The following is a 55012-nucleotide window of genomic DNA, read 5'->3' as shown; positions in this document are numbered from 1 at the left end:
ATCGCGCTCTCGCCCGAGCTTGCGGCGCGCGAGCAGGGGAGGCGCTCATGAGCGAGAAGAACGCGCGCAGCCAGAGGGGAGGGCACATGCGCGCCTTCGCCGGCAACACCTTCGACGACTACTACGACCACGCCCTCGCCGACCACCCCCTGCCCGGGCGGCTTCTCATCGGCGCCGTGGTGCGCATCCTGTGGCTCGTCACCAAGTTCCTGTGGCCCTGGCGCATCGAGCGCGCGGAGCTCCTCCTGAACGACGCGCGCGGCCGGGTGGTCATCATGAACCACGAGTCCATGCTCGACCCAGTGGCCGTCGTCGTGACCATGTGGCTCGCCCACGTCCCGGTGCGGATCGTCTACAAGAGCGAGTTCGACAAGATCTTGCCCGCCACCTGGCTCTTCTCGCGCGCCGGCGGCTTTCCCGTGGCGCGCGGCACCGCCGACATGAAGGTGGTGCGCCGCGCCAAGGCGATGCTCTCCCGCGGGGAGTGCGTGCTCATCTACCCCGAGGGGACGCGCGTCCGCGACGACGCCGACCAGCAGGCCCACGGCGGCTACGCGATCATGGCGCAGCTCGCCCACGCCCCGGTCCAGCCGGTGGCGATCATAGGCGCGCGCCGCCTGCGCTTCCGCCGCCCGGTCTACATGCGGGTCGGGGAGCCCGTCGAGTGGTCCGAGCTCCCGCCCGGCTCGCGCAAGGAGCAGCTGGCCGAGATGGAGCGCGTCGGCATGGGGCGCGTCTACGAGCTGCGCGACGAGCTGCGCGCCGAGCACCCGGGGGTGGAGTGACCGTGGCCGAGATACGCGTCGCCTCCGAGGCGGGCGCCTGCTACGGCGTCGAGCGCGCGCTCCAGATGGTCGAGGCGGCCGCCGACGAGCGCGCGGGAGCCGTGCGCACCCTGGGGCCGCTCATCCACAACCCGCGCGTGGTGGCGGGGCTTGCCGAGAGGGGCGTGGACGCGGTGGGCTCGCCCGAGGAGGCCGCCGGCGGCACCCTGCTGCTGCGGACGCACGGCACCGTCCCCGAGGAGGAGGAGCGCGCCCGCAGGCTCTGCGCGCGCGTGCTCGACGCCACGTGCCCCTTCGTGAAGAAGGTGCACCAGGCGGCCGAGCGCCTCTCGCGCGAGGGCTATCAGGTCGTCGTGGTGGGGGAGGCGGGCCACCCCGAGGTCGAGGCCACGCTGCCGCACGCCCCGGGGGCCGTCGTGGTGGGCTCGGCCGAGGAGGCGGCCGCCCTCCCGCACGCCCGCAAGGTGGGGGTCGTCGTGCAGACCACGGCCCGCCGGGTCCTTCTCGCCGAGGTGACGACGGCGCTTCTCGGCGTCGCGGAGGAGGTGCGGGTGATCAACACCATCTGCGAGGCCACCTCCGGCCACCAGGCGGCCGCCGACGCCCTCGCCCGCGAGGCCGACGTGATGGTGGTCATCGGCGGGCGCAACTCCGCCAACACCACCCGCCTCGCCGAGATCTCCGCCGCGCGCTGCCCGCGCACCCACCACGTCGAGGGGGACGACGAGCTTCGCCCGGAGTGGTTCGAGGGGGCGGGGCTCATCGGCATCACCGCCGGCGCGAGCACCCCGGCAAGCCAGATCGAGGCCGTCCGCGCGCGCATCTCCGAGCTCGTGGGGGCATAGGGCCCCTCGCCGCGCGGCCCCGCCGAAACCCCGTGCGCGGCTGGCCGCGAACCGCCAGCCGCGACGGCGCGACGGCGCCTCGTTCTTCTCGCCCATACGGTACGGAGGTTCGCGGGCCCTGGGATGGCGGCGGGGCGCCGCGACGCAGAAGGGAGCACGCCATGGCCGAGCAGAAGCGCGCGGACTACGCCTCGACGAGGGACCGGGCGCTCGGCGCCTGGGTGGCGTCGGTCGAGGAGGGGAGCCCCGCCTGGGAGGCGGGGATCGAGCCCGGCATGCGAATCGCCACCGTGAACGGCGTCGCGCCGCGTGACCTCATCGACTGGCGCTGGGAGGCCGACGGCGCCTGCTGCGCGCTCGAGGTCTTTGACCCGCGCGACGGCACCACCACGCCCTGCGAGCTCTGGCGCGAGCCCGGCCAGGACTGGGGGATCGACTTCACCGACGTCCTCTTCGACGGAATCCGCACCTGCGTGAACGCCTGCCAGTTCTGCTTCATGGCGATGCTGCCGCCCGAGGCGCGCGCCTCGCTCACCCTGCGCGACGACGACTATCGCCTCTCCTTCCTGCAGGGCAACTTCGTGACGCTCACCAACGTCACGGACGAGGAGGCCGAGCGCATCGTCCGGTGCGGCCTCTCGCCGATGAACGTCTCCATCCACGCAATCACGCCCGAGGTGCGCCGCTCGCTCATCGGCCGGCGGGCCGAGCGCGGCATCGAGGTCCTCGAGCGGCTGCTCGCGGGCGGCATCGAGGTCCACGCCCAGATCGTGCTCTGCCCGGGCATCAACGACGGGGCCGAGCTCGCCGCCACGCTCGACTGGGTGGAGGCGCGCCCGGGCATCACCTCGCTCGCCGTGGTGCCGCTCGGCTACACCAAGCACAGCCGGCGCTTCAAGCGCTCCTACTCCGACGACGTCGAGGCCTCGCGCGCGGTCGTGCGCCTCATCGAGCCCTACCAGGAGCGGGCGCGCGAGACGCTCGGCATCACGCGCTTCCAGCTCTCCGACGAGTTCTACGTGGACGCGCGCCTGCCCGTCCCCGCGGCCGAGACCTACGACGGCTACCCGCAGTTCTACGACGGCATCGGCATGCTCCGGAGCTTCCTCGACGAGACGGCGCTCCTCCGCCGCGAGCGCGCGGGCGACCTGCGGCGCGTCGGCGAGGCGCTGGGCGAGAAGGACCTGCGGGCCTCGCTCGTCTGCGGCGAGGCCGCGGCCGAGACGATCGAGGCCCTCTGCCGGGCGCTCTCGGCGGGAGGCCGCGCGCGCACCTTCGCGGTCCGAAACGACTACTTCGGCGGCGACGTCAACGTGACCGGGCTCATCGTGGCGCAGGACCTGCTCGCCCAGCTGCCGGCCGACCTCGCGGGCACCATCGTCGTGCTGCCCGAGGTGATGTTCAACTTCGACCGGCTCACCCTGGACGGGGACACGCAGGAGCGCATCGTCGAGGAGCTGCGGGGGCGCGGGGCGCGCGTCTGCGTGTGCGTGCCGAGCCCGGCGGACATCCTCGACGCCCTGGCGGCGGAGCTCCTCGAGTAGGCCACGAGCAGGCCCGGGGCCGCCGAGGGCGAGGGCGGCGCGGCGCGTCGTGCCACGAACGGCCCGCTACTGGGCGTTTCGCCCCTGCCTCGTCGCGCCGGGCGCCCCCGCCGCCACGACCCGCGGGCGACTGGGTGGCATCCTTGATGCCCGCGCGGGGGGGACGCCTCGTAGCCGCCCCCCCGCGCGGCCTCCACACGTCCCTCTCGCCACGCCTTCCGTGGGATTGGGTGGCATCCTTGATGCCCCGCGGCACGCCGCATCAAGGATGCCACCCAATCGCGCCGGGTTTGCGCGGGGGGTCGGGCGCGGCCCCGGGGTCCGGGGCCGCCGCGGGCGCAGGGGGAGACGGCCCGCCCACCCGTGGGGGTTTTGCGCGCTCACGGGCCAAAACCGACCGCTCGTGGTAGACTTGCGGCACCAATGGAATAGCAAGGAGACCAGATGCCAAAGCCCGTAGTCGCCGTGGTCGGCCGCCCCAACGTCGGCAAGTCCACGCTCGTCAACCGCATTGCGGTGAGCCGCGACGCCATCGTCCACGAGTCGCGCGGGGTCACGCGCGACCGCTCGTACCACGACGCCGACTGGAACGGTCGCGACTTCACCCTCATCGACACCGGCGGCATCGAGTCCGCCAAGTCCAAGGACGTCTTCGCCCCGCGCATCCGCGAGCAGGCGCTCATGGCCTGCGAGGAGGCCGACGTCATCGTCTTCGTGGTGGACGGCACCACCGGCGTGACCGACGAGGACGAGGAGGTCGCCCGCGTCCTGCGCCGTCAGGACAAGCCCGTGTTCCTCGTCGTCAACAAGAAGGACGACCCCGCCACCGAGCAGGACGGCCTCTGGGACTTCTACGCCCTCGGCGTGGGCGAGCCGCGCCCGCTCTCGGCGGGCCACGGCCACGGCACGGGCGACCTGCTCGACGACATCGTCGCCACCTTCCCGGAGCCGACCGAGGACGAGGCCGCCGACGACATGCTGTCCCTGGCCATCGTCGGGCGCCCCAACGTGGGCAAGTCGAGCCTCGCCAACCGCCTCGCCAACAAGAAGCGCTCGATCGTCTCGGACGTGGCGGGCACCACGCGCGACGCCATCGACACCGTGATCGAGTGGAAGGGCCAGCCCATCAAGCTCGTCGACACCGCCGGCATGCGCAAGAAGACGCAGGTCCACGAGGACGTCGAGTACTACAGCCTCGTGCGGGGCCTGCAGGCCATCGACCGCGCCGACGTGTGCCTGCTCGTCGTGGACGCCACGATCGGCGTCACCGAGCAGGACCAGAAGGTCGCCGGCATGGCGATCGACCGCGGCTGCGGCCTCGTGCTCGTGCTCAACAAGTGGGACCTCGTGGAGACCGAGCAGCAGAGAAACGACATCGTCTCCTCCATCGACAAGCGCCTCGCCTTCGCGCCGTGGATCCCCACGGTGAACGTCTCCGCGCTCACCGGGCGCGCCACCGACAAGGTCCTCGAGCTCGCCGTCCGTGCTGCCGCGGCCCATGCCGCCCAGCTCAGGACCGCCGAGCTCAACGACCTTCTCGCCGAGATCCGCGAGGGCGGCCACACCCGCTCGGAGCGCGGTCGGCGCCTCAAGATCCAGTACGCCACGCAGACCGGCTCCAAGCCGCCCGTGATCTCCTTCTGGTGCAACGCGCCGGACCTCGTGGACGACAACTTCGAGCGCTTCCTCGAGAACCGCCTGCGCGCCCGCTTCGACCTCGTGGGCACGCCCGTCCGCCTGCGGTTCCGCCGCAAGTCCGAGGGGGGTGAGCGCTGATGGGGGAGCTCGCCCTCTGGACGGCGGTCTTCTCCGTCGGCGCCTACCTCGTGTGCGGCATCCCCTTCGGGCTCGTGATCGCGCTCGCGATGGGCCACGTCGACGTGCGCACCGTCGGGTCGGGCAACATCGGCACCACCAACGTCGCCCGCTCGGTGGGCAAGGCCGCCGCGGCGGCGACCCTCGCCTGCGACGTCCTGAAGGGCCTCGTCTGGATGCTCGTCTCCCGCTGGGCCGTCGCGGCGCTCGCGCTAGGGGGAGACGTCGCCTCGCTCGACCACACCACGCTCTTCGGCACCGCGATGTCGGTCGTGTTCCTCGCCTGCATCCTCGGGCACGTCTTCTCGCCCTACCTCGGCTTCCACGGGGGCAAGGGCATCGCCGTGGGCTTCGGCGCGGCGCTCGGGCTCTTCTGGCCGGTGGGGCTGGGGGCGCTGCTCGTCTTCGTCCTTCTCGCCGTGCCCACGCGCTACGTCTCGCTCGGCTCGCTCGCCGCGGCCGCGTCGCTTCCGGCGTGGTGCGCCGTGCTGGGCTTCCCGCCCGTCTCCATCGCGCCGATCGTCGTGGCGGCCGTCGTCGTCATCTGGTCGCACCGCGAGAACGCCCGCCGGCTCATCCACGGCGAGGAGCGCCGCTTCTCGTTCCACAAGTCGGGCGAGAAGGACGAGGGGGCCGAGAAGGGCGACGGTGAGGCGCGATGAGCAGCCGCGCCGGACGCGTGGCCGTCGTGGGCTCGGGCTCGTGGGGGACCGCGATGGCCGGGCTGCTCGCCCCGCGCGCGGACGAGGTGACGCTCTGGTGCCGTGACGCCGCCGTGGCCGAGGCGATCTGCGCCACGCGCCGCAACCCGCGCCACCTCGCGGACTACGAGCTCCCGGGAAACGTCCGCGCCACGCCCGACCGCGCGTCCGCGCTCGCGGGCGCCGAGGTCGTCGTCCTCGCCGTGCCCTCCTCCTACCTGAGGGGGACCTGTGCCTCGCTCGCTGGGCTCGTGGCGGACGACGTCCCGCTGCTCGTGCTCACGAAGGGCGTGGAGATCGGCACCAACGAGCTCATGCTCGACGTGGTCGCCGACGAGCTGGGCCACCGGGGGCGCATCGCCGTCCTCTCCGGGCCCAACCACGCCGAGGAGGTCTGCCTCGGCAAGCTCTCCGCCGCCGTGCTCGCCTCCGAGACCCCCGAGGTCGCCCGGCGCCTCCAGGGCCTCGTGGTCAGCCAGAGCTTCAGGGTCTACGTCTCGGGCGACGTCACGGGCGTGGAGATCTGCGGCGCCATCAAGAACGTCGTCGCCATCGCCTGCGGCGCGGCGGCCGGCTTCGGCGCGGGCGACAACGCGCTCGCCGTCATCATGACGCGCGGCCTCGCGGAGATCGGCCGGGTGGCCGCCGCGCTCGGAGCCGACCCCCTGACGCCGATGGGGCTCGCCGGCATGGGGGACCTCGTGGCCACCTGCACCTCGCGCCACTCGCGCAACCGCACCTTCGGCGAGGCGCTCGCCGGCGGCGAGACGCTCGAGTCCTACGAGGCGCGCACGCGCATGGTCGTCGAGGGCGCCCGGGCGGCCGAGAGCGTCCTTGCGCTCGCCCGCGCGCACGGGGTCGAGGTGCCCATCACCGAGGCGGTCCACGCCGTGCTCCGCGGGGAGGTCGACGTGCTCACCGCGACCGACGCCCTCCTCGGCCGCCGCCCCACCGAGGAGTTCTACGGAATCGCAACGCAAGACAAGGAGAACGCATGATGAACGATGAGATCAGGGTGGCCCCCTCGGTCCTCTCCGCCGACTTCCGCCGCCTCGCCGACGAACTCGCCGACGTCTCCTCGGCCGACCTCCTGCACTACGACGTCATGGACGGGCACTTCGTCCCCAACCTCTCCTTCGGCATCGACCTGCTGCGCACCGTGAAGTCCGCCACGGAGCTCCCCGTCGACGTCCACCTCATGATCTCCAACCCCGACGAGATGGTCGAGAGGTACCTCGACGCGGGGGCCGACGTCGTCTCCTTCCACTACGAGGCGACCTCCCACGCCCACCGGCTCGTCTCGCTCATCAAGGACCGCGGCGCCAAGGCGTCGATTGCCATCAACCCGGCGACGCCCGTGTGCCTGCTCGAGCCCATCCTCTGCGAGCTCGACATGGTGCTCGTCATGACCGTGAACCCCGGCTTCGGCGGCCAGCGCTTCATCGAGTCGTCCCTGCGCAAGCTCCGCCGCCTGCGCCGCATGTGCGACGAGCAGGGCGTGAGCCCCGCCATCGAGGTCGACGGCGGCATCACGGCGAGAAACGCGGCCGAGGTCGCGGCCGCGGGCGCCAGCGTGCTCGTGGCGGGCAGCTCCGTCTTCGGCACCGCGGACCGCTCCGCCGCCATCGCCGCGATCCGCGCGTCCGGCACGAGCGGCACGTCGAGAAGGGCCTGAGCCCCGTGACGCGACCCACCTACCTGGACTACGCCGCCTCCGCGCCCGCGCGCGAGGAGTCGCTCGCCGCCGAGCGCGCCTACGAGGCGAGCGAGATCGCCGGGGCCAACCCCAACTCGCTCCACACGCTCGGGCGCGCCGCGGCCCGCGCCCTCGACGGCGCCCGGGCAGACCTCGCCCGGTGCGCGGGCGGGCGCTTCCGCCCCTCCGACGTCATCCTCACCTCGGGCGGCACCGAGTCGAACAACCTCGCCGTCCTCGGCCTCGCCGAGGGCGCCCGCGCGCGGGCGTCGCGGCGCAGGAGCGTGGTCCTCTCGGCGATCGAGCACGACTCGGTCCTCGACCTCGCGCCCGTCCTGCGCGAGCGCGGCTTCGAGGTGCGCCTCGCGCGCCCCGGGCGCGACGGCGTGGTGCGGCCCGCGGCGCTCGAGGGCCTCGTCGACAAGACCTGCGCCCTCGTCTCTGTCATGGCGGCCAACAACGAGACCGGCGTCTGCCAGCCCGTGGGCGAGCTCGCCCGCGCCGCGCACGCCGCCGGCGCCCTCTTCCACACGGACGCCGTCCAGGCCTTCGGGCACCTGCCGCTCGGCCTCGCCGACGTCGACGCCGCGAGCGTCGCCGCGCACAAGCTCGGCGGCCCCGTCGGCGTGGGCGCGCTGCTCGTCCGCGGCCGCGCGCCGCTCCGTCCGCTCACCTTCGGCGGCGGCCAGGAGCGCGGCCTGCGCGCGGGCACCCAGGACGTGCGCGGCGCCCTCGCCTTCGCCGCGGCGGCCCGCGCGGCCTGCGGGGCGCTGCCCCGGACCGTCGAGGCCGTCTCCCGCCGCGCCGAGCGGCTCGCGCGGCAGCTCTGCGCCCCCGGGACGGGCGTCCTCGAGACGGCGGCCGTGCCCTACGACGGGACGTCGCGCCTCCCCGGCATCGTGAGCGTCATGGTGCCCGGGCTCGACTCCGAGACGCTCGTCCTCGAGCTCGACCAGGCCGGCTTCGAGGTCTCCGCCGCCTCGGCCTGCTCCTCCGGCTCGCTCGACGCGAGCCACGTCCTTCTCGCCATGGGGGTGGCGCGCGAGAGCGCCCTCGGGTCGCTGCGCGTCTCCTTCGACGAGCGCGTGGGCGACCATGACCTCGACCGCCTCGGCGAGGCACTTCTCGACATCGTACGTGACCATGCCGGCGACCGACGTCGCGGGCGCAGATAGCAAGGGGAACCGATGACCGAAGCAGCAGCACTCCTCTCCCTCCAGGACCTCGACCTCAGGCTCCTCAAGCTCGCCTCGAGCCTGGCCAAGATGCCCCAGCAGACCCGCCTCAGGACCATCGAGCTCGCGCGCAAGAAGGTCGCGGCCGAGCTCACGGGCATCGTCGGGCAGCGCAAGGACGCGCAGATAGAGATCGAGGAGACCGAGGCCGAGCTCGCGCACTACCGCGAGAAGTCCGCCGAGGTCCAGGCCCAGGCGGACTCCGGCGCCCTCACGCACCGGGAGCTGCGCGACTACGAGCGCCAGCTCACCTCGCTCGCCAAGCGGATCGAGAAGTGCGAGTACGCACTCGGGCCCGCCCGGGAGCGGCTCGAGCGGCTCGAGCGCGCGGAGCGAAACGCCCGGCGCACCGAGGAGCGCATCGAGTCTGAGCGCGCGGCCACGCAGGCCTCGCTCGACGAGGGCTCCAAGAGCATCAGGGCCGAGATCGTCTCGCTCTCGCGTGAGCGCGAGGCCGCGGCGGGCGCGCTCACGGCCGGGCACCTCGCCACCTACGAGGCCGCCAGGAAGCGCTTCAGGGGCCTCGCCGTCGAGCGCCTCAACGGCAACGTCCCCTCGGTCTGCCGCGTGAAGCTCCAGCCGAGCCAGTTCCACGACCTCTCCCACGGGGACGAGATCACGGAGTGCCCGTACTGCCACCGCATGCTCATCACCTCCGAGGAGGGGCAGGAGTGAGCGGGGAGGGCGCCGCCGCGCGCGAGGGCCGTGGGCCGCGCGTCCTTCTCGCCGTCTGCGGGGGGATAGCCGCCTACAAGGCGTGCGAGGTGCTGCGCGGCCTCCAGAAGGCGGGCTGCGAGGTCCGCGTGACCATGACCGAGGACGCCGCGCGCTTCGTGGGCGCCGCCACCTTCGAGGCGCTCTCCGGCGCGCCCGTGGCGACCTCGCTCTACGGGCACCCGGGCTCCGCCATCCCGCACATCGAGCTCGCCGAGTGGGCGGACGCCGCCGTCGTGGTGCCCGCAACGGCGAACGTCATGGCGAAGATGGCCTGCGGGATCGCCGACGACTGCCTCACCACGACGCTGCTCGCGTGCTGGGGGTGCTGCCCCGTGCTCGTGGCGCCGGGCATGAACGTCCACATGTGGCAGAGCCCGGCCACGCAGGCGAACGCCGCCACGCTCCGCGCGCGCGGCGTGAGCTTCGTGGGCCCCGACAGCGGCCGGCTCGCCTGCGGCGACGTGGGCGAGGGCAAGCTCGCGGCCGTGGACGAGATCGTGGCCGTGGCGCTCGCGCTGCTCGCGCCGCGCGACCTCGCCGGCATCCGGCTGCTCGTGAACGCCGGCCCCACGCACGAGGCCATCGACCCCGTGCGCTACATCGCCAACCGCTCCACGGGCAAGATGGGCTTCGCCATCTCCGCGGCCGCGGCGCGGCGCGGGGCCGAGGTCACCCTCGTGGCCGGGCCCGTGACGCTCGCCACCCCCGCCGGCGTGCGGCGCATTAACGTAGAGAGCGCGGCGCAGATGCGCGACGCCATGCTCGCGGCCTTCGCGGACGCCGACGCCGCGATCTGCAGCGCCGCCGTGGCCGACTACGCGCCCGCCGCGCCGGCCGACCACAAGCTCAAGAAGTCCCGCGAGCACCTGAACGCGATCCCGCTCGCGGAGACGGCGGACATCCTGGCGGAGCTCTGCGCCGAGAAGGGGTCGCGCGTGGTGGTGGGGTTTGCCGCCGAGACGGACGACCTCATCGCCCACGCGACCGAGAAGCTCCGCCGCAAGGGGGCCGACCTCATCGTGGCCAACGACGTGAGCCGCCCCGAGTCCACCTTCGGCGCGGACACCAACCGCGTGGCGCTCGTCTCCGCCACCGGCGTGGAGCAGCTCGAGACCCTGCCCCTCCCCGCCGTCGCCGACGCCATCCTCGACAAGTTGGGGACTGTCCCCAATTTGCATATGCGAATTGGGGACAGTCCCCAATTCGCAGACGGGAGCCAGGCGTGAGGAATCTGGTTGTAGGCTGCCATCTCTCGACGGCCAACGGCTACGCGGCCATGGCGGAAGACGCCGTCTCCATCGGCGCCACCACGTTCGCGTTCTTCACGCGCAACCCGCGCGGCGGCAACGCGCGCGAGCTTGACGACGCCGACCTCGCCGCGTTTCTCGCCACGCTGGACGAGCACGCGATCGGCCCGCTCGTGGCCCACGCGCCCTACACGTACAACCTCTGCTCCGCGAAGCCCGAGACCGTGGAGTTCGCCCGCCGCGCGATGCGCGAGGACCTGGCGCGCATGGAGCGCCTGCCCGGCCACCTCTACAACTTCCACCCCGGGAGCCACGTCAAGCAGGGCGCCGAGGAGGGGGTCCGCCTCATCTGCGAGGGCCTGAACGAGGTGCTTGTGCCCGGGCAGCGCACCACGGTCCTGCTGGAGACCATGGCGGGCAAGGGGACCGAGGTCGGCCGCTCCTTCGAGGAACTGGCCCGCATCATCGACGGCGTGGAGCACGACGAGCTTCTCGGCGTGTGCCTGGACACCTGCCACGTGGCCGACGCCGGCTACGACATCGCGCGCGACCTCGACGGCGTGCTCGACGAGTTCGACCGCGTGATCGGCCTCTCTCGCCTGCGGGCCCTCCACCTCAACGACTCCAAGAACCCGCTCGGCTCCCACAAGGACCGCCACGAGAGGATTGGCGCGGGCACGCTCGGCCTCGAGACCTTCCGCGCTGTGGTCACCAACCCGCGGCTCGCGGGGCTGCCCATGGTCCTCGAGACCCCGCAGCCGGGCCTTGCCGGCTGGGCTCAGGAAATCGCGCTGCTGCGCGGGCTCGCGGCGGGGGAGTGACGGGCGGGCGCTCTTCTCGTCCCGCGCGCCGCAGGGCGGTCGATTGACGTTTTTATCACATGAGATCGACGGGGCAACGGGTGTCCGAAGGCTGTTTACCGCGTCCGGACACCCGTTGCCACGGGGCATTCCATGCGATAAATCCTCAAATCGTACAGCGGGATGGCGCGCCACGAGGGGCAAGAGGGGCGGGCGGCCCCTATAATGGTCCGGAACCGCGACAGGAAGGAACCCGGCATGGGAATCCTCATCGGACTCGAGCACGTGGGCCACGAGTGGCCCGGCAAGCGCGTGCTGGAGGACCAGGCCATAGGCATCAACGAGGGCGAGCGCATCGGGATCGTCGGCCGCAACGGGGACGGCAAGTCCACGCTGCTGGAGATCGTGGCCCGCGTGCTCGAGCCGGACGTCGGAACGGTCACGTGGCGCCGCAGCATCTCCGTGGGCTACCTCGGCCAGGCCGACCGGCTCGCGGACGCGGACCCCGTGCGCCGCGCGATCTTCGGCGACGTGCCGGAGTACACCTGGGCCTCGGACGCCCGCATCCGCCAGATCCTGGACGAGCTCGTGGGCGACCTCTCCCTTGACGCCCCCGTGGGCGAGCTCTCCGGCGGGCAGCGCCGCCGCGTGGACCTGGCCCGCGTGCTCTGCCACACCTGGGACGTCATCTGCATGGACGAACCCACCAACCACCTCGACCTCGCCGCCATCGAGTGGCTGGCGGAGCATCTGCGCCGCCGCTGGCCGGCGGGGGAGGGCGCGCTCCTCGTGGTCACGCACGACCGCTGGTTCCTGGACGAGGTCTGCGAGCACATGTGGGAGGTCCACGACCGCCGCATCGAGCCCTTCGAGGGCGGCTACTCAGCCTACATCCAGCAGCGCGTGGAGCGCGACCGCCAGGCCGCCGTCATGGAGGAGCGCCGCCAGAACACGCTGCGCAAGGAGCTCAACTGGCTCGCGCACGGCGCCAAGGCGCGCACGAGCAAGCCGCGCTTCCGCGTGGAGGCGGCGCGCGCCCTCATCGCCAACGACCCGCCGCTCAGAAACCCGCTCGAGCTCAGGCGCCTTGCCGTCTCCCGCCTGGGCAAGCAGGTCATCGAGATGTCCGGCGTGAGCTTTGCCTACCCGGGCGGACCCGCCGTGATCAGAGACGTGGACTGGCTCATCGGCCCCGGCGACCGCTACGGCATCCTCGGCGCCAACGGGGCGGGGAAGTCCACGCTGCTCGCGCTCATGACGGGCGCGCTTGCGCCTACGTCCGGCACCGTGAAGATCGGGGCCTCGGTGCGCTTTGGCTTCATGAGCCAGCACCTGGACGCGCTCGGCGAGAAGGACGACTGGCGGGTGCTCGAGCTGCTCGGCCGCTACAAGCGGAGCTACCTCGTGGGCGGCAAGATGCAGAGCCCCACGCAGCTCATCGAGCGGCTGGGCTTCGAGCAGCGCGAGCTGCAGAACTTCATCAAGGACCTCTCCGGCGGGCAGCGTCGGCGTCTGGCGCTTCTGTGCGTCATCCTGGAGGAGCCCAACGTGCTCGTACTCGACGAGCCCGGCAACGACCTGGACACGGACATGCTCGCCGTGATGGAGGACCTACTCGACAGCTGGCCCGGGACGCTCCTGGTGGTGAGCCACGACCGCTACCTGATGGAGCGCGTGACCGACGACCAGTTCGCCCTCATAGACGGCCACGTGCGCCACGTCCCCGGAGGCGTGGACGAGTACCTGCGCCTGCTGGGCGAGAAGGGCGGCGGGGCGGCCTCCTCCCCCGCGGACGAGCCGGGGGCGGAGGGTCCTTCTCGCCCCGCCACGGGCGGTCTCACCAACCAGGAGCGCCGCGAGCTCAAGAAGCGCTTCGACGCGGTGAGCCGCAAGCTCGAGAAGACGGCAGGCGACCCGGAGCGCCTCCGCGCGGAGATGGCCACCGTGGACGCGAGCGACTACGCCGCCCTCATGGCCGCGCAGGAGGCGCTCGACGCGTGCCTCGCCGAGCGCGAGGCCCTCGAGGACGAGTGGCTCGAGCTCTCTGAGCGCCTGGGGATAGAGTAGGGGACTCGCCTAAAAGGGGCCTGTCCCCTTTTAGGCGAGTTTGGGGCGGACGGCGCCGCGCTCGCAGCGGTTGCCCCAGGAGTCAATCAGGTCGTCGTCGCGGTAGACGCAGACGACCTCGCAGTGGTTGGCGCACCGCCCGCAGACGACCTCGCGCGTGCGGAACTCGAAGTCGTCGACGTCCCAGGCGAAGGGGCAGCGCGCGGAGGCGGGGGCGTCGGCCGCGAGCAGGGCCGCCCCGAAGGCGCCCATGAGGTGCCCGTCGGCGTCCACGAGCACGTCCATGCCGAGCTCGTCCTCGAAGGCGCGCACCACGCCGGAGTTCTTGGAGACGCCGCCCTGGAACACCACGGGCGCGACCACCCTCTTGCCCTTCGCCACGTTGTTGAGGTAGTTGGTAGCCACCGCGCGGCAGAGCCCGGCGATGACGTCGCGCTTCTCGTAGCCCACCTGGAGCTTGTGGACGAGGTCGCTCTCCGCGAAGACCGTGCAGCGCGCGGCGATGTTGGCGGGGTGCTCCGAGGTGGCCGCGATGTCGCCGAACTCCTCCACGGCAACGCCCAGCCGGTGCGCCTGCGACGAGAGGAACGAGCCCGTGCCGGCCGCGCAGAGCGTGTTCATGGCATAGTCCACGGCCACGCCGTTCTCGACGCAGATGATCTTGGAGTCCTGGCCGCCGATCTCCAGGATCGTGCGGACGTCGGGGTGCAGGAAGGTGGTGCCCACGGCGTGCGCCGTTATCTCGTTCTTGACCACCTGGGCCCCGAGCATGGCGCCCACGAGGCGGCGCGCCGACCCGGTGGTGCCCACGGCGCGGACCTCGTAGGCCCCGCGGTCGAGCTGCGCGGCGAGCTCGTCCACCACGCGGCGCGCGGCGTCGGTGGGGGCGCCCTCCGTCCAGAGGTAGGAGCGCGCGAGGATGGCCCCGCGCTCGTCTATGACGACGCCCTTCGTGGAGATCGACCCGGTGTCGACGCCGAGAAACGCCGTTCTTCTCGTCATATCGTCTTTGCCTTTCTCATCGCAAGCATGTCGTAGAAGGCCTCGAGGCGCGTGTCGAGGCCGGTGTCGCTCGTCTGGGTGTCGTAGCTCAGGAAGAGCACGGGCACGTGGTGGTCGCGCGAGAGCCGCTGCAGCACGGGCATGCAGTCGATCTCGGGCGTGCAGCCCGCCGACTTGGCGTGGACCACGCCGTCGAACCCCTCCTCCATGTAGCGCTTGGCCGCGGCGATGGTGAGGCTCGAGGTGGGGCCCATGTCGTAGGCCGCGTAGTCGGCGATGGAGCGGCGGACGTTGGGCTCGTTGTAGCGCAGGAAGCGGTTGGTGATGGTGATAGCGCGGGCCAGCTCGACGTGGAGCGAGAGGAGCTTGCGCTCGAGCTCGAGGTTGCTCGGCGGGTCCATCACGGTGAAGAACTCGCCGGTGAGCCCCACGCGCACCGGGCGCTCCGGCTTGTCGGTGGGCAGCGCGCGCAGGGCCCCCATGCCGCGGCGGAAGGCGTGGTTGACGTCGGACATGGTCGCGCAGCAGCGCATGTCGTCGAAGAAGGCCTCCCGGGCGCGCTCGAAGGAGCCCGGCTCGCGCTCGAAGCCGGCGTTGGCGAGGTAGTAGTCGTTGTAGGCGTCGAGGTCCTCGACCATGCGGAAGAGCACGAGCATGTTGGCCACGCCCGCCGGCACGGAGAGCCGGGGGTTCACCACCCGCTTGCAGTACGTGACGTAGTCCTTGAAGGACCTCCCCGCCACGAAGGAGAAGTTGAGCATCTCGAAGTCGTCATAGCCCATGTCGCGCAGGACCATCTCCTGCAGCTCGCCGTAGTAGGTGAGCCGGCAGTACCCCGTGAACTGCACGAGCACGTTGGCGCCGGCCTCGAGGGCCTCGACGTAGTCGCCGAGGATGTGCTTGAAGGGCGCGCAGACGTAGTCGTTGCTGTGCTCGGTCCCGATCTCGAGCGTGCGGCGCGTGGGCGCGGGCATGCGCACGTAGTCCGCGTCGAGCACGTGCTCGACGAAGTACTGGAAGGCCACGTCGTAGTAGCCGTAGTGCATGAAGGCGACGCGCTTCCTCGAGTGCCGGGAGCCCCGCGAGCGCCGCCTCAGGGCCGTCGTGGCCCTCGACGCGCCGGAAAGGACGCTCACCCGGGCGCGCGGCCCGTCGGCCTCGGTGCGATCACTCATGGAGGTAGCCTCCCTTGCGCTGGTAGGACAGGATGTCGACGAAGCTCTCGACGCGCGTCTCGACGCCCGCCGTGCCGCTCTGCGCGTCGACGGTGAGCGTGAGCAGCGGGCGGCCCTTCACGCAGAGGGCGATGGCGTCGTCGGTCATGGAGTCGGGCCCGCACGGGAACGCGCTCACGAGCACGACGCCGTCGACGCGCTCGTGCAGCTCCAAGATGGCGCCCACGAGCTCGCGGTTGACGATCCACGGCAGCGACGGCGAGAAGTCGCGCGAGCGGCGCAGGCCGCGCGCGTGGTCGAACTCGTCGGCGAAGAGCACCGTGGCGCCGTTGGCGCGCAGGGCGTCCACGACGGGCCCGGCGACGAAGGGGTCGTGCGCCACGTAGGGGTGGGCGGAGAGCAGGATGAGCAGCGGCCGCTCGGCCGCGGGCAGGCGCCTCGCGCCGGCGACGAGCTCGGCCTGGGCCCGGGCGAGGGAGGCGTCGCGCTCGCGCTGGGCCGCGCAGGCCGCGCGCCAGGCGCGCTCGCCGTCCCGGCGCGAGGCGCCCATCGACTGGGCGAGCGCCGCGTAGGACCCGCGCTCGTCGCGCTCGGCGCCGCCCTCGGAGAGCAGCGCCGAGAGCACCCGGACCGGACGTTCCGCGAGCGAGAAGGCGCTGGTCACGAGGTCGGGCAGGGCCTGGAACTTCGTGCAGTAGGAGCGAAGCGGCCCGGGGATGGCGAAGGACGGGACGAAGACGGCGTCCGCCTCGTCCGCGAGCGCGTCCACGTGGCCGAGGTAGAGCTTGGAGGCGAGGCAGCACTCGTCCACGGAGAGCGCCTGCCCGCGCTCGAAGACGGCGCGGTCCGAGGGCGCGCTCACGCGGACCTTGCGCCCGAGCGCCTCGAAGAAGGCCCGCCACTTGGCGCCGAGCCGATAGTACATGAGGGCGCGCGGCAGCCCCACCACGGAGACGTCGGCGAAGGGCGCGCGGCGCTCGAGGGCGCTACGCACGGGCGCCATCCGGGCTCGCCCCCTCGTCCCGGGCGAGGGCCCCGCGCAGGGCAGCCTCGAAGGCGTCGAGGTCGTCCGCGCTCGGGTGGCCGAGGGCGCGGTCGAAGTTCTCGATCATGGGGAGGAAGCGCGCGGGGTCCCGCTCGGCCATCCCCTCGTAGCGCGCGCGGACGGCGGGCGGCATCTGGCCCTGGCACATGAAGCGCCCCACGACTCGCGCGTCGGCGGGCAGCGCGGCGGCGAAGTTGTCGAGCACCCTGTCGTAGTAGGCCGGGTCGCCGCCGAAGCCGCAGGTGCCGAAGAGGAAGACCCGCTTGCCGGCGAGCTGCGGCAGGACGTCCCCGAGCGCCGGGTCAAGCCCGCCCTTGTCGGTCCATGAGCCCAGCAGCACGAGGTCGGCGCCCTCCGCCGATCCGGCGTCGCGCCCGCCCCGCGCGTCCAGCGCCTCACGGGCGCGCTGCGCGAGCTTGGCGGTGTTGCCGGTCTTGGAGCTGCAGATGATCGTATAGAGCATGATTCCTCCTTGGGTTGCCAGATGCCTTATACCCCAAACCCGACGGCTCGACCAGGCTCGCGCGCCCTCCCCGAAGATGCGCCGCCGGCTGTGGAGGATTCGCGGTCTTTTGGGCCCCACAGTCAAACCGCGCGATGGCCGCGCGTTTCCCGCGGGGCCTCGAGCGGGCGCAGCCCGCTCCCAAGCGGTAGCCGCCATCTGGGGCTTCACCGAGGCGCAGTGCGCCTCGCCACGTGCCTCGCGCGCCCGGGTCGGCCGGGCGGCAGGCCGCCGGGAGCCAATCGAAAGCCGCGCGGGAGCGCCATCTGCGAGGCTCTTCTCCCAGAGACGTCGCGGAAGGGAGGGACTATGGCGCTCTGCATCTCACATTGGACGGCCCTTCGCTGGCTGCTCAGGAACTTCGCGTCACGTCACGACGGATCGGACTCGGAGGGGTCGCGGCCCCTCCTGTCGGGCGCGCCGCGCGCGGAGGAGGTGCGCGAGGCGCTCGACTACCTGGCGCTGAGGCTTCCCCTCGACGATGGCGCCGGCCGCGCCATCGACGTCCTCGTCGCCGAGCGGGGGCTTCGCAGGGGCCGCGAGGGGCTGAGGTGCCACCTCTGCTCGGGCGAGCTGCCGAGGGGCTCCGTCATCCCCGCGGGCATACGCGGCTACGACCTCATGGTGACCTCGCCTGAGCTCACCTTCGTGCAGATTGCGGCGGTCGAGGACGTCCGCGTTGCCGCCTATGCGGGCATGGCGCTCTGCTCGGGGTATCGGCTCGACGAGTTCGAGGACTCGGGGCTGGCGGACAGGGCGGATTTCGATGAGCCGCTGACCTCGGTGGGGGCCATCGCGGCCTTCCTTCGCCGCGCCAAGGGGCTTCGCGGCGTCAGGGCGGCGGAGCGCGCGCTGGCGTTCGTCCGCGACGGGGCGCTCTCGCCGCCCGAGGGCGGAATCGCCGAGCTTGCCCTGCTCCCATACCGGCTGGGCGGATACGCGTGCAAGGACGTCTCCCTCAACAGGGGGATCCGCGTGCTCGACCGCGTGGGCCCAAACGGCGAGCGGCACTACACCACCCGATTCCCGGACGTGACGATCCTCGCGCGGGACCCCGCGGGCGTCAGGCGCATCGTGGGCATAGACTACGATCCCAGGCTGACCCACGGAGGGGAGGCCAAGCGACAGAGTGACGTCGAGCGCGGCAACCAGATCAATGGCGCGCGCAAGATCACCCATTTCACGTTTACCGAGCTGCAGCGCAAGTCGTTCCCGCGGTGGCGCAGCTCCATGGAGCAGGTGAGGATTGCCCTGGGCCAGCGGCCGGCGAGACGCGACGGCAGGACGGACGCCTACGACGCCGAGCGATGGGAGGCCTGGCACATGCTGCTCGAGAGCCCTCCCGTCCTGTAGCGATGTCCCATTGAGGGGGCCTGCCATTTTTGCCACGAAGTGCACCGCTTCCGCACCGTCATTGGCATGATATGCAATATCGAACTAGTATGACCTGCGGTTTTAGCGCCCCTCAATCGGTCGGCCATGAGATATGAGGCGAAAGTCGGTGCACTTTGCGGAGAATTTGGCATCCGTCACGCGGAGCCGGGCCGCGCGCCAAACGAGGCGGCCCCGTCCGTCACGCCTCCCACTGCGAGCGCGCCATGTCCACGCGCCCGTCCGCCCGAAAGCGCACGCCCTCGGCCTCGAGCATGCGGCGCTGCTCGTCAGGGCCCCCAAAGGCAAAGCCCGGCGCGAGCGATCCGTCCGAGAAGACCACGCGGTGGCACGGCACGCCACCCGCCATGCCGGGGCTGCCGTGCATGGCGTAGCCCACCTGCCGCGCGCAGCGCGGCGCGCCCATGAGGCGGGCCACCTGCCCGTAGCTTGCCACGCGCCCGGCGGGGACCTGCCTCACCACGTCCCACGCGCGCTCGAAGAACGACCGTTCCATAGCGCCTCCAATCAGCTATCCTCAGGCTACCACCGCGCGAAGAGAGGGAGCCCATGGACATCAACAAGAACGCGACAGCCCTGCTCGTCATCGACGCCATCGAGGCCGTGGGCGCAGACTCGCTCTACGACCCGGACGCCGCCACCGCCGCCTACCGCGCGGCCGTCGCGCGCTGCGTGGCGGCCTGCCACGCCGCCGGGATGCCGGTGATCTTTTGCAACGACGCCCACATTCGCGGGCTGGACCGCGAGCTCGAGCTCTGGGGCGAGCACGGCATCGCCGGCGAGGTGCGCGTCTTCCCGGAGATCGAACAGGCCCCGGGCGACATCACCGTCCCCAAGCGCCGCTACTCCGGCTTCTTCCAGACCGACCTCGACCTCACCCTGCGCGAGCTGGACATCACGACCGTCATCGCCGTGGGCGCGGACACCAACATCTGCGTGCTGCACACGCTGGCCGACGCCTATTTCCTCGGCTACGCCTCCGTCGTCGTGACCGACGCCACGATGACCTTCCTCTGCGGCACGCAGGAGGGCGCCCTCGAGCACTGCGAGAGGTGCTACGGCTCCGCGCTCATGACCATCGCCGAGCTTGAGGCCGCCCTGTAAAAGCACGTCCCCCTTTTACATGCCCCACCGCTCGCGCACGGCGGACAGGAACGCCTCCGCGGCGGGGGAGAACGACTGGTAGCGCTTCCACGCGATGAAGACGTCCGCCGATATGGCGGGCTCGAGCGGCCGAAACGCCAGCCCCGACCCCTCGCTCGTGTCGACGATGCCCTCGAGGCTCACGACGACGCCCATCCCGCGCCGGGCGAGCAGCGCCGCGTTGTAGAGCAGGTTGTAGGTCGCCACGACGTCGAGGTCCTCGAGGTCCCGGTGGAACCACGCGCCCATCTCGCGGCTCGCCTGCTCCGAGAGGATGAGCGAGCGCCCGGCGAGGTCGGCCGGCGTCACGGCGTCGCGCGCGGCGAGCGCGTCGTCCTCGCGCATGAAGGCGCCCCAGCGGTCGCGCGCGGGCAGCTGCAGGAACTCGTAGCGCGAGAGGTCGGCGTGCCCGACGAACACGCCGAAGTCGAGCCGCCCCGTGTCCAGGCGCTCGCTCACGCTCTCGGCGTTGCCGCTGAAGAGCGAGAAGCGCACGAGCGGGCAGGCGTCCACGAACTCCGCCATGACGTCGGCGAGAAGGCCCATCGCGGGCGTCTCGCCGCCGCCGAGGCGCACCTCGCCGGCGAGCGTGTCCGCCGTGAGGCGAAACTCCTCCTCCGTGCGCCCGACGAGGTCCACGATCTCCTCGGCGCGCCGCCGCAGCCGCATGCCCGGCTCCGTGAGCTCGATGCGGCGGCTCCCGCGGTCGAAGAGGCGCACCCCGAGGTCGCGCTCGAGCTCCTGCATCTGACGGGAGAGCGAGGGCTGCGAGACGTGCAGCGCCGCGGCGGCGCCCGAGATGGTGCCCTCGCGCGCGACCATGAGGAAGTACCTGAGGTGTCGCAGCTCCATGCTCCTCCTAATCCATGCAATATGCGCATACACAGGCATGCAACATAGGAATTATACATGATGACGCCGCGTCGCTAAACTGGTCACCAAGAGAGGAGGCATGCGATGGGAGAGCTGACGACGGACATCGAGCGCTGCCTCAGCGACTGCGCCTGCGACGTCGCGACGGCCGACCGCGCCCGGTGCTGCTGCGAGGCGGGCCGCGTGCGCGAGACCAAGCGCGTCCTGCTCGACGAGCGGGCGCGCCTGGTCGAGGAGATGCGCGCGAGCCAGCGCGGCATCGACGCCATCGACCACCTGCTGGCCCGCGTTTCCTCCGAGATGCCCGCACAACGAGGGGAGAGACCATGAGCGAGAAGAACCTCGGCCTGACCGCCGAATGGGACAAGACGTTCCCGAAGTCCGCGTCCGTCCACCACGAGAAGGTGACGTTCCACAACCGCTACGGCATCACGCTGGCGGCCGACCTCTACCGCCCGCGCGACGCGGCGGCGGGCGCCCCGCTCGCCGCCATCGCCGTGTGCGGTCCCTTCGGCGCCGTCAAAGAGCAGTGCGCGGGCCTCTACGCGCAGACGCTCGCCGAGCGCGGCTTCCTCACGCTCGCCTTCGATCCGTCGTTCACCGGAGAGTCCGGCGGCGAGCCCCGCTACATGGCGAGCCCCGACATCAACACCGAGGACTTCCTCGCCGCGGTGGACTGCCTCTCCTGCCGCGACGACGTTGACGCGGAGCGCGTGGGCATCGTCGGCATCTGCGGCTGGGGCGGCCTCGCGATAAACGCCGCCGCGCTCGACCCGCGCGTCAAGGCGACCGTGGCGAGCACGATGTACGACATGAGCCGCATCGCGGCAAAGGGCTACTTCGACGAGGCCGACAGCGCCGAGGCCCGCCAGGCCCAGCGCCGCGCCCTCGCCTCCCAGCGCACGCGCGACTACGCGTCCGGCACCTACGAGCGCGCCGGCGGCGTCGTGGACCCGCTGCCGGCGGGCGCGCCGCAGTTCGTGCGCGACTACCACGACTACTACAAGACGGCGCGCGGCTACCACCCCCGCTCGCTCAACTCCAACGAGGGCTGGAACGTCATCGGCACGCAGAGCTTCCTCAACCAGCCGATCCTCGCCTACGCGGACGAGATCGAGAGCGCCGTCATGGTGCTCCACGGCGCGGCGGCGCACTCCTGCTACATGGGCAAGGACGCCTTCTCGCGCCTCACGGGGGACAACAAGGAGCTCGTGCTCGTCCCGGGCGCCACCCACACCGACCTCTACGACGGCGGCGGCAAGGGCGCCATCCCCTGGGACAAGATCCAGGGGTTCTTCGAGAAGTACCTGCAGCAGTAGAAGAAGGGCCTTATGAGCGAGAAGACCATCGAGAACCGGACCTTCGACGAGGAGCGCGCCCTCTACGGCGCGCGCGACGTGACCGTGCGGAGCTGCCGCTTCGACGGGCCGGCGGACGGGGAGAGCGCCTTCAAGGAGTGCGAGGACGTCACCGTGGAGGGCGCCTTCATGAACCTGCGCTACCCGTTCTGGCACGACCGCGGCCTCACGCTGCGCAATGTGGAGATGACCGAGCTCTGCCGCGCCGCGCTCTGGTACTCCGAGGACGTCACGATCGAGGGCAGCCGCCTGCACGGCATCAAGGCGCTGCGCGAGTGCGGCAACGTCCGCATGAGCGGCTGCGACATCGTGTCCCCTGAGTTCGGCTGGTCCACGCGCGGAATCGAGATGGAGGACTGCACCGCGGAGAGCGAGTACTTCATGATGCGCTCGAGCCATCTCTTCTTCCGGAACGTGCGCTTCTCGGGCAAGTACTCGTTCCAGTACATCGAGGACGCCGTCTTCGAGGACTGCGACCTCGACACCAAGGACGCCTTCTGGCACGCACGCCATGTCGTGGTGCGCAACTCGCGCGTGAAGGGCGAGTACCTCGGCTGGTACAGCGAGAACGTGACCTTTGAGAACTGCGTCATCGAGGGTACGCAGCCACTCTGCTACTGCGAGGGCCTGCGACTCGTGAACTGCCGGATGGAGGGCTGCGACCTCGCCTTCGAGCGCAGCCACGTCCGGGCCGAAGTCACGACCCCCGTGGACAGCGTCAAGAACCCGCTCGCGGGAAGCCGCATCACGCTGCCCGCCGTGGGTGAGGTCATCCGCGACATCGAGGGCGCCACGGGCATCGTGGAGGTCACGGGCGAGTAGGGCGGAATGGCCGAGAAGGACGGGCGGCCCGCGGGCGCCAGAAACGCGCCCGTCCTTCTCGCCCGGCCGGGGGCCTACAGCTGGGAGGTGAGGCCGCCGTCGACGTAGATGGTCTGGCCGGTGCAGTAGGTGTTGGCCTCGCTCGCGAAGACGAGCATCTGCGGCACGAGCTCCACCGGGTCGGCAAAGCGCTTGAGGACGGTGCGGTTCTTGAGGACGAGCGAGCCCTCGGCCTCGAGCGCGTCGTGCGTCATCTCGGTGTCGAAGACGCCCGGCGCGATGGCGTTCACGAGCACGCCGTAGGACGCGAGCTCGGCCGCGAGCGCGCGCGTGACCTGCAGGACGGCGCCCTTGGCCGCGAAGTAGCCGATCTGCGTGGCGCCCGCCTGGATGGCGCCCACCGAGGCGATGTTGACCACGCGGCCGTAGCCCTGCTCGCGGAAGAGCGGGGCCACCTCGCGCGTCATGAGAAAGACGCTCGTGAGGTCGGTGGCGATGACCTTGTCCCACTGTGCCGTCGTGTGCTCCTCGAGCGGCGCGTACTCGCAGACGCCCGCGTTGTTGACGAGCACGTCGATGCGGCCGAACTCCTCTTTCACCTGCGCGACGGCGGCCTTGATGGAATCCTCGCTCGAGACGTCGCAGGCCACCGGCAGGCAGCGGACGCCGAGCGCGCGGCACTCGTCGGCCACCTGCTCGAGGCGCTCCACGCGGCGGGCCAGGATGGCGACGTCGGCGCCCTGCCCGGCGAGGGCATGCGCGAAGGCGACGCCGAGGCCCGAGGAGGCGCCCGTGACGAGGGCGACGCGCCCGTGGAAGTCGAGGTTGAGCATGCTGTTCTCCTTTCGTCGGGTGACGCACCCATGGTACGACGCGACGCCGCGGCACCGGAACGCCCCTTCGGCGGGCGGCTGCCGCGAGAAGAACGCGCTCAAATTCGTACTTGTCACGCCCCGGGAAGGGTGCTATAGTTCTTCCTCGCACAACGACCGGGTGGTGGCGCAGTTTGGTAGCGCACTTGACTGGGGGTCAAGGGGTCGCTGGTTCGAATCCAGTCCACCCGACCAGGAATTGACGAGGCCAGGGAGCAGTCTCTGGCCTCTTTTGTGTTTCTGTGCCTCCAGGGCGCACCGGGGCCCGCATACGCGTTGCAGGATTGGGGGTCGCGGCAATTCCCGGGCTGGAGCGTTGTCTTTTTGGGGGTTATGGCAATCGTGATCGGGCGCCAACTGGGCGTTCTTCTCGCCTCGTTGCGAAATCCCGGGTCGTGGCAGGCCGATTTCTGCCACGACCCGGAATTTCGCAACGTCGCCGGCAGCACGAGGGGCCGTCGCGCCGACGCTCACGCCACACGGCGTTTGCGCGGCGGAAACCCGCCCGACACACTGGCGTGCCTAAGATGGAAAGACGTTTCTGCACCAGACATTGGAGGACGACATGGCACGCGTGTACAACTTCTCCGCTGGCCCCGCCGTTCTGCCCGAGGAGGTCCTCAGGCAGTGCGCGGACGAGATGCTCGACTACGCCGGCTGCGGCATGAGCGTCATGGAGATGAGTCACCGATCTTCCGTCTTCCAGAAGATCATCGACGACGCCGAGGCGGACCTCAGGGGCCTCATGGGCATCCCGGAGAACTACAAGGTCATCTTCGTCCAGGGCGGCGACTCGCTGCTCTTCTCGACGGTCTTCATGAACCTGGCCACCAACGGCAAGGCCGACTACGTCATCACCGGCAACTGGGCCAAGAAGGCCTTCCAGGAGGCGCAGATCCTGGGCGACGCCCAGGCCGTGGCCTCCTCCGCGGACAGGAACTTCTCCTACATCCCCGACTGCTCCGACCTGCCCATCCGCGAGGACGCGAGCTACCTCTACATCTGCGAGAACAACACCATCTACGGCACCAGGTTCGCCGAGCTCCCCAACACCAAGGGACACGTCCTCGTTGCCGACCAGAGCTCGATGTTCCTCTCCGAGCCCGTCGACGTCTCCCGCTACGGCCTCATCCACGCCGGCGTGCAGAAGAACGTGGGCCCCGCGGGCGTGCAGATCGTGATCGTGCGCGAGGACCTCGTGCCCGACGACCTGCCGGGCGTCCCCACGATGCTGCGCCTCAAGACGCAGATCGACGCGGGCTCGCTCTACAACACGCCCAACTGCTGGGGCATCTACGTCTGCGGCAAGGTCTTCAAGTGGATCGAGAAGAACGGCGGGCTCCCCGCGATGGGGGAGCGCAACGCCGAGAAGGCCAAGCTCCTCTACGACTACCTCGACGAGTCCGAGCTCTTCTCGTCCACCGTCGAGCCGCGCGACCGCTCGCTCATGAACGTGCCGTTCGTGACCGGAAACAAGGAGCTCGACGCGGAGTTCGTCGCCGAGGCGGCCAAGGCGGGGCTCGTCAACCTCAAGGGCCACCGCTCCGTGGGCGGCATGCGCGCCTCGATCTACAACGCCATGCCGCGGGCGGGCGTGGAGGCGCTCGTCGCCTTCATGAAGGACTTCGAGCTCTCTCACTGACCTGCGAAATGGGGACGTGTTTTTTCGCGCAGAAGATTTGGGACAGGCCTTCTGGGCGAGCGCGCACCCCCTGCCAGCCAGATGCAAACCTGTCCCAGATCATCTGCGCGAAAAAACACGTCCCCATTTTGCGGAGGGAACCATGTACAAGATCTGCTGCCTCAACAACATCGCCAAGGTCGGGACCGACCACCTCGGCGCGGGATACGAGTTCGTGAGCGAGCCGGAGGGCGCCGACGCCCTCATGGTGCGCTCCGCGAACCTCCACGAGCTCGAGCTCGGGGGCAATCTGCTCGCCATCGCGCGCGCGGGCGCGGGCGTCAACAACATCCCCGTGGAGCGCTGCGCCGAGCAGGGCGTCGTCGTCTTCAACACGCCCGGCGCGAACGCCAACGCGGTGAAGGAACTCGTCGTCTGCGGCATGCTCCTCGCGTGCCGCGACGTCATCGGGGGCGCCGCGTGGGTCGCCGAGAACAGCGACGACCCGGACGTCGGCAAGAAGGCCGAGAAGGCCAAGAAGCAGTTCGGCGGCTGCGAGCTCGCGGGCAAGAGCGTGGGCGTGGTGGGCCTCGGGGCCATCGGCGCCGCGGTGGCCAACACCCTCATCGACCTCGGCTGCGAGGTCATGGGCTATGACCCGTACCTCTCCATCAACGCGGCCTGGAGCCTCGACCGCAGGATCGAGCACGTCACGGACCTCGGCGAGATGCTCTCCCGCTGCGACTTCGTGACGCTGCACGTCCCGGCCACCGACGCCACGCGCAAGATGATCTCGGCGGACATGATCGCGCGCATGCCGCGCGGCGCCGTGCTGCTCAACTTCGCGCGCGACTCGCTTGTCGACGAGCAGGCGCTCGCCGAGGCGCTCGACGACGGGCGCGTGGGCCGCTACGTCACCGACTTTGCCAACCCCGCGAGCGCCAACATGAGAAACGCCATCGTGCTGCCGCACCTGGGCGCCTCGACCGGCGAGGCCGAGGACAACTGCGCCGTCATGGCCGCCAACGAGCTCAAGGACTACCTCGAGAACGGCAACATCAGGAACTCCGTCAACTATGGCCAGGTGGACCTGGGACCCGTGGGCGAGGGCGACGAGCGCGTGGCCGTCTTCCACGAGAACGTCCAGGGCGTCATCGGCCTGCTCTCCGCGGCGCTCGCCGCCTCGGGCCTCAACATCGAGAACATGACCAACAAGAGCCGCGGCAGCAACGCCTACACCCTCATCGAGGTCTCGGGCGACGTCACGCCGCAGATGGGGGCCGAGCTCGCCCGGATCTCCGGCGTGAGGCGCGTCCGCGTCATCGAGCGCCCGTAGCGCGGGGCCCCGCCGGCGCGGCGCGCGCCGCCCGCGGCGCGGGCATGGCGGGCGGCCGAATGAAAGTGCGCTAATATGGGTATCTCGATTGAGGAGTGCACACCCGACCTCGAGAGGCAAGTAGTGTCAGAGAGAACCGACCGCATCACCTCGCTGCTCCGCGACATCGCGGACGCGGACGCCGCGGAGCGACAGAGGACCGGCCGCGCCAGCGCGCCCGTCGGATCGTCGGAGAACCCCTCCACCCAGGTCCTCACGGTCGCCAACGTCATCACCTTCTGCCGGCTCGCCCTCACGGCCGCTTTCCTCGTCCTGTTCACGAGCGGCGGCAACCGCGCGCTCGCCCTCACCTGCTACGCGGTGGCCGCCGTCACCGACTTCCTCGACGGGCAGGTCGCGCGGCGCACCCAGACGGTGAGCTGGCTCGGCAAGATCATGGACCCCATCATGGACCGCGTGCTGCTGTTCACCGGCGTGCTCGGCCTCCTCGTCATGGGGGAGCTTCCCACCTGGGTCCCCGCCTTCGTCATCGGGCGCGACGTCTACCTCGGCGCGGGCGGCCTCGTGCTCCGGCGCTTCCGCGAGCGGCCCCTCGACGTGGCCTATGTCGGCAAGGCCGCCACGGCCCTGCTCATGTTCGGCTTCTGCGACCTTCTGCTCGGCATGCCCGTAATCGACGGGCTCGGCCTCGTCGACGTCTCGTGGCTGCCCGGCATAAACGCGCAGCCCGCCGCGCTCGGCATCTACTTCGTCTACGCCGGCGTCGTCTGCTCGGCCGCGACGGCCGTCGTCTACACCCGCGCCGCGCTCGCGATCATCCGCGCCAGCCGGGGAGGCGAGCGCTGATGGGCGCGCGCATGGGCATCCTCTACGAGGAGCACCTCCTGCTCGGCGCGCGCTTTCGCGCCAGCGAGTCAACCGGCCTGCTCGCCGTCTCCTCCTACCCCTGCGAGGGCGAGAAGGACCTCGGCGAGGCGCTCGTCGGGGCCGTCGTGGCCGACCTCACGGGCACGACCTACCTGCTGCTCTCCGGGGGCCGCGCGCCCGAGCTCGCGCGCGCGGCGCTCGCCGGCGGGCCGCTCGCGGTGGGGGAGGCGTCCTTCGAGGCGCTGCTGCGCGGGGACGGGCGCGTGCTGGGCGCCCCCCTCGTCCTGAGGACGGGCGACCACGAGCACGTGCTGCTCGACCCGACCCCGCGCGGCGAGGTCGGCGCGGCCTGGCTCGAGTACGTGCGCGGGGCCGGCGGCGACGAGGGCCCCCTGGCCGCGAGCTCCGTCGAGGACGCGAGCGGCATGCTCGTGCCGCTCCTCTGCGCGGGGGCCGCGTCCGGCCGCGTGGTCTCGGACTACCTGCGCCGCACGGGGGCGCGCCTGCCCCGCCCGGGCGAGGTCGCCTCGCTCATGCTCGACGCCATCCCGGCCATCGTCGCCCGGGTGCCCGCGCCCGCGGACGAGGCCTACCTCCTGCTCGTGCCCGCCGCCTCGGCGCGCGTGATCTGGCGGAGCCTCCTCTCGTTTTCCGAGGTGTCCCCCGTCGGCGTGGACGCCGTCCGCGCGCTCGCGGGCCGGCTCCCCTGGTCGGCGCGGCTGGGCGAGGGGGGTCCTGCGGCGATGGGGCGCGAGGAGCTCGAGGGCTGGGGGCTCGTCCGCGCCGGCGACGACTTCGTGGGGGCGCGCGGGCTCGCGTCATAGGCGCGCCGCATGGGCCGGGGCCGCGCCCCGAGAGGGGAGAGGAACGTGAAGTACTCGATCAACGCGCAGGACGCGCCCGACGCCATCGGGCCCTACTCGCAGGGCACCACGGCAGGGCGGCTCGTCTTCGCCTCCGGGCAGCTCCCGATCTCGCCCGACGACAAGCGCTCGCTCGTCGCGGGCGGCATCGCCGAGCAGACCGAGCGCGTCATCGACATCATCGAGTCCATCCTCGGCGAGGTGGGCTGCACGCTCGCCGACGTCGCGCAGACGACCGTCTACCTCGCGAGCCTCGACGACCTGGACGCGATGAACGAGGTCTACGCCCGCAGGTTCACGACCCCCGCCCCCGCGCGGGCCGTCGTGGGCGTCTCGGAGCTGCCGCTTGGCGCCCTGATTGAGATGGACTGTGTCGCGTGCAGGTGATGCGCGCTATGATGGTAGTCTGAGAAGAAACGAGGGGAGACACATGCCCAACACCAATACCAGCGCCGGCTCGACCGAGATCTTCCGCATGCCGGCCGCAGACGCGACGATCCCCGACCTCATGGGGGCCGCCAAGCCCGCCCATCCCACGCTCACCATCGTCAAGGGGCCGCAGATCGGGGAGACCTTCGAGCTCGACTCCCCGGAGATCACGCTCGGGCGCGACCCGAAGAACAGCGTCTTCCTGAACGACATGACGGTCTCGCGCCGCCACGCCGTCATGGACCTCTCCAACAGCGCCCTCGGGATCGCCACCATCGAGGACCTCGGCTCGCTCAACGGCACCTGGGTCGACGGCGCCATCGTGAGCAAGGCGAGCCTCAAGGACGGCTCGACCATCCAGATCGGCACCTTCCGCATGGTGTTCCACGTCAACGGGCGCCCGCGCAGGATTGACGCGGAGGCATAAGGCCCCATGGCCGACGCGGGTTACCTGACCATAGGCAAGGTCGTCAAGCGGCTGCAGCAGCAGTACCCCGACCTCACCGTCTCGAAGGTGCGCTACCTGCAGGATGAGGGGCTGCTCAACCCCTCGCGCACGCCGAGCGGCTACCGCCTCTACTCCCAGCGCGACGTGCGCCGCCTCGAGACCATCCTCTACCTGCAGAAGAACCGCTTCCTGCCGCTCTCGGTCATCAAGGAGGAGCTCGAGCGCGCCGACTCCGGCCAGCCGAGCCCTGAGCTCGGGGGCGCGGAGCCCATCGCGCTGCCCGCCGACGACGAGGAGGTCGCCGGCAAGCTCCATCCCATCGACCGCATGCCCGAGCTCACGGGCGCCACCGCGAGCTTCGTGCGCCAGCTCTCCGAGGCCGGCGTGATCACGCTCACGAGGTCCCCCCACGGCCGCGACCTCGTGGACGGCCGCGACTTCCCGCTCATCCGCGTCTGCGACGAGCTGCGCCACTTCGGGATCGGCCCCAAGAACCTCCGCCAGTACGTCATTGCCGCCAACCGCGAGTCCGCCATGTTCGAGCAGGCCCTCGTCGTCTACGCCCGCAAGGGCGGCGGCGTGGAGCTCGACCCCACCGACGAGACGCGCCAGCGCTTCAACCACGCGTTCTCCCGCATGCTCGGCCTCACCAACGCCGTGAGGGACGAGCTCATCCAGAGGCGCGTCACAGAGCCGTTCAAGGAGAAGGGCGCCGAGCGATAGCCCCGCGCCCCCGAGAGGAGAGACAGGCCGTGCCAGACTTCGACTTCGCGAGCCGCATCGTCGACATCCCCGACTACCCCGAGCCGGGCGTCGTCTTCAAGGACATCACCCCGCTCTTCGACGACGCCGAGGCGCTTCGCGCCGTCGTGGACGAGATCGCCGGGCACTTCGAGGGCCGCGGCGTCACCAAGGTCGTGGGCGCGGAGGCCCGCGGCTTTCTCATCGGCGCGCCCGTGGCCTACCGGCTCGGCTGCGGCTTCGTGCCCGCCCGCAAGCCCGGCAAGCTCCCGCGCGCCGTCTACTCCCAGAGCTATTCACTCGAGTATGGCACCGACGAGCTCCAGATCCACCGCGACGCGCTGACGCCCGAGGACCGCGTCCTCGTGGTCGACGACCTCGTCGCCACCGGCGGCACCGCGATCGCCGCCGCCCGCCTCGTCGAGCAGGCCGGCGCCTCGGTCGAGGGCTTCGCCTTCATCCTCGAGCTCGCGTTCCTGGGGCCCCGCAAGATCATCGCCGACGCGTGCGACCGCGAGGTCTTCACCCTCGTCAAGGTCTCCTAGCGCGGCCGGGATGGAGGACCTCCCCCAGCATGAGATAGTCCGGCGCCTCTCGCGCCGCTTCCAGGTCGCCCTCGTCCTCGAGGGCCTGCTCGTCGGCCTCGTCGCCGGCGGGGTGATCACGCTCTACCGGCTCGTCCTCTCGAACGCCGAGCGCCTCCTGCGCCTCGTCACCGGCGCGGCCGCGGGAAGCCCCCTGCTCATGGCCGCGTGGTTCGCGGTGCTCGCCGTCCTTCTCGCCTGCGTGTCGGCCCTCGTTACCTGGGAGCCAGCCACCTCGGGCTCCGGCATACCGCAGATAGACGCCGAGGTCGTCGACCGAATGGACGCCCCGTGGCGCCGCGTCATCCCCGCCAAGTTCGCCGAGGGGGCCATGCTCGCCCTCGCGGGCCTCTCGCTCGGCCGCGAGGGCCCCTCCGTGCAGCTCGGCGGCATGTCGGGCAAGGCCGTCTCGCGCGCGCTGCGCAGGAGGAGGGGAGAGGAGCGCCTGCTCGTCACCTGCGGCGCCGCCGCGGGCATGTCCGCCGCCTTCCACGCGCCGCTCACGGGCGTCCTCTTCGCCCTCGAGGAGATCCACAAGGAGTTCACCGCGCCGCTCATCATCTCGGTCATGTGCTCGTCGGTCGCCTCGGACTACCTCGTCTCGCAGGCGCTCGGCGTGGCGCCCGTCATGAGCGTCGCGCTCGGGGGCGACCTGCCGCACGCGAGCTATGGCCTCGTGGTGCTGCTCGGCCTCGTCGCGGGCCTGCTCGGCGCGCTCCACAACCGCGGGATGTTCGCCTGCCAGGGCCTCTTCGGGCGGCTGCCTGCGCGCGCCCCGCTCGCGCGCCTCGCCGTGCCCTTCGCGCTCGCCGGCGTCATGGCGTTCGCGTGGCCGGAGCTCCTCTGCGGCGGCGACGCCATCATCGAGCTCCTCGAGTCCCCGGAGGGGCTCGGGGCCGCCGCCATCGCGGCGCTCCTGCTCGGCAAGTACCTCTACACCACCGTCTGCTTTGGCTCCGGGGCGCCCGGCGGGACGCTTCTGCCCCTCGTCGTCATGGGCGCGCTCGTGGGCGGGCTCTTCGCGCGCGGCATGGGCGCGCTCGGGATGCCGGGGGAGTACGTCCCCAACTTCGTGGCGCTCGGCGTGGCGGGGCTCTTCTCGGGCGTCGTGAGGGCGCCCGTGACGGCGGTGGTGCTCGTCTTCGAGCTCACGGGCTCGCTCGACGCGCTCCTCTCGGCCTCGGTCGTCTCCGTCGTGGCCTACGTGACCGCCAACCTCACCGAGACCGAGCCCTTCTACGAGCACCTGCTCGCGGCGCTCCTCGGCTCGCAGGAGAAGGCGGCGGGCGCGCCGGCGGGCCCCGCCGCCGGTGGCAAGTCGCTCCAGACCGTCCTCGTGGGCGCGGGGAGCCGTCTCGAGGGCATGCTCGTGCGCGACGTGCCGTGGCCGGACGGCATGCGTGTCGTGACGATCGAGCGCGCCGGCGGCGACGTGGTGCCCAGCGGCGGCACGCGCATCGAGGCGCTCGACCGCCTGCTCGTCATCGTGGACGCCTCCGCGACCGACGACGCCCTCCTCAAGCTCCGCCTCATGTCCTCGCAGCGCGTCCGCTGAGGCGGGGGATTCCTTCGTAATCTCTACTTTACATAAGATATATTATCACGGTTTTAGACGGACCTCGCGGCGGCGAGAAGAACGCGCCCTCGCCAGGGGTGTCCCGACGAGGGCGCTCAAGAGGCGGTGTGCCAGAATCGATGCGGTCCCGCGGAGAGCCTAGCCCTCGACGGGGTGCCCGAGGTACGCGGCGGCGCTCGTGGCCGCGACGGCGCCGTCGGACGCGGCGGTCACGATCTGCCGGAGCGGCTTTCTCCGCACGTCTCCGGCCACGAAGAGCCCCGGGGTCGACGTGGCCATGCGCTCGTCCGTCACGGCGTAGCCGGCCTCGTCGAGCTCCACGAGGCCCCCCAGGAGGCCGGACTCCGGCACGCGGCCCACGAGCACGAAGATGCCGAACGAGCCCTCCTCGAAGGTCTCAACGTGCGTCTCACCGGTAGCGTTGTCGCGGAACGTGACGCTCGAGGGCAGCTCGCCGCCGTCCACGGCCACGACGCTCGTCATGAGGCGCAGCTCGACCTTCTCGTTGCGCTCGAGCTCGGAGACGACGGACGCCTGCGCGCGCAGGTGGTCCTTGCGGACGACCACGGTCACCTTGCTCGCGAAGCGCGTCAGGAAGAGCGCCTCCTCTGCCGCCGAGTTCCCTCCCCCGATTACGAACACATGTTTGCCTCTATAGAACATGCCGTCGCACGTGGCGCAGTACGAGACGCCGTGGCCCGCGAAGCGCTCCTCCCCCTCGAAGCCCGCCTTGCGCGGCTGGGCCCCGGCCGAGACAATCACGCTCGCGGCGTCATAGGCGGCGGACGGCGTGCGCACCAGGAAGCGGCCGGTCGCGCCGTCATGCTCGACGGACTCGACGGGCTCCATCCTGATGTCCGCCCCGAGGCCCTCGGCCTGCCCCCTCATGGCCTCGACGAGCCCGTAGCCGTCCGCGTGCGGGACGCCCGGGTAGTTGTCCACCTCGCTCGTGAGGATGACCTGCCCGCCGAGCGCCTCGCGCTCGAGCGTGACCGCGTCGAGCAGCGAGCGGCTCGCGTAGATGGCGGCAGCGAGGCCCGCCGGGCCGCCGCCTACGATGACGAGGTCCTTGCGCGTTGCTTCCATTGAATCCTCCCCTGGTTGGATTGTCCTCTCTCTGATGGTACCCCAGGCTCCCCCGCCGCAACGCCAAAATGAGAGCGGGCGGCCCCCATATGTCGGGGCCGCCCGCTCGGGCGCGACGGCGTCGCCGGGCTAGGCGTCCGCCTGCGCGGACGAACGCCCGGGGAGGATGAGGTTGAGCAGGATGCCGGCGAGCGCGGAGGTGGCCATGCCCGGCAGCGTGTAGTCGCCGATGGGGATGGCGATGCCTGAGGTCTCCATGCCCACGCCGAGGATGATGACCACAGACGCGATCATCAGGTTGCGGTTGACGTCGAAGTCCACGCGGTTCGAGACGAGCATGCGCAGGCCGTTCGACGCGATGAGGCCGAAGAGCAGAAGCGACACGCCGCCCATGACCGGGCTCGGGATCGACTGGATGAGGGCGGCGAGCTTGGGGCAGAAGCCGCCAATCACGAGCGCGAAGCCGCCCGCGTACCAGAAGATCTGCGTGGAGTAGACGCGCGTCACGCTCATGACGCCGATGTTCTCGGCGTAGGTGGTCGTCGGGGGGCCGCCGAGGAAGCCGGAGATCATCGTGGAGATGCCGTCGCCGGCGAGCGAGCGCGGGAGCATGGAGCGGTAGTCCTTGCCCACGATCTCGCCGACCGCGAGCAGGTGGCCGATGTGCTCGATGACCACGACCACGGCCACGGGCGCGATGAGCGCCACGGCGCCCCAGTCGAAGCGCGGCATGGAGACGCTCGGCAGGCCGATCCAGGCCGCCTCGGCCACGGGGGCGAAGTCGACGAGCCCAAACGGGATGGAGACGACGTAGCCCACGATGATGGCGAGAAGGACGGGGATGGTGCCGAACATGCCGCCCATGCTCGAGAAGACGACGGCGGCGATGAGCGTCACGGCCGCGACGACGGCGCCGACGCCGAAGAAGGCCGAGGTGCCGTCCGGAAGGTCGGTCATGAAGGCCATGTCGGCCGCCGTGGCGGAGAGGCCGACGCCGATGACGACCATCACCGAGGCGACGAGGACGGGCGGCAGGAACCGGTCGAGCCAGCCGGTGCCGACGAGGCGGATGATCCCGGCCACGGCGAGAAACACCATGCCGGCCACGATGACGCCCGACATGGCAGCGTCGAGGCCCTGGGTGGCGCCGACGGCGAGGATGGGGCTGATGAACGCGAACGAGCTCCCGAGGTAGCTCGGGATCTTGTTGCCGGTGACGAGCAGATAGCAGATCGTGCCGATGCCGGAGCACATGATGGCGACGTTGGGGTCGAGCCCGGTGAGGACGGGGACAAGCACCGTCGAGCCGAACATGGACATCATGTGCTGGATGCCGAGCGGAATGGCGCGCCCGACCGAGACGCGGTCGTCGACGCCGATGATCTCTCGCTCCTGAGAGCCCATGGGGCCTCCCTTCGTGACGTGCGTGCAGAGAAGAAAGGGCCCGGGCGCAAGGCCCGGGCCCGAGCCAGACGCGCCTGGCTACACGACGAGGAAGTAGACGAGGAAGGCGACGGCCGCGACCCACATGAGGGGCTTCACCTTCTTAATCTGGCCGGTGACAGCCGCGACGATCACGTAGGCGATGAAGCCGAAGCCGATGCCGTTGGAGATGGAGTAGGTCATCGGCACGCCCGCGACGATGAGGAACGCCGGCAGGCCCTCGAGCAGGTCGGACCAGTCGATCTCCGCGACCTCGCTCATCATGAGGAAGCCCACGAAGACGAGGGCGCCGCAGGTGGTGGCGGAGTTGACGATGGAGATGAGCGGCGAGAAGAACGCAGCCACGATGAACAGGACGCCGGCCGTGATGGAGGTGAGGCCCGTGCGGCCGCCGTCGGCGGCGCCGGAGGCGGACTCGACGAACGTGGTGATCGAGGAGGCGCCGACGAGACCGCCCACCGCGGCGGCGGCGGAGTCGACGACCAGGATCTCCTTGATGTTGCGGACGCGCCCGTCCGCCTCGAGGAACTCGCCCTGCTTGGCCACCGCCATCGCGGTGCCCATGGTGTCGAAGAAGTCGGACATCATAAGGGAGAACGCGAAGACCAGCAGCGTGGGGTTGGTGACGACCTTGGCGATGCCCATCACGCCGGACCCGTCGGCGAGGAAGGGGGCACCGAAGGACGAGAAGTCGAGGCCCGAGACGATGCCTGCCGGGAGCTGCGTCACGCCGAGCGGGATGCCGGCGACGACGGCGACGATGATGCCGAGCAGCAGCGAGCCCTTGACGTTCATGGCGTACAGGACGATCGTCGCGACGATCGAGATGAGGCCGACGAGGAAGGTCGGGCTGAAGACGTCGCCGAGCGCGACCATCGTGGACTCGTCGGCGACGATGATGCCGCCGTCCTTGAGGCCGATCATGGCGATGAACAGGCCCAGGCCGACGGAGATGGCGTGGCGAAGCGACACGGGGATGGCGTCCATGATGGCCTCGCGCAGGCCGCAAAGGACCAGGATGAGGATGGCGATGCCCTCGATGAAGATGACGGCGCTCGCGGCGTGCCAGTCGCCGCCCGCGATGGCGGTCAGGCTGAAGGCGAAGACCGCGTTCACGCCCATGCCGGAGGCGCAGGCGAGCGGGCGGTTGGAGAACAGGCCCATGCAGATCGTCATGATGCCGGCGCCCACGCAGGTGGCGGTGACGGCGGCGGTGGCGGGAATGCCCGCCGCGGTGAGCAGCGAGGGGTTCACCGCGATGATGTACGCCATCGCGAGAAACGTCGTCAGGCCGGCGCGCAGCTCCTGCCCGACGCTCGACCCCCTCTGCTGGGCCTTGAAGAACTTTTCCATGTAAAGACATCCCTTTCCGTTGGTGACACGTACCCTGTTCGGACGCCGCGCGCGGCGGCGGAGAACCCGCGCTAGGGGCTAGACGCCGCTCGAGCCGAAGCCGCCCGCCCCGCGGTCGGTCTCGTCGAGCTGGTCGACCTCGACGAGCCTCACCACGGGGACGCGCTGGACGACGAGCTGCGCGATGCGCTCGCCGCGCTCGATGTGGATGGGCTCGCTGTCGTCGAGGTTGACGGCGCAGACCTTGAGCTCGCCGCGGTAGTGGGCGTCGATGAGCCCGGGGGTGTTCGCCATCGAGAGGCCCTCGCGCAGGGCGAGGCCGCTTCTGGGCTGCACGAAGCCCGCGTAGCCCTCCGGGATCGCCACGGCGAGGCCCGTCGAGACGAGCCTGCGCTCGTGCGGGGCGAGCGTCACGTCCTCGTTGGCCCTGAGGTCGAGCCCGGCGTCGCCCTCGTAGGCGTAGGTCGGGAGCTCGACCGCGGGGTCGAGCCGCTTGATGGGAAGGTCGATTCTCTCGTCAGTCATTCAGGCTCCTCAGCTCCTCGCTGAACTCGTCGACGTCCTTGAAGTCGCGGTACACGGAGGCGAAGCGGACGTAGGCGACCTTGTCCAGGGAGACGAGGCGCTTGAGCACCATGCTACCCAGGTCGACAGAGGAGACCTCGGTCCTGCCGGTGTCCCTGAGCGACGACTCGATGTTGTCGATGAGCCCCGTGAGGGCGCTCATGGGGACGTCGCGCTTCACCGTGGCCGTGAGGAGGCCGCGCATGAGCTTCTGCCGGTCGAACGGCTCCTTGTGGCCGTCACGCTTGATGACCAGCAGCGGGACCTCCTCGCAGCGCTCGTACGTCGTGAAGCGGAACCCGCACCTCGTGCACTCGCGGCGACGACGGATGGCGTCGTTGCTCTCCGAGGGCCTCGAGTCGACGACCTTCGACTCCTCGCAACCGCATTTGGGACAGCGCATCTAACCTCCTCGGCAAACGGCACCTAGTGAAGTTATCACAAAATGCACAAAGATTGCGCTGTCGCCGGCTCTTGAAATGCGCTCGAAAGGAACGGGTCAGCCCCGCGCGGGCACCCGGAGGGTCTGGCCGGGGCGCAGCGTCGCGTCGGAGAGGGCGTTCGTCTCGGAGATCCAGCGCGCGAGCTCTGCGGTGTCCACGCCCTTGACGGGGCGCTCGGCCGCGATGCCCCACAGCGAGTCGCCGGGCGCGACCGTGACCGTCGTCGTGGCAACGCCCTCGAGCGCCCGGGCGCGCGAGGCGGAGATGACGGCGTCCGAGGCGACGGAGGCGAGCGTGACGGCCGCCACGACGGCGAGGCCGGCGAGCAGCGCCACGAGGACCTGCCCCCTCCCGAGCGCGCCGGCACGCGGCGCCTCCGCGGCGGCGGGGCGGCCGCCCTCGATGAGGGTGAGGCGGCGCGGGGCGCGCGGCTTCAGCGCGGCGGTTCCCTCGCAGGTGAAGACGGCGGTGCAGGCGGTGCGGTTCATGGTGTCCCCTCTCGTTGCGTGTGCTGGGACGGTTATATCGCGCGGACCGGACAATAATTGGACCCCGAAATACTGGAACGTCTGTACCTAATTATGGTGGTACAATTGTTCGTGTCAAGAGATTTGACGAACAAATGTTTGCGAACCGCGCCGAATCGGGTATCATGGGGTGACGGAGAACAAGGAGGCCCAACATGGCACGTGGAAAGCTCGGCAAGCGGCAGCTCGCCATCTACGACTTCATCCGCACCTACTCGGCCGAGCACGGCTACCCGCCCTCGGTGCGCGAGATCGGCGCCGCGGTGGGCCTCGCGTCCCCCTCGACGGTCCACATGCACCTCAAGGTCCTCGAGGAGCACGGGCTCATCCGCAGGGACTCCAAGAAGCCGCGCACCATCGAGGTCGTGGACAAGCAGCCGTCCTCCGGCGAGGAGCAGGTCGCGCAGGCGAGCGTCTCCCAGGACGTCGACCGCAACCTCATCTCGCTGCCGCTCGTGGGCCGCGTCGCGGCCGGGACGCCCATCCTCGCCGAGCAGAACGTCGAGGAGACGCTCACCCTCCCCACCTCAATCGTCGGCGACGCCAGCTCGTTCATCCTGCGCGTTCGCGGGGAGTCGATGGTCAACGCCGGCATCTTCGACGGGGACTACATCGTCGTCAAGGAGCAGCACGACGCGCACAACGGCGAGATCGTCGTCGCCCTCATCGATGACTCCGCCACGGTGAAGACCTTCTACCGCGAGCGCGACCGCGTGCGCCTGCAGCCGGAGAATGACAGCATGGAGCCGATCTACGTGGACGACCCCGTCATACTCGGCCGAGTGACGGCCCTCATCCGCTCGATCTCGTAGGGCGGGCGGGCTTGGCGGCCAACGGGCGGATCGGGGCCTTCGACGCGGTGCGCGGCCTCTCCGTCATCTCGATGGTCCTCTTCCACCTCTGCTACGACCTGCGCTTCATCTACAGGCTCGACCTCGGGTGGTTTGCCCCTCCCCTCCAGGACGTCTGGCGGGCGAGCATATCGTGGACCTTCGTCTTCGTAGCCGGCTGCATGTTCGCGCTCTCTCGCGACAACCTGAGAAGGGGCCTGCAGTACGCCGGCGTCGCGCTCGCCATCTTCGTGGCTACGAGCCTGGCGGCCGTCGACACGCCCATCTCGTTTGGGATCATCTACTGCATGGCGGCCTGCACGCTCGCCGCCTGGGCCCTCTCCAGGGCGGGCCTTCGACCGCGCGGGCCACTCGCGGCCGCGGTGCTCCTCGTGGCCTTCCTCGCGCTGCTCGACCTCCCGCGCGGCACGGTCGGCCTCGGGCCCGCGAGCGCGGCCGTGCCCGAGTGGCTCTACGCCACCGGGTGGCTCTCGTGGCTGGGCCTTCCCGGCCCCTCCTTCGCCTCGGGGGACTACTACCCGCTTCTCCCCTACCTCATGCTCTATCTCTCCGGGGTCGCCCTGGGGTCACTCTGGGCCGAGCGCGGATACCCCGCCTGGGCGCGCGGGCTGCGCGTCGCCCCGCTCAACTTCGTCGGCCGGCACGCGCTCGTCGTCTACGTCGCCCACCAGCCCGTCCTTCTCGCCCTCTGCGCCGCACTCGAGCTCGCCCTCGGATAGCACCCGGTAGGGGGCGAGGGTGCGCGCCATGCGCTCGTCGGCCTTGACGGTTGCCATGAGCCCGCCCTGCACGTAGCTCTCCCGCATGACCTGGCAGCGCTCGTGCACCATCTTCATGAGCAGGCCCTTGTCGTAGGGCACGAGCACGCTCATGGTAACGCTGCCCTCGGCCGCCTCGCGCGCGATGCGGTACAGGAGCCCCCGCATGCCCCAGCCGGTCCGGGCTGAGATGGCCACGGCGCCGGGATGGGCGGCCAGGGCGTCGCGCAGCTCGTCCGCGCCGAGCAGGTCGCACTTGTTGAGCACCGCGACGCTGCGGGTCTGGGCGGCGCCGATGTCCTCCAGCACGGAGCGCACGGCGTCGAGCTCGAGCTGGCGGTGCGGGTCGGAGGCGTCCACGACGATGAGCACGAGGTCGGCGGCGCGGACCTCGGCGAGCGTCGACTTGAAGGACTCGACGAGCGTCGTCGGGAGCTTCTGGATGAAGCCGACCGTGTCGGTGAGGGTGATCTTGCGCCCCTCGTCGAGCACGAGGGAGCGCGTCGTGGGGTCGAGGGTCGCGAAGAGCTCGTCTTTGGCATAGACACCGGCGCCGGTGAGCTGGTTCAGCAGGGTGGACTTTCCGGCGTTGGTGTAGCCGACGAGCGCCACGCGCCAGACGCCGGAGTCCCAGCGGGCCTTGCTCTGCACGCCCCGGCGCCGCTCGAGGCGCTCGAGCTCGCGCCGCAGGGTGGAGATGCGCGAGCGCACGAGCCGCCGGTCGACCTCGAGCTGGCTCTCGCCCTGGCCGAAGCGGCTGCCGATCCCGCCTCGGGTCTGCTCGCCCACGAGGTGGCTCCACATGCCGCGTAGGCGCGGCAGGACGTACTGCAGCTGCGCGAGCTGCACCTGGAGGCGCCCCTCGTGCGTCCTGGCGTGCACGCCGAAGATGTCGAGGATGAGCGCCGTGCGGTCGATGATCTTGACGGGCTCCCCCACCGCGCGCTCGAGGTTGGCCTGCTGGGAGGGCGTCAGCTCGTCGTCGAAGATGACGACGTCGACCGAGAGCTCGCGCACGAGCGAGCAGAGCTCCTCGACCTTGCCGCGGCCGATGAAGGTCCGCGGGACGGGGGCGTCGAGGCGCTGCGTGAGGGTGAGGACCACCTCGGCGCCGTCGGTCTCGGCGAGGCGAGCGAGCTCGGCCAGGGACTCCTCGCAGCTCCACTCCGACCTGCCGAGGTCAACGCCGACGAGGATGGCGCGCTCGGGCACGGGCGCCGTGGAGAGCGGGCTAAAGCGCGGCACGGGCCTCACCCCAAAGCTCGGAGACGATCGCGTCGGCGGCCCCCTCGGGCGTCACCTCGTCGAGATTGACCCAGCGCGCCCGGCCGTCGCGTCTGAGCCAGGAGAGCTGGCGCTTGGCGTAGCGGCGGCTCCTGAGCTTCACGAGCTCGATGGCCTCCTCGAGGGTCGTTTCCCCCGCGAGCGCCGCCAGGACCTCCTTGTAGCCGATCGCCTGGCCGGCGGTCGAGGACGGCGTGAGGCCGCGCGCCGCGAGGCGCTCGACCTCCTCGACGAGGCCCTGGGACACCATGCGGTCCACCCGCGCGTCGATGCGGGCGTAGAGGCGCTCGCGCGACATCGTGAGGCCCCAGATCCGCGCGTCGTAGTGGGGCGCGCGCCTTCTCAGGCCCTCGTGGTGGCGGGCGTAGGAGACGCCCTCGTCGAGCATCTCGAGCGCGCGAACGACGCGCCGCACGTTGTTGGGGTGGATGAGCGCGGCGCTCGCCGGGTCGCGCTCGGCGAGCAGGGCATGGAGGCCCTCGGGGCCGAGCCTGTCCGCGAGCGCCTCGTAGCGCCCGCGCAGGGCCGCGCCGCGCTCACCGGAGGGAAAGTCCATCTCGTCGATCACGGCGTCGAGGTAGAGCCCCGTGCCCCCCGCGAGCACGGGGGTGACGCCGCGGCCGAGCGCCTCGTCGACGCACGCGCGGGCGTCCCTCTGGAAGAGCCTGACGGAGTAGTCCTCGAGGGGGTCGGCCACGTCGACCATGCGCAGGGGCGCGCGGCGCTCCGCCGCGGGCGTCTTGGCCGTGCCCACGTCCATGCCGCGATACACCTGCATCGCGTCGACGGAGACGACGGGGCCCCCGAGCCGCTCGGCCACGAGCTCGGCGACGGCGCTCTTTCCGGAGGCCGTGGGCCCGACGACGCAGACGACGGGGCCCGGCGCGCTCATCGCGGGTCGCCCTCGACGGTGCCGCGCAGGTACCACGTGCGGGCCTCGTCCACGCGCACGTCGACGATCGAGCCGACGAGCGAGGCGGCGTCGAGGCCCTCGGGAACGGGGAAGTGGACCGTCTGGTTCTTCTCGCTGTGCCCCACGAGGACGCCGTCGTCGCGCTTGGAGGGGCCCTCCACGAGGACGCGGGCGAGCGTGCCCAGGTCGGCCTGGTTCGCCTCGTGCGCCTGCCGGGCCACGAGCTCGGCGAGCCGGTCGAAGCGGCCCTGGATCACCTCGTGCGGGGTGTCGTCGGCAATCTTGGCGGCCGGCGTCCCGGGGCGGGGCGAGTAGATGAACGTGTAGGCCGAGGAGAAGGCCGCCTCGCGGACGAGCGAGAGCGTCTCGAGGAAGTCCTCCTCGGTCTCGCCGGGAAAGCCCACGATGATGTCCGTGGAGAGCGCGAGGCCCGGCATGGCGGCGCGCAGGCGCCCGACGAGCGCGAGGTACTCCTCGCGGGTGTAGCTGCGGTTCATGGCGCGCAGCACGCGCGTGGAGCCGCTCTGCACGGCGAGGTGGAGGTGCGGCATGACGCTCGGGAGCTCGGCCATGGCGGCGATGGTCTCGTCGGAGAGGTCCTTGGGGTTGGAGGAGGTGAAGCGGATCCGCTCCACGCCCGTGGCCGCCACGCGGCGCAGGAGCTCGGCGAAGCGCGGCTCCCCGTAGAGGTTGCGCCCGTAGGAGTTGACGTTCTGGCCGAGCAGCGTCACCTCGCGGACGCCGTCGGCGACGAGGTGCTCCACCTCGGCGACGACGCTCTCCACGGTGCGGCTCTTCTCGCGCCCGCGCACGTAGGGGACGATGCAATAGGTGCAGAAGTTGTTGCACCCCGTCATGATGGGGACCCAGGCGTGGAAGGGGCTCTCGCGGCGGCTCGGCAGGTCGGTCGAGAAGGGCCTGCCCTCCTCGGCGGTGTCCACCTCGACGGCGCGGCCGTCATCGGCGAACGCCTCCTCGAGCAGCCCCGGGAGGCTGGCCAGCGCGCTCGTGCCGAAGACGACGTCGGCGCAGGCGATGTGCTCGCGGATGCGCTCGCCGTCGCGCTGGGCGATGCAGCCGCCGATGGCGACGACGCGCCGGCCCGAGGGGGGCGTGGGCGCCGAGACCATCGCGGACGCCTGGCCGTAGAGCCGCTGGTCGGCGTTCTCGCGCACGCAGCAGGTCATGAAGACGACGATGTCGGCGTCGTCGGGGCTCTCCACGCAGATGCAGCCGCAGGCGTCGAGCAGGCCCGCGACGCGCTCGGAGTCGTGGAGGTTCATCTGGCAGCCGAAGGTCTTGACGCAGTACGTCTTGCCCACGAGGACGGAGGGGGTCTGCGTCACGAGGCCACCCCCGCTCCCCCGGCGGCGGGCGCCTGGAGGCGGTGGACGTACACCGCGATCCTGATGGCGGTCCTGCTCTCCCCCGAGATCTCGATGTCGGAGAACGTGGGGGCGCACGAGATGTCGACGCCGGTGGGGATGAGGAAGCCCCGGGCGATAGCGATGGCCTTGATGGCCTGGTTCACGGCGCCGGCGCCGACGCACTGGATGTTGACGGGGACGCCGTCCTTGACGAGTCCGGCGATGGCCCCGGCGACCGAGGCCGGCGAGGACTTGCTCGAGACCTTCAGATAGTCCATGTTGCTTTCTCCTGCTGCGTGGCTCATGTGAGCGGCTGCGTTTGTCGCGCTCGTACGATTCTACTGGTAACGGGTCCGTTTGAGAAGGAGGCGGCGCTCAGTCACTCTCCTCGAGGTCGAAGGTGACGGTGATCTTGCCCCGCCCCACGCGCACCTTGGGGTCCGACGAGAGCGAGAGGTAGTAGCGCTCGGCGAGAAGGGCGAAGTCGCGCTCCATCGCCCGCGAGAACTCCTCGACGTCGGCGGATGCGATCCTGAGGCCGCGCCGGTCGCGCTCGAGGTCGACCTCGCGGGGGCGCTGCGGACGGGCGTCGCCGCGGTGCGTGAGGCGCGCGAGGACGCTGCGGGCCGGCCGCACCTGGCCCGAGACGATGCGGTGCGCGGTGCGCTCAGACATCTCGAGCCCGAGCGAGGAGGCCACGCGCAGCAGCTCCGAGGCGTCGGCGGCGGCGCTCAGCCGCTCGAGGACGGGAAGCTCCGAGAGCGCGTCCATGAAGAGGAGCTCCGAGGCGTCGGCCGAGGGGCGCATGCGGGCGCGGGCGGTGGCGGCGACCTCGGCGGGTGAGCCGAGGTAGACCTCGCAGGCGCCCCGCTCCTCGAGGGCGAACTCGCAGCACGTGCGCACGATGTTGTGCGGACCCCGGACGCAGGACTGCTCTCCGTCGTCGTCCGTCCCGAGGGAGGGCCAGGTGGACTGGTCGGCACGCTCGGGGAGCGAGCCGACGTCGGTCACCACCCTGATGGCCGCCCCCTTGCCCGGGGCGGAGGAGACGACCTCGGCCGAGAGGGCGTTCTCCCTGATGGAGTAAAGGGCCATGCCGCGGCCGTGGACGCCCCAGCGGTCCATGTGGAAGCTCTCGAGCTTCGAGGTGACGCGCGCCTCGAAGACGCGCTCCTGCATGTCGGCCGGGATGCCCCGCCCGTCGTCGAGCATCGTGGTCACGCGCCGGGTGCCCTCGCGGGCCGTCGCCACGTAGATGTGGCGCGCACCGGCGTCGCGGGCGTTGCGCAGCATCTCGATGACGACGTCCTCGACGCAGCGGACGTCGTGCTTGGCCTGGCGCCGCTCGGCCTCGGCGACGCGCAGGCGGACGAAGCCCTCCCCGAGGTTCTCCTCGACGCGCAGGGCGCGCTCCCCGCCCATCGAGGAGACGAAGCCCACGAGGTCCTGGGCCGCGGCTGCGGGGGCGCCTGCCATGGGCTACTTCGCCACGTCGACGGCGCGGGACTCGCGGATGACCACCACGCGAACCTGGCCGGGGTACTCCATCTCGTCCTCGATCTGCTTGGCGATGTCGTGGGCGAGCACCGTGGCCTGGGCGTCGGAGATCTTCTCCGGCTCGACCATGACGTGGAGCTCGCGGCCCGCCTGCATGGCGTAGGTGCGCTCGACGCCCTCGTGCGCGTTGGAGATCTCCTCGAGCTTCTCGAGGCGCTTGATGTAGCTCTCGGCGCTCTCGCGGCGCGCGCCCGGGCGGGCGGCGGAGATGGCGTCGGCGGCCTGCACGAGCACGTCGAGGACGGTGTCGGGCTCGACGTCGGCGTGGTGCGCCTCGATGGCGTGGACGATGTCGGGGCGCTCGCCGTAGCGGCGGGCGAGGTCGGCGCCGATCACGGCGTGCGGGCCCTCGACCTCGTGGTCGATGGCCTTGCCGAGGTCGTGCAGAAGGCCCGCACGCTTGGCGGAGACCTCGTCGACGCCGAGCTCTGAGGCCATGATGCCGCAGAGCGCGGAGACCTGGGCGGAGTGCGACAGGACGTTCTGGCCGAAGGAGGTGCGGTAGCGCAGCGCGCCGAGGGTCTTCACGAGCTCGGGGTGCAGGTCGTGGATGCCGGCGTCGAAGGCGGCCTGCTCGCCGGCCTCGCGGACGCGCTCGGCGACGAGCGTCTCGGCCTTCTTGTAGAGCTCCTCGATGCGCGCCGGGTGGATGCGCCCGTCGGCGATGAGGTTCTCGAGCGCGACGCGCGCGGTCTCGCGGCGGACCGGGTCGAAGCTCGAGAGGACCACGGTCTCCGGCGTGTCGTCGATGACGAGCGAAACGCCCGAGACCTGCTCGAAGGTGCGGATGTTGCGCCCCTCGCGGCCGATGATGCGGCCCTTGAGGTCGTCGGAGGGGATGTGGACGGAGGTGACGGTGATCTCGCCGGCCTGGTCGGCGGCGCAGCGCTGGATGGCGGTGGAGACGATCTCGCGCGCGGTCTTGTCGGCCTGGGCGCGCACGCGCTGCTCGGACTCGCGCAGGATCTGCGCCTCGTCGCGGACGGCGTCGGCGCGGACGCGGGCGAGCAGCTCGTCGTGGGCCTCGTCGGTTGAGAGCCCGGCGATGCGCTCGAGCTCGGCGGTCTGGCGGACCTCCATCTCGTCGAGGTCGTTCTTGCGGCGGTCGAGCTGCCCCTGGAGGCTCGAGAGCTGGTGCTCGCGGCGGTCGAGCGCGTCGTTTCGGTGGTCGAGCGACTCCTCGCGCTGCATGATGCGGTTCTCGAGGGACTGGAGCTCGCCCTTGCGCTTCTTCTCCTCCTGCTCGGAGGCCTGCCTGAGGGCGAGAATCTGCTCCTTGGCCTCGAGCACGGCCTCCTTCTTGGCGTTTTCGGCCTGGCGCGCGGCCTCCTCGCGGACGCGCTCGGCGTCGACGCGGGCGCTCTCGAGCTGCGCCTCGGCGGCCCTCACCTTGGAGTTGCTCTGGCCGGATAGGATGAAGTAGACGACGCCCGCTCCTATGGCGAGCCCCACGAGTGCGAATACGATTTCCATGTTTGCTGCTCCTCGGACGACGAATGTGGGTCAAGCGTGGTTCTGGAGACCGCGGCGATGCCGCGGAACCCGCCATCGGAGGCGCTGTCAAGTTGCATTCGGCTGTGGGCCGCGGGGCGGCCGACGGGTATCGAACGAAATATAGACATCAGCTGGCGAACCAGCGTGAGCGAACGCTCCAATAGCAACTCAATCGTAAGTTCCGCGTAACGTTATGTCAAATGAGGCCGTGGTAGGGACGGTGAGCGGGCTACTCGTCGTCGCCCAGCGCCGCGCGCGCAGCGCGCCAGGCCACGCCCGGCGAGAAGCCCCGCCCGCAGAGGAAGCGCACGAGCGAGCCGAGCTCGGAGCGCCCGGAGCGGACGCGGCGCTCTGCGAGCGAGAGCGCGCGCCCGTACTCCTCGTCGTCCGAGAGGAGCTCGTCCGCCGCGTCGCCCAGCTCGTCGAGGGAGACCCCGCGCGCCGAGAGCGCGCGCTCGATCTTGGCCCTCCCCCAGCCGGCGAGCGCCTTGGAGCGGACGAAGGAGGCGGCGTAGCGCGCGTCGTCCACGACGCCCGCCTCGCAGGCGCGCCGGACGCGCGAGGAGACCACGGCCTGCGGGTAGCCGTCGCGCGCGAGGCGCGCCCGGAGCTCGTCGGCGGAGTAGTCCCGCCGCGAGACGAGCTGCTCCACCCGCTCGCGCGCGCACTGCTCGAGCAGCTCGTCGATGGCGCCGTCGAGCGCGGCTCCGCCCGCAGGGGCCCTCCCCTCGCGGCGCATCCGCTGCAGGCGGCGTCCCACGGCCGCCGGCACGGCGCGCGAGGAGCCGTCGGCGAGGGCGACGCGTGCGGGCGCGCCGGGGTGCGAGCCGCGCGCGGGGAGGGCGACGTCCCAGTCAGGCGCGGGCGACGGGGTGGGCGTCACGAGAGGACGTCCCCCTCGACGAGCTCGACCGGGGCGCCGACGCGCTCGTCGCCGAGCTCGAGGCCGCAGGCAACGCGCACCTTGTGGTCGATCTCGTCCCTGAGCTCGGGGTTGGAGGCGAGGAACTCCTTCGCGGCCTCCCTGCCCTGCCCCAGGCGCTCCGAGCCCTGCTCAGTCTCGTAGGTGAACCAGGAGCCCGACTTGGTGACGACGCCGTACTTGACACCCTCGTCGAGGATCGAGCCCTCCTTGGAGATGCCCTGGCCGTACATGATGTCGAACTCGGCCTGCTTGAACGGGGGCGCCACCTTGTTCTTGACGACCTTCACGCGGACGCGGTTGCCCACGACCTCGCCGTTGACCTTGATGGAGTCGATGCGGCGGATGTCCATGCGCACGGACGAGAAGAACTTGAGCGCGCGGCCGCCCGGCGTGGTCTCGGGGTTGCCGAACATGACGCCGATCTTCTCGCGCAGCTGGTTGATGAAGATGCAGGTGGTGTTGGACTTGGAGAGCGAGCCCGCGAGCTTGCGCAGCGCCTGGCTCATGAGGCGCGCCTGCAGGCCGACCGTGGAGTCGCCGATCTCGCCCTCGATCTCGGCGCGCGGCGTGAGGGCGGCCACCGAGTCGATGACCACGACGTCGATCGCGCCCGAGCGGACGAGCATGTCGCAGATCTCGAGCGCCTGCTCGCCGGTGTCGGGCTGGGAGATGAGGACCTCGTCGATGTCCACGCCGATGCGGGCGGCGTAGCCCGGGTCGAGGGCGTGCTCGGCGTCGATGAACGCCACGACGCCGCCCATGGCCTGCGCCTCGGCGAGGATCTCGAGCGAGAGCGTGGTCTTGCCGGACGACTCGGGCCCGTAGATCTCGACGATGCGGCCGCGCGGGACGCCGCCGATGCCGAGCGCCGCGTCGAGCGCGAGCGAGCCCGTGGGGATGGCCTCGACCTCGAGGCTGGGCCCGTCGTCCCCGAAGCGCATGATCGCGCCCTTGCCGAACTTCTTCTCTATCTCCGCCGTCGTGGACTCGAGGACCTTCTCGCGCTCCTCGCCGGTGGTCCTCGGGTGGATCTCCTTGGCAACGCCCTTCGTCTTGGCCATGCTCACTCCCTTGAGGCTCGTTCTACCGCCGTCGATGGTATCCGAACAACCGTTCTAAGTCAACACCGCGCCACCATCGTAGCGATGCCCGCTGACGCACGGCCGACACGAGGCGCGCGGGGAGCTGACGGACGGCCGACGGGTAGCACCGGGCGCGCCCGGAAGGCCGAGGCAGGGGCGCCGCTCGCGGCCGCGACGGAGCGGGGCGCCTATTGCGCAGGGCCCGCGGCCTCCACGGAGCCTTCACGAAGGAGCGCGAGCGCGGCCGCGACGGCGGCACGCCTGACCTCGTCCCTGCCGCCCGAGAAGCAGAAGCGCTCGGCGCGCGTCCCGCGCGGGGTGGCAAGCCCCATCCACACGGTGCCGACCGGCTTTCCGGGCTCGGCGCCGCCCGGTCCCGCGATCCCGGTCACCGACACGGCCACGTCGCAGCCGAGCACGCGACGGGCGCCCTCGGCCATCTGCGTCGCGCACTCCCCCGAGACGGCCCCCACGCCGGGCGCGTCGAGCACCTCCGCGGACACGCCGAGCACTGCGCGCTTGACGGCGATGGCGTAGCTCACCACGCCGCCGCGCATGACGTCGGACGACCCGGCGACCGCGGTGAGCGCGCCGGCGACGAGCCCGCCCGTGCAGCTCTCAGCGCAGCCCAGGGTGAGGCCCGCGGCGCGCGCGGCGTCGAGCGCGCGGGCGGCCTCGCGCACGCAGGCGTCCCACGCCGGGGCGCGCCCGCCGCTCACGCGCCCCTCCCGAAGACCACGTGGCGCGCGCCCCAGAAGTACTGGGCGCCCGAGACCACGGTGAGCACGACGGCGGCGGCGAACAGGGCGCGCGCGACGAGCAGCACCGTCGCGCCGAGGTCGAGCGCGCCGAGGGAGAGCAGCGCGAATGCCAGGTAGAAGCCGCACAGCGCCACCATCGTGACGGCGGTCTTGGCCTTGCCGAGGGAGTCGGCGGCGATGACCTCGCCGCTCGAGGCGGCAACCATGCGCAGCGCGCTCACGAGGAACTCGCGCAGCAGGATGACGAAGACGGCCCACACGCTCACCCAGCCCTGCTCGAGCAGGAGCAGGAGCGCGGAGAAGACGAGTAGCTTGTCGGCTATGGGGTCGAGGAACTTGCCGAAGTCGGTGATCTCGTTGCGGGAGCGGGCGAGGTGGCCGTCAACCTTGTCCGTGAGCGAGAGCGTGGCGTAGATGACAAACGCCGCCACGGCAAGCGGCGCCTCGCCGCGGATCTCGGCGGCCGCGGCCACCACCATGAAGACGGGGATGAGCGCGATCCTCACGCACGTCACCACGTTCGCGGGCGTCCAGATGCCCTTCTCGCCGGCCATGCGCTAGCCCTCCTCCCCGACGAGCTCGCCCACGAGCTCGTAGCAGAACGAGTCCACGAGGTCCACGGTCACGATGTCGCCGACCGCGGCCTCGCCGCAGGCGATGTGCACGGCCCCGTCGGAGTCCGGCGCCTGGAACCAGGCGTGGCCGATGAGCTCGGGGCCGTCATCTGACTCCTCGACGCCGTCCACGATCACGCGGACGCGCTCGCCCACGTGGGAGGCGGTGGCCGCGAAGCCGAGCTGCTCGGTGAGGTCGATCAGGCGCTGCGTGCGCTCGAGCTTTATGCCCTCGTCCACCTGGTCCGGCATCGTCGCGGCGCGCGTGCCCTCCTCGGGCGAGTACGCGAAGACGGAGCAGTAGTCGAACTCCTGCTCGGCGATGAAGTCGTAGAGCTCGTCGGCCTCCTCGTCCGTCTCGCCGGGAAAGCCCGCCATGCCCGTGCTGCGCAGCACCATGCCGGGGATCTCCGCGCGCAGCCGCGAGAAGAGCGCACGCAGCTCGTCGGGCGAGCCGGGCCGCCCCATGGCGCGCAGCACGCGGGACGAGCAGTGCTGGATGGGGATGTCGATGTAGGGCAGCACCTCGGGCACGTCGCGGATGGTGGCGATGAGCTCGTCGGTCATGCCCTCGGGCTGGAGGTAGAGCACGCGCACCCAGCCGCCGTAGGGCCGCACGGCCTCGGCCACCTCGCGCAGGAGCGCGGCGAGGGTGTCCCCCTCGGCGAGGTCCGAGCCCCAGACGCCCGTGTCCTGGCCGATGAGCACGACCTCGCGCACGCCGCCCTCCATGAGCGCGCGGACCTCGGAGACGATCTCGTCGGCCGGGCGGGAGTGGTAGCGCCCGCGGATGTAGGGAATCGCGCAGAAGGTGCAGAAGCGGTCGCACCCCTCGGAGATCTTGACGAAGGAGCTCGTGCCCTCGACGGTGCGCAGCGTCTCGGGCGGGGCGGCCGCGCCCGAGACGGGCAGGCCGAGCACCCCGCGGACCACGCCCGCGATGCCGTCCTCGTCCTCGGCGCGCACGAAGGCCGCGACCTCGGGGAGCTCCGCGGCGAGGGCGTCGCCGTAGCGCGAGGGCACGCAGCCGCACATCACGATCGGGCAGGAGCGGACCCCCTCGGAGCGCTCCTCGGCGAGCTCGAGCGTGGCCTCGACGGACTCCTCCGTCGCCGAGGCGAGAAACGAGCACGTGTTGACGATGGCGACGTCGGCCTCGCCCGCCTCGGGCGTCTCCTCGAAGCCGTCGGCGAGCAGCAGGGCGCGCATGCGGTCGGAGTCGACCTCGTTCTTGGCGCAGCCGAGCGTGACGATGAGAAAGCGCACGTGACCCCCTCGCTAGCGGTAGTTGACGAACTGGAGCGGCTGGCCGTAGTCGCGCTTGCGGAGCTCGGCGATCACGGACTGCAGCACGTCTCTGGAGGCCGAGCTCACGCGGAGCTTGTCGCCCTCGACGGTGGCCTTGGCCTTGAGCTTGAGGTCGCGGATGTCCTTGGCGATCTTCTTGGCGGTGTCGGCGTCGATCCCCTGGATCACGGCGCCCGTCTGGCGCACGCTCATCCCCGAGGCGGCCTCGGGGTCGGACCAGCGCACGGCGGCGAGGTCCACGCCGCGCTTCACGAGCTTGGTGCCCAGGATGTCGCGCACCTGGGACGCCACGAACTCGGACGGCGCGGAGATCTTGAGGACCCCCTCCTTCTTGGAGAGCTCGAGCGTGGCGCCCGTGCCCTTGAGGTCGTAGCGCTGCGAAAGCTCGCGCGCGGCCTGCTGGCAGGCGTTGTCGACCTCCTGCATGTCGACGGTCGAGACGACGTCGAAGCTCGATTCCTTGGCCATGCCACATCTCCTTCCTAGCCCGGCGGAGCCGGGGGCTTTCCTTCGGCTACTCCCCCGCCGCGGCGTCGGCGGGCGCGTCGGCGCCGTCCGCGGCCGGCTCGTCGGAGCCGGCGCCGGTCCCGTCCGCGGCGTCGGCGTCCGCGTCCGCGGGCTCCTGGCGCGGGGTGCCCTTGATGGTCACGCTCCCAAGGCCGCTCGCCGTCTTGTTGAACTCGACCTTCTCGCCGTTCTCGGTCACGCTCACGGCGGAGCGGTTGCCAGCCTGGATGGAGATCGAGTCGTAGACGGTGAAGGTCTGGGACCACGGGCCCGTGAGGTCGTCGGCGACGACGCTCTCGCCGTCGCACACGATCTCGAGCCACGTGTACTCGCCGCTCGCCACGGACACCTCGACCACGGTCTCCTTGGGCTCGGCGTCGGCGGGCTCGTCCGAGGCGTCGTCCGCGGCACCGCCCGCGTCGGCGTCCGCGTCGCCCGTCGCCGCGGCGCCGGCCTGGTCGTCCTGGGCATCCTGGTCGTCCGCCGGCTCGTCGTCCGCGGCGCCGGCCTGCCCGCCGGAGGCCGGCTCGTCCTGGCCGGCGCTGTTCACAGCGACGGTCTGGCCGACGGAGCGGGCCGGCGCGCTCACGCACGAGCTCACCGAGAGCACGAGGATGGCCGTGAGCACGACGGTGAGGGCGACGACGATCGCGAGGAGCGCGCGGCGGCCGTCCGAGAAGAACCACTGGAGCCACCCGAGCGCGCCGCCGCGCGCGGGCGGGCGGCGGCCTCCCCTGCCCTGCTGGGCCGAGGGGCGGTGCGGCGAGGACGGGCGGCGGCGGACGTTCGGCCGCTCCACGCGGGCGATGTTGCGCGAGGACCGGCGCCCCGAGATGGTCGAGGCAGGGGCGTAGGGGCTCGCGTGGTCGTCATAGCGCATGTCGTCGGTGTACTCGCTCGGGGACACGTGCCGCGTGCTCACGTCGTCGCGCCGGTAGAGGCGCTCGCCGGAGCCCAGGCGCACGTCGGGGACGGCGCGCGGCGAGCGCTGCGTCTCGTCGAGCAGGCGACCCGAGCGGTCGTCGTCGCGGCGGCGGGAGCGCGCCGGGCGGCGGCGCGAGGCGGAGGCCTCCATCCGCTCGCGCGCAGAGCCGCTGTTGTAGGGGCGGTGCTCCTGCCCCGCCCCCCGCCCGTCGTAGGAGGGCGCTGCGTATGCGGCGCGCGTCCCGGGCGCGGGCGTGCCAATCCCCGCCAGGGGCACCGAGGAGCGCGGGCGCGCGGGCGCCGTCGTGGCGAAGTTGCCCATGTCGCCGGCGGGGCCGCCCGAGGTGGGGAGCAGCGGCCGGTACTCGACGTAGGCCTTCGGGCGCGAGCCGGCCTCGTTCACCACGTCGTAGCCGGACACGCCCCGGCCGGACTGGTTCTGGCGCGTCCTTCTCCGCAGCTCGTGCGAGGAGCTGCCGTGGCGGTGCTCGTAGAACTCCTCCTGGAAGAGGTCCACGATCTCGCGCGCGTTGAGCCCGAGGTAGCGGGCGTAGCTCGAGAGCATGCCCTGGGCGTAGCCGCTCTGGGGCATGTGGTCGTAGTCGCCCTCCTCGAAGGCCACGAGCACGTCCCGGCGCAGCCTCAGGATGCGGGAGGCCTGCTCGAGGGAGAGCCCGAGGTCATGGCGCCTCGTGACGAGCGCCTCGCTGAACCTAGGCCTAGACACGCTACTCCACCCCCTCGTACGCGGCATCCGCGACCTTCAGCTCCTCGAGGCCCTCCTTGTCGAGAAGGACCTCGCGGGGCTTGGAGCCGTTGGCGGGGCCCACGACGCCCTTCGCCTCCAGCATGTCCATGATCCTGCCCGCCCTAGCGTACCCCACCGAGAGGGCGCGCTGGAGGCCGGAGGTGGAGCCGAGCTGAGAGTCCACAACTATGCGCGCGGCCTCCCAGATGAGGGGGTCGTCGTCCTTGGGCGCGCCGGGCTCGGCGGCGCCGGGGGCGTTGGGCACCACGGCGGTCAGGATGTCCTCGTGGTAGTCGGCCGTGACCTGCTCGCGCACGAACTTGACGGTCTGCTCGATCTCCTCGTCCGAGACCCAGCAGCCCTGGGCGCGCCGCGGCTTGCGCCCGCGGAGCTTGACGAGCATGTCGCCCTTGCCGAGCAGCTGCTCGGCGCCCTTCTGGTCGAGGATGATGCGCGAGTTGATGGAGTTGTCGACGGAGAGCGCCACGCGGTTGTCGATGTTGGCGCGGATGAGGCCGGTGACGACGTCTGCCGAGGGGCGCTGCGTGGCCACGATGAGGTGGATGCCCGCCGCGCGGCCCAGCTGCGCGATGCGCACGATGGAGGACTCCACGTCCTTGCCGGCCACCATCATGAGGTCGGCGAGCTCGTCAATCACGATGACGAAGTACGGCATGTGCTTGGGCGGGTTCTCCATCTCCGCGTACTTGTCGCCGTCGACGTTCTTGTTGAACGTCTTGATGTCGCGCACCTTGTAGTGCTCGAAGACCTTGAGGCGGCGCTCCATCTCGGTCACGCCCCACTGCAGGGCGCTCGCCGCCTGGCGGGGCTCGGTGACCACCGGCACGTAGAGGTGCGGCAGGCCCGCGTAGCCCGTGAACTCCACGCGCTTGGGGTCCACCATGATGAGGCGCACCTGCTCGGGCGTGGCGCGCATGAGCATGGACATGATGATGGCGTTGAGCAGGACCGACTTGCCCGAGCCCGTGGTGCCGGCCACGAGCAGGTGCGGCAGGCCCGCGAGGTCAACGACGATGGGCCGACCCTCGGAGTCGCGGCCGAAGGCGCAGTCGAGCGGGCCGCCCTTGGCGTAGGGGAGCACGTCGGAGAGGAAGACCGGCTGGGGCTTGTCGTTGGGGATCTCGATGCCCACGAGCGAGGTGCCCGGGATGGGCGCGAAGATGCGGACCGACTTGGCCGCGAGCGAGAGGGCGATGTCGTCCTCGAGGTTCACGATCTTGTTCACGCGCTCGCCCTCGCCCATGGAGATCTTGAACGTGGTGACCGAGGGGCCGGCGATCCAGCCCTCCACGCGCGAGGTGAGGCCAAACTCCTCGAGCGTGGCCTGGAGCTTGGCCGCGGTCGCGGAGAGCTCCTCGTCGTCGCCGTAGGAGCCGCTCGCGTCGGGGTTGGCGCGCAGGATGGAGAGGGGCGGCAGCTGGTAGGACTCGTCGGCGTCGCCGGGCCGGGTGATGCTCTCGGGCGCGGCGGGGACCTGGCCGCGCTCGGCGCGCGGGGCGCGCCGCGGGGCCTTCTCGCCCGCCGCGCCCTTCTCGCCCTTGGAGCGGCCGCCGCGCAGGAACGAGGGGACGCTCCCCGCGCCGTCCCCCTCGGCGTCGGAGGCGAAGAGCGTCGCCGCCGGGCGCTCGCCGCGCTCGAGGAGCGTGGTCGGGGCCTCGGCCGGCTCGTCCTCGGAGAGGAGGCGCGCGCGGCGCTTGAGGACCGTCGTCTTGCGGTCCCCGATGTAGGTCGTGGCCTGCTCGCCCGTCTCGTCGAAGAGCGAGGCCTGCGTCCCGGCCGCACCCGGGGCCTCCGGGGCGTCCGCGGCGGCGTCGATGATGGCCTGGGCGCGGCGCGCCTCGACGCGGGCGTGGTGCTCGTCGGCGAGGCCGCCGAGCCGCTCGCGCGCGCGGGCCACGGCGTCGGAGATGGAGAAGCCGCACACCACCACGCCCGCGAGCACCACGCCCGCGAGCACCACGTCGCCGATCACCTGCCCCACGAGGCAGAGCAGGCAGTAGGCGATGGCGCCGCCCACGTAGCCGCCCGCGAGCTCGGCCACGGCCGGCTCGAAGACCATGCCCGGGCTCGCCGCCGCCTCGGCGAGGTTGAGCGAGAGCATGGCCATGACGGCGAGCACGATGAGGGCGAGCCCCAGGGCCACGCGTCCCGAGACCGGCCCCTCGTCGCCGAGGAAGAAGGTCATGGCAAAGACGAACAGGGCCACCGGCACGAGCACGGCCGCGGCCCCGAAGGACAGGGCCAAAAAGTCGTGCACGGCGCTCGTCACCACCGCCGAGCTGGGCGAGACGATGGAGACGAGCATCGCGATCGCCGTGACGGCGAGCACGACGCCGAGGATGTCGGTCTGGGTCTTGGTGAGCGCCTGGGCGGGCTGGGCG

The 55012-nt window shown here is 71.2% G+C and carries 55 protein-coding genes, 1 tRNA gene and 1 pseudogene (1 of these 57 cut by a window edge); 30 read left to right on the top strand and 27 right to left on the bottom strand.

Annotation, left to right across the window (positions count from 1 at the left end; translation table 11 throughout):
• The 13 genes from cmk to H6A23_RS07665 form a co-directional block, all read left to right on the top strand.
• Window positions 1–51 carry the 3' end of a (d)CMP kinase gene (cmk, locus tag H6A23_RS07725; protein WP_204831616.1) on the top strand. It extends 660 nt beyond the left edge of the window, so 51 of the gene's 711 nt are visible here — the last part of the coding sequence; the start codon falls outside the window, past its left edge; it ends in the stop codon at window positions 49–51.
• Window positions 48–785: a lysophospholipid acyltransferase family protein gene (locus tag H6A23_RS07720; RefSeq protein ID WP_204831615.1), complete on the top strand. Its 738-nt coding sequence runs from the start codon at window positions 48–50 to the stop codon at window positions 783–785. Before cmk ends, H6A23_RS07720 begins: the two co-directional genes overlap by 4 nt.
• 2 nt (window positions 786–787) lie before the next feature.
• Window positions 788–1630, top strand: a complete 843-nt coding sequence (gene ispH / locus H6A23_RS07715) for a 4-hydroxy-3-methylbut-2-enyl diphosphate reductase (protein ID WP_204831614.1) — start codon at window positions 788–790, stop codon at window positions 1628–1630.
• A gap of 161 nt (window positions 1631–1791) precedes the next feature.
• Complete coding sequence (locus H6A23_RS07710) at window positions 1792–3174, top strand: DUF512 domain-containing protein (protein WP_204831613.1); 1383 nt, start codon at window positions 1792–1794, stop codon at window positions 3172–3174.
• Between the two features lie 444 nt (window positions 3175–3618).
• On the top strand, window positions 3619–4950 hold the full coding sequence (der, locus tag H6A23_RS07705; protein ID WP_204831612.1) for a ribosome biogenesis GTPase Der: 1332 nt from the start codon (window positions 3619–3621) through the stop codon (window positions 4948–4950).
• Complete coding sequence (locus tag H6A23_RS07700) at window positions 4950–5651, top strand: glycerol-3-phosphate acyltransferase (protein WP_204831611.1); 702 nt, start codon at window positions 4950–4952, stop codon at window positions 5649–5651. The genes der and H6A23_RS07700 overlap by 1 nt, the downstream gene beginning before the upstream one ends.
• The gene (locus H6A23_RS07695) at window positions 5648–6688 is read left to right on the top strand and encodes an NAD(P)H-dependent glycerol-3-phosphate dehydrogenase (RefSeq protein WP_204831610.1); all 1041 of its coding nucleotides are present in this window, start codon (window positions 5648–5650) and stop codon (window positions 6686–6688) included. The genes H6A23_RS07700 and H6A23_RS07695 overlap by 4 nt, the downstream gene beginning before the upstream one ends.
• Window positions 6685–7365, top strand: a complete 681-nt coding sequence (gene rpe, locus H6A23_RS07690; RefSeq protein WP_435793491.1) for a ribulose-phosphate 3-epimerase — start codon at window positions 6685–6687, stop codon at window positions 7363–7365. The genes H6A23_RS07695 and rpe overlap by 4 nt, the downstream gene beginning before the upstream one ends.
• A gap of 5 nt (window positions 7366–7370) precedes the next feature.
• On the top strand, window positions 7371–8561 hold the full coding sequence (locus H6A23_RS07685; RefSeq protein ID WP_204831609.1) for a cysteine desulfurase family protein: 1191 nt from the start codon (window positions 7371–7373) through the stop codon (window positions 8559–8561).
• 12 nt (window positions 8562–8573) lie between these two features.
• Complete coding sequence (locus tag H6A23_RS07680) at window positions 8574–9296, top strand: zinc ribbon domain-containing protein (RefSeq protein WP_204831608.1); 723 nt, start codon at window positions 8574–8576, stop codon at window positions 9294–9296.
• Window positions 9293–10564, top strand: coding sequence for a bifunctional phosphopantothenoylcysteine decarboxylase/phosphopantothenate--cysteine ligase CoaBC (coaBC, locus tag H6A23_RS07675; protein ID WP_204831607.1), 1272 nt, complete (start codon window positions 9293–9295; stop codon window positions 10562–10564). Before H6A23_RS07680 ends, coaBC begins: the two co-directional genes overlap by 4 nt.
• Complete coding sequence (locus H6A23_RS07670) at window positions 10561–11406, top strand: deoxyribonuclease IV (RefSeq protein ID WP_353653035.1); 846 nt, start codon at window positions 10561–10563, stop codon at window positions 11404–11406. The genes coaBC and H6A23_RS07670 overlap by 4 nt, the downstream gene beginning before the upstream one ends.
• A 237-nt stretch (window positions 11407–11643) precedes the next feature.
• A complete protein-coding gene (locus H6A23_RS07665; RefSeq protein WP_204831606.1) occupies window positions 11644–13452 on the top strand; it encodes an ABC-F family ATP-binding cassette domain-containing protein in 1809 nt (602 codons plus the stop codon).
• A 30-nt stretch (window positions 13453–13482) separates the two neighbouring features.
• On the opposite strand, the gene H6A23_RS07660 is transcribed toward H6A23_RS07665, so the two are convergent.
• The 4 genes from H6A23_RS07660 to bilS are packed head-to-tail and all read right to left on the bottom strand — an operon-like array spanning window position 13483 to window position 17137.
• Window positions 13483–14454, bottom strand: a complete 972-nt coding sequence (locus H6A23_RS07660) for an acyl-CoA dehydratase activase (protein ID WP_204831605.1) — start codon at window positions 14452–14454, stop codon at window positions 13483–13485.
• Window positions 14451–15629, bottom strand: a complete 1179-nt coding sequence (locus H6A23_RS07655; RefSeq protein ID WP_204831604.1) for a 2-hydroxyacyl-CoA dehydratase — start codon at window positions 15627–15629, stop codon at window positions 14451–14453. Before H6A23_RS07655 ends, H6A23_RS07660 begins: the two co-directional genes overlap by 4 nt.
• Window positions 15622–16632, bottom strand: coding sequence for an acyl-CoA dehydratase activase-related protein (locus tag H6A23_RS07650; protein ID WP_204831603.1), 1011 nt, complete (start codon window positions 16630–16632; stop codon window positions 15622–15624). Before H6A23_RS07650 ends, H6A23_RS07655 begins: the two co-directional genes overlap by 8 nt.
• Entirely contained in the window at window positions 16616–17137 is a 522-nt protein-coding gene (gene bilS / locus H6A23_RS07645; protein WP_204831602.1) for a flavodoxin family protein BilS, read from the bottom strand. The genes H6A23_RS07650 and bilS overlap by 17 nt, the downstream gene beginning before the upstream one ends.
• Before the next feature lie 348 nt (window positions 17138–17485).
• On the opposite strand from bilS, the gene H6A23_RS07640 reads away from it, so the two are divergent.
• Window positions 17486–18529, top strand: coding sequence for a hypothetical protein (locus H6A23_RS07640; RefSeq protein ID WP_204831601.1), 1044 nt, complete (start codon window positions 17486–17488; stop codon window positions 18527–18529).
• A 220-nt stretch (window positions 18530–18749) separates the two neighbouring features.
• On the opposite strand, the gene H6A23_RS07635 is transcribed toward H6A23_RS07640, so the two are convergent.
• Window positions 18750–19064 carry an MGMT family protein gene (locus H6A23_RS07635; protein WP_204831600.1) on the bottom strand — a complete coding sequence of 105 codons (315 nt, stop codon included), beginning with the start codon at window positions 19062–19064 and terminating at the stop codon, window positions 18750–18752.
• Window positions 19065–19117: 53 nt separating this feature from the next.
• Here H6A23_RS07635 and H6A23_RS07630 point away from each other — a divergent pair, with 53 nt between their 5' ends.
• Window positions 19118–19672 (top strand): cysteine hydrolase family protein, encoded by a 555-nt coding sequence (locus H6A23_RS07630; RefSeq protein ID WP_204831599.1) that lies wholly within the window; start codon window positions 19118–19120, stop codon window positions 19670–19672.
• Between the two features lie 15 nt (window positions 19673–19687).
• Here H6A23_RS07630 and H6A23_RS07625 read toward each other — a convergent pair whose 3' ends face one another.
• Window positions 19688–20563, bottom strand: a complete 876-nt coding sequence (locus tag H6A23_RS07625; protein WP_204831598.1) for a LysR family transcriptional regulator — start codon at window positions 20561–20563, stop codon at window positions 19688–19690.
• A 105-nt stretch (window positions 20564–20668) separates the two neighbouring features.
• On the opposite strand from H6A23_RS07625, the gene H6A23_RS07620 reads away from it, so the two are divergent.
• The 3 genes from H6A23_RS07620 to H6A23_RS07610 are packed head-to-tail and all read left to right on the top strand — an operon-like array spanning window position 20669 to window position 22764.
• On the top strand, window positions 20669–20914 hold the full coding sequence (locus H6A23_RS07620) for a hypothetical protein (protein WP_204831597.1): 246 nt from the start codon (window positions 20669–20671) through the stop codon (window positions 20912–20914).
• Window positions 20911–21903, top strand: coding sequence for an alpha/beta hydrolase (locus H6A23_RS07615; RefSeq protein WP_204831596.1), 993 nt, complete (start codon window positions 20911–20913; stop codon window positions 21901–21903). The genes H6A23_RS07620 and H6A23_RS07615 overlap by 4 nt, the downstream gene beginning before the upstream one ends.
• A 12-nt stretch (window positions 21904–21915) precedes the next feature.
• The gene (locus tag H6A23_RS07610) at window positions 21916–22764 is read left to right on the top strand and encodes a DUF3737 family protein (protein ID WP_204831595.1); all 849 of its coding nucleotides are present in this window, start codon (window positions 21916–21918) and stop codon (window positions 22762–22764) included.
• A 74-nt stretch (window positions 22765–22838) separates the two neighbouring features.
• Here the strand turns inward: H6A23_RS07610 and H6A23_RS07605 are convergent, their stop codons facing one another.
• A complete protein-coding gene (locus tag H6A23_RS07605; RefSeq protein WP_204831594.1) occupies window positions 22839–23597 on the bottom strand; it encodes an SDR family NAD(P)-dependent oxidoreductase in 759 nt (252 codons plus the stop codon).
• A gap of 157 nt (window positions 23598–23754) precedes the next feature.
• Here H6A23_RS07605 and H6A23_RS07600 point away from each other — a divergent pair.
• The 10 genes from H6A23_RS07600 to H6A23_RS07555 all read left to right on the top strand — a co-directional run bounded on the left by H6A23_RS07600 (window position 23755) and on the right by H6A23_RS07555 (window position 32080).
• A tRNA-Pro gene (locus H6A23_RS07600) sits at window positions 23755–23831 on the top strand.
• Window positions 23832–24201: 370 nt separating this feature from the next.
• Window positions 24202–25278 carry a 3-phosphoserine/phosphohydroxythreonine transaminase gene (gene serC / locus H6A23_RS07595; RefSeq protein ID WP_204831593.1) on the top strand — a complete coding sequence of 359 codons (1077 nt, stop codon included), beginning with the start codon at window positions 24202–24204 and terminating at the stop codon, window positions 25276–25278.
• 142 nt (window positions 25279–25420) lie between these two features.
• The gene (locus H6A23_RS07590) at window positions 25421–26593 is read left to right on the top strand and encodes a 3-phosphoglycerate dehydrogenase family protein (protein ID WP_204831592.1); all 1173 of its coding nucleotides are present in this window, start codon (window positions 25421–25423) and stop codon (window positions 26591–26593) included.
• Between the two features lie 123 nt (window positions 26594–26716).
• The gene (locus H6A23_RS07585; RefSeq protein ID WP_353653034.1) at window positions 26717–27439 is read left to right on the top strand and encodes a CDP-alcohol phosphatidyltransferase family protein; all 723 of its coding nucleotides are present in this window, start codon (window positions 26717–26719) and stop codon (window positions 27437–27439) included.
• Window positions 27439–28284 carry a hypothetical protein gene (locus H6A23_RS07580; RefSeq protein ID WP_204831590.1) on the top strand — a complete coding sequence of 282 codons (846 nt, stop codon included), beginning with the start codon at window positions 27439–27441 and terminating at the stop codon, window positions 28282–28284. The genes H6A23_RS07585 and H6A23_RS07580 overlap by 1 nt, the downstream gene beginning before the upstream one ends.
• A gap of 45 nt (window positions 28285–28329) precedes the next feature.
• Window positions 28330–28710 carry a Rid family detoxifying hydrolase gene (locus H6A23_RS07575; RefSeq protein ID WP_204831589.1) on the top strand — a complete coding sequence of 127 codons (381 nt, stop codon included), beginning with the start codon at window positions 28330–28332 and terminating at the stop codon, window positions 28708–28710.
• 43 nt (window positions 28711–28753) lie between these two features.
• On the top strand, window positions 28754–29179 hold the full coding sequence (locus tag H6A23_RS07570) for an FHA domain-containing protein (protein ID WP_204831588.1): 426 nt from the start codon (window positions 28754–28756) through the stop codon (window positions 29177–29179).
• A 6-nt stretch (window positions 29180–29185) separates the two neighbouring features.
• Window positions 29186–29923: a transcriptional regulator FtsR gene (ftsR, locus tag H6A23_RS07565; RefSeq protein ID WP_204831587.1), complete on the top strand. Its 738-nt coding sequence runs from the start codon at window positions 29186–29188 to the stop codon at window positions 29921–29923.
• Between the two features lie 29 nt (window positions 29924–29952).
• A complete protein-coding gene (locus tag H6A23_RS07560) occupies window positions 29953–30486 on the top strand; it encodes an adenine phosphoribosyltransferase (protein WP_204831586.1) in 534 nt (177 codons plus the stop codon).
• A gap of 10 nt (window positions 30487–30496) precedes the next feature.
• Complete coding sequence (locus tag H6A23_RS07555; RefSeq protein WP_204831585.1) at window positions 30497–32080, top strand: ClC family H(+)/Cl(-) exchange transporter; 1584 nt, start codon at window positions 30497–30499, stop codon at window positions 32078–32080.
• A 159-nt stretch (window positions 32081–32239) separates the two neighbouring features.
• Here the strand turns inward: H6A23_RS07555 and H6A23_RS07550 are convergent, their stop codons facing one another.
• The 6 genes from H6A23_RS07550 to H6A23_RS07525 all read right to left on the bottom strand — a co-directional run bounded on the left by H6A23_RS07550 (window position 32240) and on the right by H6A23_RS07525 (window position 37478).
• Window positions 32240–33187 (bottom strand): NAD(P)/FAD-dependent oxidoreductase, encoded by a 948-nt coding sequence (locus H6A23_RS07550; protein ID WP_204831584.1) that lies wholly within the window; start codon window positions 33185–33187, stop codon window positions 32240–32242.
• A 129-nt stretch (window positions 33188–33316) separates the two neighbouring features.
• Complete coding sequence (locus tag H6A23_RS07545) at window positions 33317–34591, bottom strand: uracil-xanthine permease family protein (protein WP_204831583.1); 1275 nt, start codon at window positions 34589–34591, stop codon at window positions 33317–33319.
• A 78-nt stretch (window positions 34592–34669) separates the two neighbouring features.
• Window positions 34670–35983 (bottom strand): NCS2 family permease, encoded by a 1314-nt coding sequence (locus tag H6A23_RS07540; protein ID WP_204831582.1) that lies wholly within the window; start codon window positions 35981–35983, stop codon window positions 34670–34672.
• A gap of 78 nt (window positions 35984–36061) precedes the next feature.
• A complete protein-coding gene (gene dut, locus H6A23_RS07535) occupies window positions 36062–36508 on the bottom strand; it encodes a dUTP diphosphatase (protein ID WP_204831581.1) in 447 nt (148 codons plus the stop codon).
• Window positions 36501–36950, bottom strand: a complete 450-nt coding sequence (nrdR, locus tag H6A23_RS07530; protein ID WP_204831580.1) for a transcriptional regulator NrdR — start codon at window positions 36948–36950, stop codon at window positions 36501–36503. Before nrdR ends, dut begins: the two co-directional genes overlap by 8 nt.
• Window positions 36951–37046: 96 nt before the next feature.
• The gene (locus tag H6A23_RS07525) at window positions 37047–37478 is read right to left on the bottom strand and encodes a LysM peptidoglycan-binding domain-containing protein (protein ID WP_204831579.1); all 432 of its coding nucleotides are present in this window, start codon (window positions 37476–37478) and stop codon (window positions 37047–37049) included.
• A 194-nt stretch (window positions 37479–37672) separates the two neighbouring features.
• Between H6A23_RS07525 and lexA the strand changes: the two genes are divergently transcribed.
• Together lexA and H6A23_RS07515 are read left to right on the top strand one after the other, a co-directional pair.
• On the top strand, window positions 37673–38329 hold the full coding sequence (gene lexA, locus H6A23_RS07520) for a transcriptional repressor LexA (protein WP_204831578.1): 657 nt from the start codon (window positions 37673–37675) through the stop codon (window positions 38327–38329).
• A gap of 71 nt (window positions 38330–38400) precedes the next feature.
• Window positions 38401–38982, top strand: a pseudogene (locus tag H6A23_RS07515) (heparan-alpha-glucosaminide N-acetyltransferase domain-containing protein); the annotation flags it as partial.
• Here H6A23_RS07515 and hflX read toward each other — a convergent pair.
• From hflX to H6A23_RS07445, 14 genes are all read right to left on the bottom strand, one after another.
• Window positions 38935–40371 (bottom strand): GTPase HflX, encoded by a 1437-nt coding sequence (hflX, locus tag H6A23_RS07510; RefSeq protein ID WP_353653033.1) that lies wholly within the window; start codon window positions 40369–40371, stop codon window positions 38935–38937. The pseudogene H6A23_RS07515 and the gene hflX overlap by 48 nt on opposite strands.
• Entirely contained in the window at window positions 40358–41302 is a 945-nt protein-coding gene (gene miaA / locus H6A23_RS07505) for a tRNA (adenosine(37)-N6)-dimethylallyltransferase MiaA (RefSeq protein ID WP_204831577.1), read from the bottom strand. Before miaA ends, hflX begins: the two co-directional genes overlap by 14 nt.
• Complete coding sequence (gene miaB / locus H6A23_RS07500) at window positions 41299–42669, bottom strand: tRNA (N6-isopentenyl adenosine(37)-C2)-methylthiotransferase MiaB (protein ID WP_204831576.1); 1371 nt, start codon at window positions 42667–42669, stop codon at window positions 41299–41301. Before miaB ends, miaA begins: the two co-directional genes overlap by 4 nt.
• On the bottom strand, window positions 42666–42968 hold the full coding sequence (locus H6A23_RS07495) for a stage V sporulation protein S (protein WP_204831575.1): 303 nt from the start codon (window positions 42966–42968) through the stop codon (window positions 42666–42668). Before H6A23_RS07495 ends, miaB begins: the two co-directional genes overlap by 4 nt.
• Before the next feature lie 97 nt (window positions 42969–43065).
• Window positions 43066–44166 (bottom strand): ATP-binding protein, encoded by a 1101-nt coding sequence (locus H6A23_RS07490; RefSeq protein WP_204831574.1) that lies wholly within the window; start codon window positions 44164–44166, stop codon window positions 43066–43068.
• Window positions 44167–44169: 3 nt separating this feature from the next.
• Window positions 44170–45720 (bottom strand): ribonuclease Y, encoded by a 1551-nt coding sequence (gene rny / locus H6A23_RS07485; RefSeq protein WP_204831573.1) that lies wholly within the window; start codon window positions 45718–45720, stop codon window positions 44170–44172.
• 250 nt (window positions 45721–45970) lie between these two features.
• Window positions 45971–46624: a regulatory protein RecX gene (locus H6A23_RS07480; RefSeq protein ID WP_204831572.1), complete on the bottom strand. Its 654-nt coding sequence runs from the start codon at window positions 46622–46624 to the stop codon at window positions 45971–45973.
• Entirely contained in the window at window positions 46621–47727 is a 1107-nt protein-coding gene (recA, locus tag H6A23_RS07475; protein WP_204831571.1) for a recombinase RecA, read from the bottom strand. Before recA ends, H6A23_RS07480 begins: the two co-directional genes overlap by 4 nt.
• A 209-nt stretch (window positions 47728–47936) precedes the next feature.
• Window positions 47937–48467, bottom strand: a complete 531-nt coding sequence (locus tag H6A23_RS07470) for a CinA family protein (RefSeq protein WP_204831570.1) — start codon at window positions 48465–48467, stop codon at window positions 47937–47939.
• The gene (gene pgsA / locus H6A23_RS07465; protein ID WP_204831569.1) at window positions 48464–49063 is read right to left on the bottom strand and encodes a CDP-diacylglycerol--glycerol-3-phosphate 3-phosphatidyltransferase; all 600 of its coding nucleotides are present in this window, start codon (window positions 49061–49063) and stop codon (window positions 48464–48466) included. Before pgsA ends, H6A23_RS07470 begins: the two co-directional genes overlap by 4 nt.
• Before the next feature lie 3 nt (window positions 49064–49066).
• Window positions 49067–50332 (bottom strand): 30S ribosomal protein S12 methylthiotransferase RimO, encoded by a 1266-nt coding sequence (gene rimO / locus H6A23_RS07460; protein WP_286165897.1) that lies wholly within the window; start codon window positions 50330–50332, stop codon window positions 49067–49069.
• Between the two features lie 69 nt (window positions 50333–50401).
• Window positions 50402–50899: a YajQ family cyclic di-GMP-binding protein gene (locus H6A23_RS07455; protein ID WP_204831567.1), complete on the bottom strand. Its 498-nt coding sequence runs from the start codon at window positions 50897–50899 to the stop codon at window positions 50402–50404.
• Window positions 50900–50945: 46 nt separating this feature from the next.
• Window positions 50946–52589 carry a helix-turn-helix domain-containing protein gene (locus H6A23_RS07450; protein ID WP_204831566.1) on the bottom strand — a complete coding sequence of 548 codons (1644 nt, stop codon included), beginning with the start codon at window positions 52587–52589 and terminating at the stop codon, window positions 50946–50948.
• A 1-nt stretch (window position 52590) separates the two neighbouring features.
• Window positions 52591–55012 (bottom strand): FtsK/SpoIIIE family DNA translocase (locus H6A23_RS07445; RefSeq protein WP_286165891.1); only part of this gene is annotated, 2422 nt, incomplete at its 5' end.

This window comes from Olsenella uli, assembly GCF_016900775.1.
GTDB classification, from domain to species: domain Bacteria; phylum Actinomycetota; class Coriobacteriia; order Coriobacteriales; family Atopobiaceae; genus Thermophilibacter; species Thermophilibacter uli_A.
The sequence above is the reverse complement of the archived record's forward strand: the minus strand, read 5'-3'. Positions and strand labels throughout refer to the sequence as shown.

What these genes read in the sequence shown, in the direction of transcription:
- H6A23_RS07720 (WP_204831615.1), top strand. Translation starts at nt 48, where the DNA reads ATGAGCGAGAAGAACGCGCGCAGCCAGAGGGGAGGGCACATGCGCGCC.
- H6A23_RS07710 (WP_204831613.1), top strand. Translation starts at nt 1,792, where the DNA reads ATGGCCGAGCAGAAGCGCGCGGACTACGCCTCGACGAGGGACCGGGCG.
- der (WP_204831612.1), top strand. Translation starts at nt 3,619, where the DNA reads ATGCCAAAGCCCGTAGTCGCCGTGGTCGGCCGCCCCAACGTCGGCAAG.
- H6A23_RS07700 (WP_204831611.1), top strand. Translation starts at nt 4,950, where the DNA reads ATGGGGGAGCTCGCCCTCTGGACGGCGGTCTTCTCCGTCGGCGCCTAC.
- H6A23_RS07695 (WP_204831610.1), top strand. Translation starts at nt 5,648, where the DNA reads ATGAGCAGCCGCGCCGGACGCGTGGCCGTCGTGGGCTCGGGCTCGTGG.
- rpe (WP_435793491.1), top strand. Translation starts at nt 6,685, where the DNA reads ATGATGAACGATGAGATCAGGGTGGCCCCCTCGGTCCTCTCCGCCGAC.
- H6A23_RS07680 (WP_204831608.1), top strand. Translation starts at nt 8,574, where the DNA reads ATGACCGAAGCAGCAGCACTCCTCTCCCTCCAGGACCTCGACCTCAGG.
- H6A23_RS07665 (WP_204831606.1), top strand. Translation starts at nt 11,644, where the DNA reads ATGGGAATCCTCATCGGACTCGAGCACGTGGGCCACGAGTGGCCCGGC.
- H6A23_RS07660 (WP_204831605.1), bottom strand. Translation starts at nt 14,454, where the DNA reads ATGACGAGAAGAACGGCGTTTCTCGGCGTCGACACCGGGTCGATCTCC.
- H6A23_RS07655 (WP_204831604.1), bottom strand. Translation starts at nt 15,629, where the DNA reads ATGAGTGATCGCACCGAGGCCGACGGGCCGCGCGCCCGGGTGAGCGTC.
- H6A23_RS07650 (WP_204831603.1), bottom strand. Translation starts at nt 16,632, where the DNA reads ATGGCGCCCGTGCGTAGCGCCCTCGAGCGCCGCGCGCCCTTCGCCGAC.
- bilS (WP_204831602.1), bottom strand. Translation starts at nt 17,137, where the DNA reads ATGCTCTATACGATCATCTGCAGCTCCAAGACCGGCAACACCGCCAAG.
- H6A23_RS07640 (WP_204831601.1), top strand. Translation starts at nt 17,486, where the DNA reads ATGGCGCTCTGCATCTCACATTGGACGGCCCTTCGCTGGCTGCTCAGG.
- H6A23_RS07635 (WP_204831600.1), bottom strand. Translation starts at nt 19,064, where the DNA reads ATGGAACGGTCGTTCTTCGAGCGCGCGTGGGACGTGGTGAGGCAGGTC.
- H6A23_RS07630 (WP_204831599.1), top strand. Translation starts at nt 19,118, where the DNA reads ATGGACATCAACAAGAACGCGACAGCCCTGCTCGTCATCGACGCCATC.
- H6A23_RS07625 (WP_204831598.1), bottom strand. Translation starts at nt 20,563, where the DNA reads ATGGAGCTGCGACACCTCAGGTACTTCCTCATGGTCGCGCGCGAGGGC.
- H6A23_RS07620 (WP_204831597.1), top strand. Translation starts at nt 20,669, where the DNA reads ATGGGAGAGCTGACGACGGACATCGAGCGCTGCCTCAGCGACTGCGCC.
- H6A23_RS07615 (WP_204831596.1), top strand. Translation starts at nt 20,911, where the DNA reads ATGAGCGAGAAGAACCTCGGCCTGACCGCCGAATGGGACAAGACGTTC.
- H6A23_RS07610 (WP_204831595.1), top strand. Translation starts at nt 21,916, where the DNA reads ATGAGCGAGAAGACCATCGAGAACCGGACCTTCGACGAGGAGCGCGCC.
- H6A23_RS07605 (WP_204831594.1), bottom strand. Translation starts at nt 23,597, where the DNA reads ATGCTCAACCTCGACTTCCACGGGCGCGTCGCCCTCGTCACGGGCGCC.
- serC (WP_204831593.1), top strand. Translation starts at nt 24,202, where the DNA reads ATGGCACGCGTGTACAACTTCTCCGCTGGCCCCGCCGTTCTGCCCGAG.
- H6A23_RS07590 (WP_204831592.1), top strand. Translation starts at nt 25,421, where the DNA reads ATGTACAAGATCTGCTGCCTCAACAACATCGCCAAGGTCGGGACCGAC.
- H6A23_RS07580 (WP_204831590.1), top strand. Translation starts at nt 27,439, where the DNA reads ATGGGCGCGCGCATGGGCATCCTCTACGAGGAGCACCTCCTGCTCGGC.
- H6A23_RS07570 (WP_204831588.1), top strand. Translation starts at nt 28,754, where the DNA reads ATGCCCAACACCAATACCAGCGCCGGCTCGACCGAGATCTTCCGCATG.
- ftsR (WP_204831587.1), top strand. Translation starts at nt 29,186, where the DNA reads ATGGCCGACGCGGGTTACCTGACCATAGGCAAGGTCGTCAAGCGGCTG.
- H6A23_RS07555 (WP_204831585.1), top strand. Translation starts at nt 30,497, where the DNA reads ATGGAGGACCTCCCCCAGCATGAGATAGTCCGGCGCCTCTCGCGCCGC.
- H6A23_RS07550 (WP_204831584.1), bottom strand. Translation starts at nt 33,187, where the DNA reads ATGGAAGCAACGCGCAAGGACCTCGTCATCGTAGGCGGCGGCCCGGCG.
- H6A23_RS07545 (WP_204831583.1), bottom strand. Translation starts at nt 34,591, where the DNA reads ATGGGCTCTCAGGAGCGAGAGATCATCGGCGTCGACGACCGCGTCTCG.
- H6A23_RS07540 (WP_204831582.1), bottom strand. Translation starts at nt 35,983, where the DNA reads ATGGAAAAGTTCTTCAAGGCCCAGCAGAGGGGGTCGAGCGTCGGGCAG.
- dut (WP_204831581.1), bottom strand. Translation starts at nt 36,508, where the DNA reads ATGACTGACGAGAGAATCGACCTTCCCATCAAGCGGCTCGACCCCGCG.
- nrdR (WP_204831580.1), bottom strand. Translation starts at nt 36,950, where the DNA reads ATGCGCTGTCCCAAATGCGGTTGCGAGGAGTCGAAGGTCGTCGACTCG.
- H6A23_RS07525 (WP_204831579.1), bottom strand. Translation starts at nt 37,478, where the DNA reads ATGAACCGCACCGCCTGCACCGCCGTCTTCACCTGCGAGGGAACCGCC.
- lexA (WP_204831578.1), top strand. Translation starts at nt 37,673, where the DNA reads ATGGCACGTGGAAAGCTCGGCAAGCGGCAGCTCGCCATCTACGACTTC.
- miaA (WP_204831577.1), bottom strand. Translation starts at nt 41,302, where the DNA reads ATGAGCGCGCCGGGCCCCGTCGTCTGCGTCGTCGGGCCCACGGCCTCC.
- H6A23_RS07495 (WP_204831575.1), bottom strand. Translation starts at nt 42,968, where the DNA reads ATGGACTATCTGAAGGTCTCGAGCAAGTCCTCGCCGGCCTCGGTCGCC.
- H6A23_RS07490 (WP_204831574.1), bottom strand. Translation starts at nt 44,166, where the DNA reads ATGGCAGGCGCCCCCGCAGCCGCGGCCCAGGACCTCGTGGGCTTCGTC.
- rny (WP_204831573.1), bottom strand. Translation starts at nt 45,720, where the DNA reads ATGGAAATCGTATTCGCACTCGTGGGGCTCGCCATAGGAGCGGGCGTC.
- recA (WP_204831571.1), bottom strand. Translation starts at nt 47,727, where the DNA reads ATGGCCAAGACGAAGGGCGTTGCCAAGGAGATCCACCCGAGGACCACC.
- pgsA (WP_204831569.1), bottom strand. Translation starts at nt 49,063, where the DNA reads ATGGCCGGCGAGAAGGGCATCTGGACGCCCGCGAACGTGGTGACGTGC.
- rimO (WP_286165897.1), bottom strand. Translation starts at nt 50,332, where the DNA reads ATGCGCGCCCTGCTGCTCGCCGACGGCTTCGAGGAGACGCCCGAGGCG.
- H6A23_RS07455 (WP_204831567.1), bottom strand. Translation starts at nt 50,899, where the DNA reads ATGGCCAAGGAATCGAGCTTCGACGTCGTCTCGACCGTCGACATGCAG.